The 45,463-nt window shown below is 64.2% G+C and carries 38 protein-coding genes; 23 read left to right on the forward strand and 15 right to left on the reverse strand.

Annotation, left to right across the window (positions count from 1 at the left end; genetic code table 11):
- Nucleotides 1-102 precede the first annotated feature (102 nt).
- A complete protein-coding gene (locus HU770_RS25295) occupies nt 103-849 on the reverse strand; it encodes an enoyl-CoA hydratase (RefSeq protein WP_186666180.1) in 747 nt (248 codons plus the stop codon).
- Nucleotides 850-979: 130 nt separating this feature from the next.
- Between HU770_RS25295 and HU770_RS25300 the strand changes: the two genes are divergently transcribed.
- The 15 genes from HU770_RS25300 to HU770_RS25370 all read left to right on the forward strand — a co-directional run bounded on the left by HU770_RS25300 (nt 980) and on the right by HU770_RS25370 (nt 19,931).
- A complete protein-coding gene (locus HU770_RS25300) occupies nt 980-1,624 on the forward strand; it encodes a TetR family transcriptional regulator C-terminal domain-containing protein (RefSeq protein ID WP_033698782.1) in 645 nt (214 codons plus the stop codon).
- A gap of 74 nt (nt 1,625-1,698) precedes the next feature.
- Nucleotides 1,699-2,415 carry a response regulator gene (locus HU770_RS25305; RefSeq protein WP_186666182.1) on the forward strand — a complete coding sequence of 239 codons (717 nt, stop codon included), beginning with the start codon at nt 1,699-1,701 and terminating at the stop codon, nt 2,413-2,415.
- Nucleotides 2,412-3,194, forward strand: coding sequence for a transporter substrate-binding domain-containing protein (locus tag HU770_RS25310; RefSeq protein WP_186659903.1), 783 nt, complete (start codon nt 2,412-2,414; stop codon nt 3,192-3,194). The genes HU770_RS25305 and HU770_RS25310 overlap by 4 nt, the downstream gene beginning before the upstream one ends.
- Entirely contained in the window at nt 3,191-5,449 is a 2,259-nt protein-coding gene (locus HU770_RS25315) for an ATP-binding protein (protein WP_186666184.1), read from the forward strand. Before HU770_RS25310 ends, HU770_RS25315 begins: the two co-directional genes overlap by 4 nt.
- A 220-nt stretch (nt 5,450-5,669) precedes the next feature.
- Nucleotides 5,670-7,073: an amino acid permease gene (locus HU770_RS25320; protein ID WP_047580965.1), complete on the forward strand. Its 1,404-nt coding sequence runs from the start codon at nt 5,670-5,672 to the stop codon at nt 7,071-7,073.
- Between the two features lie 222 nt (nt 7,074-7,295).
- Entirely contained in the window at nt 7,296-8,090 is a 795-nt protein-coding gene (locus tag HU770_RS25325) for an enoyl-CoA hydratase/isomerase family protein (RefSeq protein WP_033698775.1), read from the forward strand.
- A 27-nt stretch (nt 8,091-8,117) separates the two neighbouring features.
- Nucleotides 8,118-9,278 carry an acyl-CoA dehydrogenase family protein gene (locus tag HU770_RS25330; RefSeq protein ID WP_186659908.1) on the forward strand — a complete coding sequence of 387 codons (1,161 nt, stop codon included), beginning with the start codon at nt 8,118-8,120 and terminating at the stop codon, nt 9,276-9,278.
- An 18-nt stretch (nt 9,279-9,296) separates the two neighbouring features.
- On the forward strand, nt 9,297-11,414 hold the full coding sequence (locus HU770_RS25335; RefSeq protein ID WP_186666186.1) for an acetate--CoA ligase family protein: 2,118 nt from the start codon (nt 9,297-9,299) through the stop codon (nt 11,412-11,414).
- Entirely contained in the window at nt 11,407-13,014 is a 1,608-nt protein-coding gene (locus HU770_RS25340) for a 5-guanidino-2-oxopentanoate decarboxylase (RefSeq protein WP_186666188.1), read from the forward strand. The genes HU770_RS25335 and HU770_RS25340 overlap by 8 nt, the downstream gene beginning before the upstream one ends.
- A gap of 34 nt (nt 13,015-13,048) precedes the next feature.
- Complete coding sequence (alr, locus tag HU770_RS25345) at nt 13,049-14,278, forward strand: alanine racemase (RefSeq protein WP_186666190.1); 1,230 nt, start codon at nt 13,049-13,051, stop codon at nt 14,276-14,278.
- A 23-nt stretch (nt 14,279-14,301) separates the two neighbouring features.
- Entirely contained in the window at nt 14,302-15,492 is a 1,191-nt protein-coding gene (locus tag HU770_RS25350; protein ID WP_186659916.1) for a pyridoxal phosphate-dependent aminotransferase, read from the forward strand.
- Nucleotides 15,493-15,559: 67 nt separating this feature from the next.
- Entirely contained in the window at nt 15,560-16,261 is a 702-nt protein-coding gene (locus HU770_RS25355) for an NAD(P)H-dependent oxidoreductase (protein ID WP_186666193.1), read from the forward strand.
- A gap of 232 nt (nt 16,262-16,493) precedes the next feature.
- The gene (locus HU770_RS25360; protein ID WP_033698767.1) at nt 16,494-17,597 is read left to right on the forward strand and encodes a polyamine ABC transporter substrate-binding protein; all 1,104 of its coding nucleotides are present in this window, start codon (nt 16,494-16,496) and stop codon (nt 17,595-17,597) included.
- Nucleotides 17,598-17,631: 34 nt separating this feature from the next.
- Nucleotides 17,632-19,044, forward strand: coding sequence for an aminotransferase (locus HU770_RS25365; RefSeq protein WP_186666195.1), 1,413 nt, complete (start codon nt 17,632-17,634; stop codon nt 19,042-19,044).
- A gap of 53 nt (nt 19,045-19,097) precedes the next feature.
- Nucleotides 19,098-19,931 carry a helix-turn-helix transcriptional regulator gene (locus tag HU770_RS25370; RefSeq protein WP_186666197.1) on the forward strand — a complete coding sequence of 278 codons (834 nt, stop codon included), beginning with the start codon at nt 19,098-19,100 and terminating at the stop codon, nt 19,929-19,931.
- A gap of 105 nt (nt 19,932-20,036) precedes the next feature.
- Here HU770_RS25370 and HU770_RS25375 read toward each other — a convergent pair whose 3' ends face one another.
- The 5 genes from HU770_RS25375 to HU770_RS25395 all read right to left on the reverse strand — a co-directional run bounded on the left by HU770_RS25375 (nt 20,037) and on the right by HU770_RS25395 (nt 26,391).
- On the reverse strand, nt 20,037-21,116 hold the full coding sequence (locus HU770_RS25375) for a helix-turn-helix transcriptional regulator (RefSeq protein ID WP_186659924.1): 1,080 nt from the start codon (nt 21,114-21,116) through the stop codon (nt 20,037-20,039).
- A gap of 94 nt (nt 21,117-21,210) precedes the next feature.
- Complete coding sequence (locus HU770_RS25380) at nt 21,211-22,182, reverse strand: PDR/VanB family oxidoreductase (RefSeq protein WP_186659926.1); 972 nt, start codon at nt 22,180-22,182, stop codon at nt 21,211-21,213.
- Between the two features lie 76 nt (nt 22,183-22,258).
- On the reverse strand, nt 22,259-23,380 hold the full coding sequence (locus tag HU770_RS25385) for a ring-hydroxylating oxygenase subunit alpha (protein WP_186659935.1): 1,122 nt from the start codon (nt 23,378-23,380) through the stop codon (nt 22,259-22,261).
- Nucleotides 23,381-23,507: 127 nt separating this feature from the next.
- Nucleotides 23,508-25,106 (reverse strand): BCCT family transporter, encoded by a 1,599-nt coding sequence (locus HU770_RS25390; protein ID WP_050506109.1) that lies wholly within the window; start codon nt 25,104-25,106, stop codon nt 23,508-23,510.
- A 193-nt stretch (nt 25,107-25,299) separates the two neighbouring features.
- Nucleotides 25,300-26,391 (reverse strand): tartrate dehydrogenase, encoded by a 1,092-nt coding sequence (locus HU770_RS25395; protein ID WP_186659937.1) that lies wholly within the window; start codon nt 26,389-26,391, stop codon nt 25,300-25,302.
- Nucleotides 26,392-26,489: 98 nt separating this feature from the next.
- Here HU770_RS25395 and HU770_RS25400 point away from each other — a divergent pair, with 98 nt between their 5' ends.
- Entirely contained in the window at nt 26,490-27,401 is a 912-nt protein-coding gene (locus HU770_RS25400) for a LysR substrate-binding domain-containing protein (RefSeq protein WP_186666199.1), read from the forward strand.
- A gap of 40 nt (nt 27,402-27,441) precedes the next feature.
- On the opposite strand, the gene HU770_RS25405 is transcribed toward HU770_RS25400, so the two are convergent.
- On the reverse strand, nt 27,442-27,924 hold the full coding sequence (locus tag HU770_RS25405) for an Lrp/AsnC family transcriptional regulator (protein WP_186666201.1): 483 nt from the start codon (nt 27,922-27,924) through the stop codon (nt 27,442-27,444).
- 123 nt (nt 27,925-28,047) lie between these two features.
- Between HU770_RS25405 and HU770_RS25410 the strand changes: the two genes are divergently transcribed.
- Nucleotides 28,048-29,079, forward strand: a complete 1,032-nt coding sequence (locus HU770_RS25410; RefSeq protein ID WP_033698756.1) for a histone deacetylase family protein — start codon at nt 28,048-28,050, stop codon at nt 29,077-29,079.
- 82 nt (nt 29,080-29,161) lie between these two features.
- Nucleotides 29,162-30,559, forward strand: coding sequence for an amino acid permease (locus HU770_RS25415; RefSeq protein WP_186666203.1), 1,398 nt, complete (start codon nt 29,162-29,164; stop codon nt 30,557-30,559).
- Here the strand turns inward: HU770_RS25415 and HU770_RS25420 are convergent.
- Nucleotides 30,556-31,887, reverse strand: coding sequence for a D-serine ammonia-lyase (locus tag HU770_RS25420; RefSeq protein WP_186666205.1), 1,332 nt, complete (start codon nt 31,885-31,887; stop codon nt 30,556-30,558). The genes HU770_RS25415 and HU770_RS25420 overlap by 4 nt on opposite strands.
- Before the next feature lie 184 nt (nt 31,888-32,071).
- On the opposite strand from HU770_RS25420, the gene eutH reads away from it, so the two are divergent.
- On the forward strand, nt 32,072-33,304 hold the full coding sequence (eutH, locus tag HU770_RS25425) for an ethanolamine utilization protein EutH (protein WP_186659945.1): 1,233 nt from the start codon (nt 32,072-32,074) through the stop codon (nt 33,302-33,304).
- A 116-nt stretch (nt 33,305-33,420) separates the two neighbouring features.
- Nucleotides 33,421-34,221: a helix-turn-helix transcriptional regulator gene (locus HU770_RS25430; RefSeq protein ID WP_095063582.1), complete on the forward strand. Its 801-nt coding sequence runs from the start codon at nt 33,421-33,423 to the stop codon at nt 34,219-34,221.
- A gap of 59 nt (nt 34,222-34,280) precedes the next feature.
- Here the strand turns inward: HU770_RS25430 and HU770_RS25435 are convergent, their stop codons facing one another.
- From HU770_RS25435 to HU770_RS25445, 3 genes are all read right to left on the reverse strand, one after another.
- Nucleotides 34,281-35,552, reverse strand: a complete 1,272-nt coding sequence (locus HU770_RS25435) for a D-arabinono-1,4-lactone oxidase (protein ID WP_186666207.1) — start codon at nt 35,550-35,552, stop codon at nt 34,281-34,283.
- A gap of 28 nt (nt 35,553-35,580) precedes the next feature.
- Nucleotides 35,581-36,348: an SDR family NAD(P)-dependent oxidoreductase gene (locus HU770_RS25440; protein ID WP_186659949.1), complete on the reverse strand. Its 768-nt coding sequence runs from the start codon at nt 36,346-36,348 to the stop codon at nt 35,581-35,583.
- Nucleotides 36,349-36,492: 144 nt separating this feature from the next.
- The gene (locus HU770_RS25445; protein ID WP_186659950.1) at nt 36,493-37,365 is read right to left on the reverse strand and encodes a LysR family transcriptional regulator; all 873 of its coding nucleotides are present in this window, start codon (nt 37,363-37,365) and stop codon (nt 36,493-36,495) included.
- A gap of 134 nt (nt 37,366-37,499) precedes the next feature.
- Here HU770_RS25445 and HU770_RS25450 point away from each other — a divergent pair, with 134 nt between their 5' ends.
- Genes HU770_RS25450 through catA form a run of 3 tightly spaced genes read left to right on the forward strand, consistent with a single transcriptional unit; the run spans nt 37,500 to nt 39,922 of the window.
- On the forward strand, nt 37,500-38,621 hold the full coding sequence (locus tag HU770_RS25450; RefSeq protein ID WP_186659952.1) for a muconate cycloisomerase family protein: 1,122 nt from the start codon (nt 37,500-37,502) through the stop codon (nt 38,619-38,621).
- 31 nt (nt 38,622-38,652) lie between these two features.
- Nucleotides 38,653-38,943, forward strand: coding sequence for a muconolactone Delta-isomerase (gene catC / locus HU770_RS25455; RefSeq protein ID WP_033698745.1), 291 nt, complete (start codon nt 38,653-38,655; stop codon nt 38,941-38,943).
- 43 nt (nt 38,944-38,986) lie between these two features.
- The gene (catA, locus tag HU770_RS25460) at nt 38,987-39,922 is read left to right on the forward strand and encodes a catechol 1,2-dioxygenase (protein WP_033698744.1); all 936 of its coding nucleotides are present in this window, start codon (nt 38,987-38,989) and stop codon (nt 39,920-39,922) included.
- A gap of 270 nt (nt 39,923-40,192) precedes the next feature.
- Here the strand turns inward: catA and HU770_RS25465 are convergent, their stop codons facing one another.
- The 4 genes from HU770_RS25465 to HU770_RS25480 all read right to left on the reverse strand — a co-directional run bounded on the left by HU770_RS25465 (nt 40,193) and on the right by HU770_RS25480 (nt 45,287).
- On the reverse strand, nt 40,193-41,551 hold the full coding sequence (locus HU770_RS25465) for an MFS transporter (protein WP_186666209.1): 1,359 nt from the start codon (nt 41,549-41,551) through the stop codon (nt 40,193-40,195).
- 90 nt (nt 41,552-41,641) lie between these two features.
- A complete protein-coding gene (locus HU770_RS25470) occupies nt 41,642-42,949 on the reverse strand; it encodes an MFS transporter (RefSeq protein WP_238347559.1) in 1,308 nt (435 codons plus the stop codon).
- 22 nt (nt 42,950-42,971) lie between these two features.
- On the reverse strand, nt 42,972-44,216 hold the full coding sequence (locus HU770_RS25475) for an OprD family outer membrane porin (protein ID WP_033698740.1): 1,245 nt from the start codon (nt 44,214-44,216) through the stop codon (nt 42,972-42,974).
- Nucleotides 44,217-44,327: 111 nt separating this feature from the next.
- The gene (locus tag HU770_RS25480) at nt 44,328-45,287 is read right to left on the reverse strand and encodes a PDR/VanB family oxidoreductase (RefSeq protein ID WP_186666211.1); all 960 of its coding nucleotides are present in this window, start codon (nt 45,285-45,287) and stop codon (nt 44,328-44,330) included.
- Nucleotides 45,288-45,463: the final 176 nt, after the last annotated feature.

Raw genomic sequence — 45,463 nt, forward strand, 5'->3', positions numbered from 1 at the left:
ATGTGGGAGCGGCCTTGCGCCGCGAAGCGCCGCGCGGGCGGCGCTCGATCTCACAGGCGCCAGAAAAATCAGGCCATGCACTTCAAGACCAGCGCCCGATCCTCAATCCCTGAGCAACTCCCGCAACGCCGCCCTGGCCGCCGGCGTGCGCAAGCACTCGATAAACAACTGGCTCTCCCGCTCCACAGTCGCCTCCAGCGCCTCGCGCAGCCCATCCTTGAGCAGGCGCTTGCTGACCCGCAACGCTTCCTGCGGATAACCCTGCAGGCGCCGCGCCAGTTGCCGTGCAGCCCCCAGGCACTGCTCGCCATCGTCATGCAGCTCATTGGCCAACCCCCAGGCTACCGCCTGCTCGCCATCGAGCAGCTCGTTGGCCATCAGCAAGCGGGCGGCGCGGGCATGCCCGAGCATACGCGGCAGCAACAGGCTGGAACCAAACTCCGGGCATACTCCCAGCGGCGCAAACGGCATGCGCAGCTTCACCGAACGGCTGACCAGTACCTGGTCGCAATGCAGCAGCAGGGTGGCACCGATGCCGATCGCCGCGCCACTGACCGCAGCGATCAGCGGCTTTTCCAGGCCCATGACAATGCGCATCAGGCGGAACACCGGGCTGTCCCTGTCGCAGGGCGGGTTGTCGAGGAAATCGCGCAGGTCGTTGCCGGCGCTGAAGCAGTGCGCGCCGCCGGTGATGAGGATCGCCTCCACCTGCGGGTCTTCACCCGCCGCCAGCAGCAGGTCGCCAAACTGGCGGTACATGGCGATGTTCAGGGCATTGAGCTTGTCGGGGCGGTTGAAGGTCAGGGTCAGCAGGCCCTGGTCCAGTTCGCGTGTGATCAGGTCGTTCATGGCAGCCGCTTTTGTTGTTGTGGGTGAGCCCGGCAACAGGGTAACCGCCGGGCAGTGGCCATCAGGGTTTATCATGGCGTTCGGCTTGTTGTACAGTCGTTCAGCCCCGTCAACCGCCCGAGAACCGCCGATGAGCCAGGAAGCCCGCTACCACCGCATGCTGCCGCAATTGCGCAAGGCCAACCTGGTCGAAGCGACCTTGGTCTGCCTCAAACGCCATGGTTTCCAGGGGGCCTCGATCCGCAAGATTTCCGCCGAGGCCGGGGTGTCGGTGGGGCTGATCAGCCACCATTACGCCGGCAAGGACGAACTGGTGGCCGAAGCCTACATGGCGGTCACCGGGCGGGTCATGGGCCTGTTGCGCGAAGCCATGGCCCAGGCCGCGCCCACGGCCCGCGAGCGGCTGTCGGCGTTCTTCCGCGCCTCGTTCTGCGCCGAACTGCTCGACCCGCAGCTGCTCGATGCCTGGCTAGCGTTCTGGGGCGCCGTCAAGACCGCCGAGGCGATCAACCAGGTGCATGAACACTCGTATGGCGAATACCGCAACGAGCTGAGCCGGCTGCTTGCCACGCTGGCCGTGGAAGAGGGCTGGCAGGGCTTTGACGCCGACCTGGCGGCGATCAGCCTGAGCGCCTTGCTCGATGGCCTGTGGCTCGAATCGGGCCTGAACCCCGGCACCTTCACCCCGGCCCAGGGTGTGCAGATCTGCGAGGCCTGGGTCGATGGCCTGCAGGCCGGTGGGCGGCAACGCTTCCGCCTGCCCGAGGGCTGTTGATCGCCCGTTCAGTAACGAGTACGCTGCTGTCGCGAGTGTGTAGACCAAACCAATAAAAAAAGAGACGACACGCAATGACGCCTCGGGTATTGATCGTCGATGACGATCCGCTTATTCGTGACTTGCTGCAGGCCTATCTGTCCCAGGAAGGCTACGACGTGCACTGTGCCGACACCGCCGAAAAGGCCGAGGCGCTGCTTGGCAGCCGCGACGTCGACCTGGTGCTGCTGGACATCCGCTTGCCCGGCAAGGACGGCCTGACCCTGACCCGCGAGCTGCGGGTGCGCTCGGAGGTCGGCATCATCCTCATCACCGGGCGCAACGACGACATCGACCGCATCGTCGGCCTGGAGTGCGGCGCCGACGACTACATCATGAAACCGCTCAACCCCCGTGAGCTGGTGTCGCGCGCCAAAAACCTGATTCGCCGCGTGCGCCATGCCCGCGAGGTGCACCCAACCCCCGCCTGCGCACAATCGCTGAAGCAGTTTGCCGACTGGGCGCTGGACACTGACCGCCGGCGCCTGATCGACCCCCGTGGCGGGCAAACCTTGCTGACCCACGGCGAGTTCCAGTTGCTCAGCGTGTTTCTGCGCAACAGTGGCCATACCTTGAGCCGCGACCAGCTGATGGACCAGATTCGCAACCGTGAGTGGATGCCCAACGACCGTTCCATCGACGTGCTGGTCGGCCGCCTGCGCCGCAAGCTGCACGACGACCCGGCCGAGCCGCAGTTGATCATCACCATCCATGGCACCGGTTACCTGTTCACTGCCAGCGTGGCGGCGTGAACACCCTTGGCAGCCTGCTCGCCCTGGCCTTGCTGCTGCCAGGCGTGCAGGCCGCAGCGGCCGAGCCGGTGCGCTACTGCGACTACCCGGTATACCCGCCGATTTCCTGGAGCGATGGCCACCAGGTGCGCGGCCTGGCGCCAACGGTGGTCCGTGAGCTGTTCGCGCGGATGGGCCGAGACGTGCAGACCGTGGTGCTGGGCAACTGGAAGCGTTGCCTGATGGACGTTGCCGCCGGGCGGGTGGATGTGGTGCTGGCCTACGACAGCGACCAACGTGACCAGGGCATGCGGTTTTCTTCGGTGCCGGTGATCCGTGAGGAAGTGGCGGTGTTTTACAACCGCCATCGACCCGTGCAGTTCGAGCACCTGGAAGACCTGGCCCGGTACCGTGGCGGGTTGCTCTACGGTGAAAGCTATGGCGCCGAATTCGACCGTTTCGTCGCCCGTCACCAGAACATCGAGCGGGTCTCGTCCAGCCAGCAGAACTTCGGCAAGCTGATCCGTGGGCGCATCGACTTCGTGATTCAGGAGCGGCGCACCGGGGAGCTGTTCATCGAGCACCTGCCCGGCGCCGAAGACATCCGCGCCTTGCCCGCCGCCCTGAGCGTGGACTACCTGCGCGTTGCGGTGTCGCGGCAATCACCGTTGAGCCAGCACATGGACGAGATCGACCGTCAACTGCAGCGCATGCGCGAGGCCGGCGAGATCGACCGTTGGCTGGAGCAGAGCGAAGTGACCTACCGCGACATGATCGACCTGCCGGCGGACGCGCGATGATCCGCCTGCGCACCGATGGTCTGCTGCGGCGCCTGCTGTTGTTCATCCTGCTGTTCAGCCTGTGCTTCACCGTGCTGGCCAGCTCCGTGCAGTTGTACTTCGAATACCGCCGTGAGATGCGTGATATTGAAGCGCGCATGGCGTTGATCCGTGCCGGTTACCTGGCAAGCCTCGAGCGCAGCCTGTGGGACCTCGACGAAGCGCAACTGGATGTGCAGTTGCGTGGCCTGGTGGACTTTTCCGATGTGGCCCGGGTACGCCTGGTCAGCGATGACTTCACCCTGTTGCGCGGTGATGCCGAGCCCAAGGGGCCCCTGCGCATCGAGCGCTTCCCCCTGGATTACCAGCCGCCCTCGGGGCCGGCGCGGCACCTTGGCGAACTGGAGGTCAGCATCGACCTGGGCGCGGTGCACCGGCGGCTGTATGCCACAGGCCTGGCCAGCCTGCTGTGGATGGGCGTTTTCCTGTGTGGCCTGGCCGTCGCGCTGTCGGGGTTGTTCTACCGCCTAGTGACGCGCCATTTGCAAGTGATGGCCGAATTTGCCCGGCGCATCGGTGCCGGGCATTGGCAGCAGCCGCTGCGCCTGGACCGGCGCCGCTCGGCGCGCCCGGACGAAATCGACACCGTGGCCCATGCGCTGGACGATATGCGCCGAGCCATCCTCAGCGACATCGAGCGCCGCGAGCTCGACCGCCTGGCGCTGCAGGGCAAGCGCGATGAGCTGCAGGCCATGGTCGAGCGGCGCACGGCGAGCCTGGCCCGGGCCAAGGACGAGGCTGAAGCCGCCAACCTGGCCAAGTCGCGCTTTCTGGCGACCATGAGCCATGAGTTGCGCACGCCGCTCAACGGCATTCTGGGCATGGCCGAACTGCTGCGTGGCGCCAGGCTCGACGCTACCCACCGGCAACGCCTGGAAGCCTTGTACAAGGCCGGCGAAGGGCTGCTGGCCATTCTTGACGAGGTGCTTTGCTTTGCCCGCCTGGAAGAGGGTGAAAGCCACGCCGAAACGCTGGCTTTCTCGCTGCGCCAGCTGTGCGGGGAGGTGCTGGCATTGCTCGAACCCATGGCCCTGGAGCGTGGCGATACGCTGCACGTGGCGATCGACGGGCAGTTGGCCGAGCACCAGCACGGCGCCGAGCAGTACTTGCGCCAGGTGCTGAGCAACCTGCTGGCCAACGCCATCAAGTTCACCGAGCACGGCCAGGTCACGCTGAGGGTGCAGGTGCTGGCCAGCGATGAACGCGGGCAGCGGCTGCGGGTGTCGGTCAGTGACAATGGCATCGGCATCGAACCGGCCATGCAGGCGAAGATCTTCGACCGCTTTATCCAGGCCAGCGAAGCCGTGGCCCGGCGTTACGGGGGCACCGGCCTGGGCCTGGCGATCTGCAAGCACCTGGTGGAAAAGCTGGGCGGGTGCATAGGCCTGGACAGCGTGCCAGGGCAGGGCAGTTGCTTCTGGTTCGAGCTCGACATGGCGCGTGGGCAGCCTGCCGTCGCCCGTGAGCACGCTCACGTGGCCTCGGCCAGCCTGGATATCCTGGTGGTCGAGGACGTGGCGCTGAACCGCGAGGTGGTGGGCGGCTTGCTGGCCCGCGATGGCCACCGGGTGTGCTTTGCCGAGGACGCCGAGCAAGCCCTGCAAGCCTGTGCCCAGCAGCGGTTCGGCCTGATCCTGCTGGACGTGCACTTGCCCGGCATGAACGGTGTGGCGTTGTGCCGGCGTATCCGCGCTACCCCAGGGCCAAACCGTGACAGCCGCATCCTGGCGCTGACCGCCGGGGTGCAGCCAGCGCAGGTGCCCGGTTACCTGGCCGCCGGCATGCAGGGGGTACTGGCCAAGCCGCTGCGGCTGGGCCAGCTGCGCCAGGCCTTGGCCGAGGCGGCGCCTGCCGAGGTGGCTGCGCCTGCCGATGGCTTGGGCATGGACTGGTCGCTGCTGCAAACCCACCGCAGCTTGCTCGGTGAGCAGAAGCTTCAGGACCTGCTGGCGGTGTTGCGCCAGTCGCTCGAACAACACGCGACCGCGTTGGCCGATGCCCTGCAGGCCATGGACTGCACAGAGGTGTCGCACCTTGCGCACCGCCTGGCGGGCAGTTGCGATTCCCTGGGTTTTGCCGGCCTGGCGGCGCTGTTGCGCCGCCTTGAGGCGGCAGCGCAGCGTCACGACGTGCAGGCGCTGCTGGCGCTCGGCGAGCCGCTGACAGCCCAGCTGGAACACGCCCGCACGACCCTGCAACAGCTGACCCAGCGCTGACATACAAAAAACTTACGACTTTTTACATCTTCGAGCGGTTCGTACAACGGCACCTTACATCCGTTTCCAATAATCGATGGCAACCGTGTTGCACGCGGTCCATGAGGCTTATTGGAGATAACAATAATGACATGCCGTAGCGCTCAGCCCCTCCTCGAACCAACGCTTGTACGCGGCGCGCCCGCGTTGCCACGCACCCCCTGCAACGGTGGGGTGCGCCATGACTGACACCCACGAAGGCAAGATCCAGCTCACCCGCGCGCTGAAAAGCCGGCACATCTTCATGCTGTCGCTGGGCGGTGTGATCGGCACCGGTCTGTTCATGGGCTCGGGCGTGACCATCAACCAGGGCGGGCCGATGGGCGCGATCCTGGCCTACCTGGTGGCGGGGCTGTTGATGTACCTGGTGATGGTCTGCCTGGGCGAGCTGTCGGTGCAGATGCCGGTCTCCGGTTCGTTCCAGGCTCACGCCACCAAGTTCATCGGCCCGGCCACCGGCTTCATGATCGGCTGGGTGTACTGGATGAGCTGGGCCACCACCGTGGGCCTGGAGTTCACCGCTGCAGGCATGTTGATGACCCGCTGGTTCCCCGAGGTGCCGATCTGGTACTGGTCGGCGTTGTTCGTGGTCGTGCTGTTCGGCCTCAATGCCTTGGCCACGCGGGCCTTTGGCGAGGCGGAGTACTGGTTCTCGGGGATCAAGGTGGCGACCATCCTCGGCTTCATCGTGATCGGCCTGCTGGTGATCTTTGGCGCCATCCCGCTGAACAGCGGGGCGCCGGCGCCGATGCTGAACAACCTGATGGGCGAGTCGGTGTTCCCCCACGGGCTGTCGGCGGTGTTCGCGGTGATGATGACCGTGGTGTATGCCTTCCAGGGCTGCGAAATCATGGGCGTGGCGGCCGGCGAGACCGAGCACCCGGAAAAGAGCATCCCCCGCGCCGTGCGCAACGTGGTGTTCCGCGTGCTGATCTTCTACGTGCTGGCGATTGCCGTGCTGTCAGCCATCGTGCCCTACGAGCAGGCCGGCTTGATGGAAAGCCCGTTCGTGCAGGTGTTCGACATGGTCGGCATTCCTTATGCGGCCGACCTGATGAACTTCGTCATCCTCACCGCCATCCTGTCGGTGGGCAACTCCGGGCTGTATGCCTCCACACGCATTCTCTGGGCGATGTCGAAGACGGGCATGGCGCCCAGAAGCCTGTCGCCGTTGAGCAAACGCGGTGTGCCGCTGCGTGCCCTGAGCATCACCCTGTGCTTTGCCCTGGTGTCGCTGATGACCAGCTTCATCGCCGCCGACACCTTGTTCATGGTGCTGATGGCGGTGAGTGGCATGTCTGGCACGGTGACCTGGATCGTCATCGCCCTGGCGCAGTACCGGTTCCGCAAGGCGTTTCTGCGCGATGGTGGGCAGCTGCAGGACCTCAAGTACAAGGCGCCGCTGTATCCGCTGGTGCCGCTGCTGTGCATCACCCTGTGCTGCTCGCTGTTCGTGTTCCTGGCCATGGATGAGACCCAGCGGCCGTCGTTGTATTGGGGCTTTGGCTTCATTGCCCTGTGCTATGCGGCGTATTTCGTGGTGAACCGTCGGCGCCAGGGGGCCTTGGCGCCGAGTGTGGGGTAGGGCTTGGGTCTTCCTGGGCCGCTCCTCCAACAGAACACGGTCGTCTGTAGGAGCGGCCTCGCGTCGCGAAAGGGCTGCAAAGCAGCCCCCCGCTATCTCACAGCTCACCGCAAAAACCCGAGTTGTGCAAAGTTGTAACAACCCACTCCACCTTGTTGAACACTCGTTTAGTATCGGCTCGTCAAGCCCTCCACCCCTAACAACAATACCGAGAGGCCCCCCATGACTACCCCGTCATCGTCACTGTTGAGCAAGGTCGAAGCCGGCGTTGCCTGGATCACCCTCAACCGCCCCGAACAGCGCAACGCGCTGGACATCCCCACCCTCAAGCAACTGCATGCCCTGCTGGACACCTGCAACAGCGACCCGGCTGTACGCGTGGTGGTGCTGACCGGCAGCGGGCGCAGCTTCTGCGCTGGTGCCGACCTTGCCGAGTGGGCCGAAGCCGAAGCCCGGGGCGCGCTGGAAAGCTACGGCTGGACCGAGACCGCCCATGCCCTGATGCTGCGCCTGCACACCCTCGACAAACCCACCCTCGCCGCCATCAATGGCACCGCCGTCGGCGGCGGCATGGACCTGAGCCTGTGCTGCGACCTGCGCATCGCCGCCGCCTCGGCCCGTTTCAAGGCCGGTTACACCAGCATGGCCTACAGCCCCGACGCCGGCGCCAGCTGGCACCTGCCGCGGCTGATCGGCAGCGAGCAAGCCAAACGGCTGTTGTTCCTCGATGAACTGTGGGGCGCCGACCGCGCGTTGGCGGCGGGGCTGGTGAGCGAGGTCTGCGCCGACGAGCAGTTGCCTGCAGTGGCTGCCGAACTGGCCGGCCGCCTGGCCAACGGCCCGACCTTCGCCTACGCGCAGACCAAGCGGCTGATCCGCGAGGGCGCGCAACGCACCCTGGCCGAGCAGCTCGAGGCCGAGCGCCAGGCCGGCTTGCTGTGCGGGCGTAGCCAGGACGGCGCCGAGGCGCTCAAGGCCTCGGTGCAACGCCGCCCGCCACACTTCGTTGGCCAATAACCCGTTCCCCTTCCAGGACCTTCGCAGATGAATTTCCAACTGACCCAAGAACAAGAAATGTTGGTGGAAGCGGTACGCAGCTTCGTGGCCAAGGAACTGCTGCCCCATGAAGAGGCGGTGGACCGCGCCGACGCCGTGTCGCCGGAGCTTGCCGCGCAGATCCGCGGCAAGGCCATCGCCGCCGGGTTCTACGCCTTCAACATGCCCGAGGAAGTCGGCGGCGGTGGCCTCGACTACCTGTCACAGGCACTGATCGAGCGCGAGTTGTCCAAGGTTTCCTGGGCACTGCACGTGTTCGTTGCGCGCCCCTCGAAAATTCTCATGGCCTGCAAGGACCAACAGATCACCGATTACCTGCTGCCGTGCGTGCAGGGTGAAAAGACCGATTGCTTCGCCCTGACCGAACCCGGCGCCGGCTCTGACGCCAACGCCATCAAGACCCGCGCCGTACGCCAGGGCGACGACTACGTGATCAACGGCAGCAAGCACTTCATCAGCCACGCCGGCCATGCCGACTTCGCCATCGTCTTCGCGGTCACCGACACCTACGAGCACAACGGGCGCAAACGCAATGCGGTCACCGCCTTGCTGGTCGACCGGGATACCCCCGGCATGACCATCCGCCGCGGGCCCAAGTGCGTAAGCAACCGGGGTTATCACACGTACGAGCTGTTTTTCGACGACTGCCGGGTACCGGCCAGCAAGGTGCTGGGCGAAGTCGGCAAGGGCTGGGAAGTGGCCAACGCGTGGCTTACCGCCGGCCGCGTGATGGTCGCTGCCAACTGCGTCGGCCAAGCCCAGCGCGCACTCGACGCCTCCCTGCAGTGGGCTGCCGACCGCAAGCAGTTTGGCCAACCCATCGGCAGCTATCAGGGCGTGTCGTTCAAGCTGGCCGACATGGCCACGCAGATCCGCGCCGCCGAACTGCTCACCCTGCACACCGCCTGGAAGATGGACCAAGGCAGCATGACCGATGGCGAAGCGGGCATGGCCAAACTGTTCGCCAGCGAAGTGCTGGGCAAGGTCGCCGACGAAGCCGTGCAGATTTTTGGCGGCATGGGCCTGATGGACGAAGGGCCGGTCGAACGCATCTGGCGCAACGCCCGCATCGAGCGGATCTGGGAGGGTACCTCGGAAATCCAGCGGCACATCATTGCCCGCGAACTGCTGCGCCCGTTGCTGCGTTGATCGCCCTGGAGAATCAGCATGTCGCATTCGATTCGTGACAACCTCAAGCGCCTGCTGGCGCCACGGCACCTGGCCTTCGTGGGCGGGCGCAGCATGGCCCGGGCCCTCAAGCGCTGTGCCGAAGGTGGCTTTGCCGGCCCACTGTGGCTGGTCAACCCGCAGCACGCCAGCCTCGAGGGCATCCCCTGTTTGGCGCAGGTGGCGGACTTGCCCTGCGCGCCTGACGCGGTGTTCATCGCCACCAACCGTGAGCTGACCCTGCACTGCGTCGAGGCGCTGGCCGCCCTCGGTGCCGGGGGTGCCATCTGCTATGCCTCGGGCTTTGCCGAGAGCGGCGAGCAAGGTCGCCTGCTGCAGCAGCGCTTGCTGGCGGCGGCCGGCAACATGGCCTTGCTCGGCCCCAACTGCTATGGCCTGCTCGACTACCTGCACGGTGCCGCCCTGTGGCCGGTGGCCCATGGTGGCAAGCAGGTAGAGAAGGGCGTGGCGATCCTCACCCAAAGCGGCAACTTCGCCTACAACCTGTCCATGAGCGACCGTTCGTTGCCGGTGGCTTACATGGCGTCGGTCGGCAACCAGGCGCAGTTGGGCGTGGCCGAGCTGATGGACGTGCTGCTCGACGACCCACGGGTGACCGCCATCGGCTTGCACCTCGAGGGCCTGAAAAACGTGCCCGGCTTTGCCCGCGCCGCGTACAAGGCGCTGCAGCAGGGCACGCCGATCATTGCCCTGAAGACCGGCGTGTCGCAGATCGGTGCGGAACTGGCGCTCAGCCACACCAGCTCGCTGTCTGGCTCCGATGCCCTGTATGACAGCCTGTTCCAGCGCCTGGGCGTGATTCGCGTGAGTGGCCCGGTGAGCTTCGTCGAGACGCTCAAGGCCGCCGCTTGTGGCCGCCTGCCTGGCGATGGCCGGCTGCTCGCGCTGGCCTGTTCGGGCGGTGACGCCGGTTTGATCGCCGACTACGCCGAGCGCAACCAGCTGAGCCTGCCCAGCCTGGAGCAGGGGCAGGTCGACGCGCTGGCCCACGTGCTGCCGGCCTACGCCAACCTGGTCAACCCGCTGGATTTCACCACCGCGATCTGGGGCGATGAAGCGGCCCTGCAACGCATGCTCGACAGCACCCTATGCGGCGCGGCGGATGCGGCCATGCTGGTGCTCGACTACCCGGCGCAGTTCACCGGCGAGCGCAAGGAATGCGACCTGTTGCTGGCGCTGTACTGCGATGCGCTGGAGCGCCACGGCAAGATCGGCTTCGTCACCTCGGCGTTTCCCGAGCTGTTGCCGGCAGCCGCCCGTGAACGCCTGCATGCGCGCGGCATCGCCGCGCTGCAAGGGGTTGAAGATGGCTTGGCGGCGTGGGGGCGGATTGTGGCGTATCAACGCAGCCGCCAGCGCCTGCTGGAGCAGGGCGAGGCGGCGCAGGTACCGCTGAGCCCACAGCCCCTCGAAGGCGCTGGCCGACTGCTGGATGAATGGCAGTCCAAACAAGCCCTGAGCGCCTTTGGTCTGCCGGTGCCGGCCGGGGTGCTGAGTACCCCTGAACGCGCGCTGGACGATGCTGCCGGGGTGGGCTACCCACTGGTGCTCAAGGCTGTCAGTGCGCAGTTGCCGCACAAGACCGAAGCCGGTGCGGTGGCGCTGAACCTGCGTGATGCAGCGGCGCTACAGGCCGCCCTGGTGCAGATGCGCGAGCGCATCGGCGCCTATGCGCCAGGCGTGCCGTTCGACCAGATATTGCTCGAACCCATGGCGCCGCCGCCGTTGGCCGAGCTGATCGTCGGTATCAAGCGTGAAAACGATTTCGCCCTGGCCTTGGTAATCGGCGCTGGCGGCGTGCTGGTGGAGTTGCTCAAGGACAGCGTCAGCCTGATGCTGCCGACCACCGACAGCGCCATCCGTACCGCGCTGCTGGGCCTGCGCAGCGCCAGCCTGTTGCAAGGTTTCCGTGGCCGCCCGGCGGCCGACCTGGAGGCACTGGTGGCGGCGATCCGCGCCGTGGCCGACTACGCCTGTGAAAACGCCGGGCAATTGCTGGAACTGGATGTGAACCCATTGATGGTCGGTGCCCACGGCACCACCGCGGTCGATGCGCTGATCCGCCTCGGCCAGCCGCAAGGAGATCAACATGCATGAGCGCCCGATAACTGCCGGCCAGGCGCTGGTACGGCTGCTGGCCAACTACGGGGTGGATACCGTGTTTGGTATCCCTGGGGTGCATACCCTGGAGCTGTACCGCGGCTTGCCCGGCAGTGGCATCCGCCATGTGCTGACCCGGCATGAGCAGGGCGCCGGCTTCATGGCAGATGGTTATGCCCGGGTCAGTGGCAGGCCGGGGGTGTGCTTTGTCATCACCGGCCCAGGCGTGACCAATGCCGCCACCGCCATTGGCCAGGCCTATGCCGACTCGATCCCGCTGCTGGTGATTTCCAGCGTCAACCACACGGCCAGCCTGGGCAAAGGCTGGGGCTGCCTGCATGAAACCCAGGACCAGCGCGCCATGACTGCGCCGATCACGGCGTTTTCCGCCGTGGCGCTGGGCGCCGAAGACCTGCCCGAGCTGATTGCCCGTGCCTGGGCGGTATTCGATAGCGAACGCCCGCGCCCGGTGCACATCTCGGTGCCGCTGGACGTGCTGGCCGCGCCCGTTGCCCGCGACTGGAGCGACGAGGTGGTGCGTCGGTCAGGGCGGGGCCAGCCCGACCAGGCCACGCTGGGCCAGGCCGCGCTGAAGCTGGCCGCAGCCAAACGGCCAATGATCATCGCTGGCGGCGGCGCGTTGCACGCTGCCGAACAACTTCAGCAACTGAGCACGCGCCTGGCCGCGCCGCTGTTCACCAGCGTCGCCGGCAAGGGCCTGCTGCCTCCCGAGGCGCCGCTCAATGCCGGTTCGAGCCTGTGCGTGGCGCCAGGCTGGCAACTGATCAGCGAAGCCGATGTGGTGCTGGCGGTGGGCACCGAAATGGCCGACACCGACTTCTGGCGCGAGCGCCTGCCGGTCAATGGCGAGTTGCTGCGGGTGGACATCGACCCACGCAAGTTCAACGACTTCTACCCTTGCGCCGTGGCCCTGCACGGTGATGCGCGGCAGACCCTCGACGGCTTGCTGGCGTCCTTGCCCGAGGGCGATCGCGACCCTCGTCAGGCTATCGCAACGGTGGCCGCCCTGCGCCAGGCCATCCGTGACGGGCATGCGCCGTTGCAGGCCATTCACCAGGCCATCCTCGATCGCATCGAAGCGGTGCTGCCGGATGACGCCTTCATCAGTAGCGACATGACCCAACTGGCCTACACCGGCAACTACGCCTTTGCCAGCCGGGCGCCGCGCAGCTGGCTGCACCCCACCGGTTACGGCACCCTCGGCTACGGCCTGCCGGCAGGTATCGGCGGCATGTTCGCCACTGACCACCGCCCCGGCCTGGTGCTGGTCGGCGACGGCGGTTTCCTCTATACCGCCCAGGAGCTGGCCACCGCCGTCGAGGAACTGGACCGGCCGCTGGTGGTGCTGCTGTGGAACAACGATGCCCTCGGGCAGATCCGTGACGACATGCTTGGCCTGGACATCGAGCCGGTTGGCGTGCTGCCGCGCAACCCCGACTTTATCGGCCTGGCCCGCGCTTTTGGCTGCGCAGTGCGCCAGCCGCGCGACCTGGATGCCTTGCAGGCAGACCTGGCCTGCGGCTTCGCCACGACAGGCGTGACCTTTATCGAACTCAAACATACCTGCGTCTGCTGACAGCGGCGCATTACCCATGACAAGAGAAACCCCAATGTCATTTCGCCGCACGCTTCTGGCTGCTTCCCTGGCCCTGCTGATCACCGGCCAGGCCCCGCTGTATGCCGCACCACCGCTGTCGATGGACAACGGCAGCAACGCCCTGACCGTGCAAAACAGCAATGCCTGGGTCGAGGTCAGCGCAAGCGCCCTGAAACACAACATCCGCACCCTGCAAGCGGAGCTGGGTGGCAAGTCCAAGCTGTGCGCCGTGCTCAAGGCCGATGCCTACGGCCACGGCATCGGCCTGGTGATGCCCTCGGTCATTGCCCTTGGCGTGCCCTGCGTGGCGGTGGCCAGCAACGAGGAAGCCCGCGTGGTGAGGGCCAGCGGCTTTACCGGGCAACTGGTGCGGGTGCGCCTGGCCAGCCTGAGCGAGCTGGAAGATGCCTTGCAATACGACATGGAAGAACTGGTCGGCAGCGCCGAATTCGCCCGCCAGGCCGACGCCATCGCCGAGCGCCATGGCAAGACCTTGCGTATTCACCTGGCGCTCAATTCCCGCGGCATGAGCCGCAACGGGGTAGAGATGGCCAGTTGGAGCGGGCGCGGTGAAGCGCTGCAGATCACCGACCAGAAGCACCTGAAGCTGGTGGCGTTGATGACCCACTTCGCTGTGGAAGACAAGGACGATGTACGCAAGGGCCTGGCAGCGTTCAACCAGCAGGCCGACTGGCTGATCAAGCATGCCAAGCTCGACCGCAGCCAGCTGACCCTGCACGCGGCCAACTCCTTCGCCACCCTGGAGGTGCCCGAGGCGCGCCTGGACATGGTCCGCACCGGCGGTGCGCTGTTCGGCGACACCGTGCCGACCCGCACCGAGTACCAGCGCGCCATGCAGTTCAAGTCGCGGGTGGCCGCCGTGCACAGCTACCCGGCCGGCAACACTGTCGGCTATGACCGCACCTTCACCTTGGCGCGTGACGCGCGCCTGGCCAATATCACCGTCGGCTACTCTGACGGCTACCGCCGGGTATTCACCAACAAGGGCCATGTGCTGATCAACGGCCACCGCGTGCCGGTGGTGGGCAAGGTGTCGATGAACACCTTGATGGTCGATGTCACCGACTTCCCCGACGTCAAGAACGGCAACGAGGTGGTGCTGTTCGGCAAGCAGGCCGGGGGTGAGATCACCCAGGGCGAAATGGAAGATATCAACGGTGCATTGCTGGCTGACCTGTACACCGTGTGGGGCAGCTCAAACCCGAAGATTCTCGTCGACTGACCCCGTACTGAAAGGAGACTGCCATGCAATACGCCAAGCTGACTCAACGTATCGCCGGCGACGGCGCCGCCGCCTGGGACATCCACTACCGCGCCCTGGCGCTGCAGGCCGAGGGCAAGGACATCCTGCTGCTGTCGGTGGGGGACCCGGACTTCGACACCCCGGCCCCCATCGTCGAGGCTGCCATCGACAGCCTGCGAGCAGGCCATACCCATTACGCCGATGTGCGCGGCAAGCTCGCCCTGCGCCAGGCCATCGCCGATCGCCACCGGCAACGCAGCGGCCAGGCCGTCAGTGCCGAGCAGGTCACGGTGCTGGCGGGTGCGCAGTGTGCGTTGTTCTGCGTGGCCCAGTGCGTGCTCGACCCCGGCGACGAGGTGATTGTCGCCGAGCCCATGTACGTCACCTACGAGGCGGTGTTCGGTGCCTGCGGCGCCAAAGTGGTACCGGTGCCGGTCAAGCCGGAGAACGGTTTTCGGGTGTGCCCGCAGGACGTCGCGGCGCGCATCACCCCGCGTACCCGCGCCCTGGCCCTGAACAGCCCGCACAACCCCTCGGGTGCAAGCTTGCCGCGCGCGACCTGGGAGGCACTGGCAGCGCTGTGCATCGCCCACGACCTGTGGCTGATCTCTGACGAGGTGTACAGCGAGCTGCTGTACGACGGCGAGCATGTCAGCCCTGGCAGCCTGCCGGGCATGGCCGAGCGCACCGCGACCCTCAACAGCTTGTCGAAATCCCACGCCATGACGGGCTGGCGGGTGGGCTGGGTAGTGAGCTCGCCTGAGCTGGCCACGCACCTGGAAAACCTGGCCCTGTGCATGCTGTATGGCTCGCCGGACTTTATCCAGGACGCCGCCGTGGTGGCCTTGACCCAGCCGATGCCAGCACTGGAGGCCATGCGCGACGCCTATCGCCAGCGGCGCGACCTGGTGTGCGAACACTTGGCGGGTTGCCCGGGCGTCAAGGCCCTGAAACCCGATGGCGGCATGTTCGTGATGGTCGATATTCGCGCAACCGGCCTCAGCGCGCAGGCCTTTGCCGACCGCCTGCTGGACCGCGAAGGTGTGTCGGTGCTGGCCGGCGAGGCCTTTGGCCCCAGCGCCGCCGGGCACATTCGCCTGGGGCTGGTGGTGGGCCCCGAGGCGCTGGTCGATGCCTGCCGGCGCATTGCCCGTTGTGCCCAGGCACTGATGCAACAGCAGGCCCCTGCGTGAGTAGGCGCGGCTGTATCGAGTGTTGCGCCGTCGCTGACGCATCCCGTTTTGTGTGAGGAGAAACGTTGTGAATGTACTGATCGTCCACGCTCACCCCGAGCCACAATCCTTCACCGCAGCCCTGCGTGACCAGGCCGTGGCCACCTTTCGCGACCAGGGCCACCCGGTGCAGGTCAGCGACCTGTACGCCATGGGCTGGAACCCGGTAGCCAGTGCTGATGATTTTGCCGAGCGCGAGAACCCCGAGTACCTGGTCTATGCCCTGGAGCAGCGCCTAGGGGTCAAGAGCGGCGCTATCGCTGCGGATATCCAGCTAGAGCTGGACAAGCTGTTATGGGCGGACCTGCTGGTGCTGAACTTCCCGATCTTCTGGTTCTCGGCGCCGGCCATGCTCAAGGGCTGGATCGACCGGGTGCTGGTGTCGGGCGTGTGCTATGGCGGCAAGCGCTTCTACGATCAGGGCGGGCTGGCTGGCAAGAAGGCGCTGGTGACGGTGACCCTGGGCGGGCGTGAGCACATGTTTGGCGAAGGGGCGATTCACGGGCCGCTCGAGGACATGTTGCGGCCGATTCTGCGGGGGACGCTGGCCTATGTCGGGTTCGAGGTGCTGCCACCGTTCGTGGCCTGGCACGTGCCGTACATCAGCGCCGAGGCCCGCCAGGGGTTTTTGCAGCAATACCAGCAGCGTCTGGAGCAGTTGGCAGACGACCAGCCGCTGGTATTCCCGCGCTTGGCGCAGTTCGATGAGGCGTTGTATCCGCTGAGGTAACGCAGTTGTGTATGTGTGTGTAGGAGCGGCCTTGCGTCGCGAAAGGGCTGCGCAGCGGCCCCCGGATATGTGCGGTGACGCTGAAATCGAGGGGCCGCTACGCAGCCCTTTCGCGACGCAAGGCCGCTCCTACAAACGGCCACCCACACATTCGGGGTATGTTGCCCTCAAGCAAATCCCCCGATAGTGAACCCATCGGCTCGATCCGGAGCAGTCACACGATGGAGTTGCTATGCGCAAGGCACTGAAGGTGATTGGCGGTCTGCTGCTGGCGTCGGCCGCCACGCAGGCACTGGCAGTGGAGGAGGGCAGCGCGAACACGCTAAGGCTGTACAACTGGACCGACTACATCGGCGAGACCACCCTGGCCGACTTCGAGAAGGCCACCGGCATCAAGGTCGTCTACGACACCTTCGATGGCTACGAGACCGTCCAGACCAAACTGCTGACCGGCCGCTCCGGCTATGACCTGGTGATGCTCAACGCTTCCCTGGTCCCCCCCTTGATCCAGGCTGGCGTGTTCCAGGCGTTGGACAAGCAGCAACTGCCCAGCTGGCACAACCTGGATGAGCAGGTGGTCAGCAACCTGCAAGGGTACGACCCGGGGCTGAAATACTCGGCACCCTACACCTGGGGCAGTTCAGGCATCACCTACAACGTCGACAAGATCACCGCACGCATGCCCGATGCACCGATCGGCTCGCTGGCCATGCTGTTCGACCCCAAGATCGTCTCGCGCTTCGCCGACTGCGGCGTCACCTTGATGGACGCGCCGACCGAGGTGATCCCGCTGGCCCTGCAGTACCTGGGCAAGGACCCACGCAGCGCAGCGCCGGCCGACCTCAAGGCTGCCGAGCAACTGCTGATGGGCATTCGCCCGTACATCCGCAAGTTCGATTCGGTCAACTACCTCACCAGCCTGCCCAATGGCGATGTCTGCCTGGCACTGACCTGGTCAGGTGACTACGCCACTGCCCAGGCCCGTGCGGTAGAAGCGAAGAAGGCCATCAAGCTGTCGTTCTTCATCCCCCAGGAAGGCTCGCTGATCTGGTTCGACAACCTGTACATCCCCAAGGACGCGCCGCACGCGGCCAACGCGCACCGCTTCATCGAGTTTTTGCTGCAGCCGCAAACCATGGCCAAGGTCACCGACTACATCCACTACGCCAACAGCAATGCCGCTGCCACGGCGTTGGTACAGGCCGACATCCGCCAGGACCCGGCGATCTACCCCGATGCCAAGACCCGCGAACGCCTGTTCGCGCAGAAGACCCAGAGCCCCAAGGACATGCGCGCCATCACCCGGGTCTGGAGCACGGTCAAGACCGGTTTCTGAACACTGCCAACCGATTCCCGCCAAGGAGCTGCCCATGGCCACCCCAAGCAAAGCATTCGCCATCGCCCACGACCCACTGGTGGACGCCGACAAGGCCCACTACATGCACGGCTACCATGTGTTCGACGAGCACCGCGAACAGGGCGCGCTGAATATCGTCGAAGGTGAAGGCGCCTACATTCGCGATACCCACGGCAACCGTTTCCTCGATGCGGTCGGCGGCATGTGGTGCACCAATATCGGCCTGGGCCGCGAAGAGATGGCCCTGGCCATCGCCGACCAGGTACGCAAGCTGGCCTACTCCAATCCGTTTTCCGACATGGCCAACGACGTCGCCATCGCGCTGTGCCAGAAGCTTGCGCAACTGGCGCCGGGCGACCTCGATCACGTGTTCCTCACCACCGGTGGCTCCACTGCCGTCGACACTGCCTACCGGCTGATCCAGTACTACCAGAACTGCCGTGGCAAGCCGCACAAAAAGCACGTGATCGCCCGTTACAACGCCTATCACGGCTCCACCACGCTGACCATGGCGATCGGCAACAAGGCGGCCGACCGCGTGCCCGAGTTCGACTACGCCCATGAACTGATCCACCACGTTTCCAACCCCAACGTGTACCGTGCGCCGGACGACATGGACGAGGTCGAGTTCCTCGACTTTCTGGTGGCCGAGTTCGAAGACAAGATCCTTTCCCTGGGCGCCGACAACGTAGCCGCGTTCTTTGCCGAGCCGATCATGGGTTCGGGCGGGGTGATCATCCCGCCCAAGGGCTACTTCGAGCGCATGTGGCAGGTGTGTCAGACCTACGACATTCTGTTCGTCGCCGACGAAGTGGTGACCTCGTTCGGTCGCCTGGGCACCTTCTTCGCTAGCGAGGAGCTGTTCGGGGTAACCCCGGATATCATCACCACCGCCAAAGGCCTGACCTCGGCCTACCTGCCGCTGGGTGCGTGCATCTTCTCGGAGCGGATCTGGCAGGTGATCGCCGAGCCAGGCAAGGGCCGCTGCTTCACCCACGGCTTCACCTACAGCGGGCACCCGGTGTGCTGCACAGCGGCCCTGAAGAACATCGAGATCATCGAGCGCGAGCAGTTGCTGGCGCACGTCAAGGATGTTGGCAGCTACCTGGAACAACGGCTGCACACCCTGCGCGACCTGCCCTTGGTCGGGGATGTGCGCTGCATGAAGTTGATGGCCTGTGTCGAGTTCGTTGCCGATAAAACCAGCAAGGCGTTGTTCCCCGACGCGGTCAACATCGGAGAGCGTATCCATAGCAAAGCCCAGGCCAGGGGGTTGCTGGTTCGGCCGATCATGCACCTGAACGTGATGTCGCCGCCGTTGATCATCACGCACGCGCAAGTGGATGAAATCGTCGAAACCTTGCGCCAGTGCATCATCGAAACGGCGCGTGAGCTCACCGCGCAAGGGCTGTACCAAGGCCGATGAGCCTGGCGCAAAGGGCTGTGCGTGGGCGTACCTGGCAGGCTAGACTGCCGGGCATGACCCAAGCCTCTCCCGACACACCGCTCACCCTTTCGCTGGGGGCACTGCAGCAGTGGCATGCGGCGCTGCAGCGTGCCCTGAGCCACAGCGAAACGGCCGAAGCCCTGCACTACGTCGCTGCCGCGATTGGCGAACTGGTGCAGGTGGAGTCGATGATGATCAGCCTCGAATGCCAGGGGCAGGCACCGCGGCTGCTGTATCAGCAGGGCATCCCCGAAGTGCACCGTGCTGCGGTGCTGGAGCGCTATTTCGCCGCCGGCTATCTGCTCGACCCCTTTTGCCTGGCCGTGCAGAGAGGCCTGGCCGAGGGGTTCTATCACCTCGAAGAAATCGCCCCGGACCACTTCTTCGACAGCGACTACTACAAGGCCTATTACCTGGGCACCGGCTGCAGCGAAGACAGCTACTACATCGTCGACCTCAGCCAGGAACGCAAGTTGTCCTTCAGCCTGTTCCAGGGGTGCAGTGGCACGCGCTTGAGCAGCGGGCAGATCGACTTGCTGCGGGCGGTCGAGCCGATGGTGCGCGAAGTGCTGGGGCGTTATGCCCGTTACAACCTTGAAGCCGCCACGGCTTCGGCCGAACGCGGCAGCGTTCAGGCGGCGTTCGAGAGTTTTGGTTGCCAGGTGCTTACCGATCGGGAGCGAGAGGTGGCGCACATGATCTTGCGGGGGCATTCGGTGAAGTCCACGGCGGTGCAGCTGGGGATTTCACCGGAGACGGTGCGGATGCACCGCAAGAACCTGTATCTGAAGCTTGAGATCAATTCACAGTCGGAGTTGTTTGCGCGCTTTATCGACTGGTTACGGCAGGGGGCGGTTGCGAGCTGATAAGTGTATTACGTGAGGTTTGTGGCGCCTATGAGATCGAGCGCCGCCCGCGCGGCGCTCGATCTCATAGGCGCCACAAACCTCACGTCAAACACCTGGCAGCCCTCACAAACCCATCAGCTTCGCCTCCAGCGCCGCAATGTGCGCCTGCAACCGCTCATGCTCCTGCCGCTCGGCGGTGATGTCTTCAAACACGCTGATCAGGTGCTCCGGCTCACCGTTGTCGCGGCGCTGCAGCGAGGTGCGGGCGCGCACCCAGATGTATTCGCCGCTCTTGTGGCGCACGCGTTTTTCCACCTCGTAGCGCTCGGTTTCACCCGCCAGCATGCGCGCCAGCAATTGCAGGTTCAGCGCCAGGTCGTCGGCATGGGTGATGTGCTGGAAGGTCATGGCGTACAGCTCTTCGGCGCGGTAGCCGAGCATCTCGCAGAGGCTGTTGTTGACCCGCTGCCAGGTGCCGTCCGGGTCGATGTAGGCAAGGGCACCCCAGGCCAGCTCGAAGATCGCGCGAAAGCGTTCTTCGCTGTTGCGCAACGCCTGCTGGGCAACCTGGCGCTCGGTGTTGTCCATGCTGATGCCGACCATCTTCACCGAGCGCCCGGCGCTGTCGCGTACCACCGTGGCGCGGGAGGAAATCCAGCGCACTTCACCCTCAGGCCGGGTGATACGGAAATCACACTCGCAGCCACTGCCCTCGGCGACGGCCTGGGCGTACATCGCCTGCATGTGCGCCACGTCTTCATCTGGCAGATGGCGCCAGAAGTCTTCGTTGCGGTGCACTGGCCAGCCATACACCTGTTCGACGTTTGGCGAATAGGTGACCTCGTCGCTGATCAGGTTCCATTCCCAGGTCACGATACGCGCACCTTCCTGGGCCAGTTTCATGCGTGTTTCGCTTTCCATGATTTCGGCGGTGTAGCGCCTGCGCAGGTCGGTCATCGGCAACTCGACCACCTGTGGCTGCTGGATGTTCTGCAAGGCTTCGTCGCCATAGCGCAGCCAGATCCAGTTGACCTTGAGAAAGTCGGCCAATTTACGCAGGTTGTCGTAGTCGATCTCCCCGCCGCGGGTCCATTTGTGCACCGCCGTGCGGGAAATACCCAGGGCCGTGCCCACGGCTTGCAGGGTCAGCTTGTGATGCTCGAGCAGTTCCTTGAGGCGAAAGGCAAAGCTGTTTTCCAACATCGGCAGGGTGTCCTGATCGGGGCCAAGAGCCTGCCAGTATACTCAAGCTGTCAACTTTTGGTTGACGGTGAAACCCTGCGGCCCCGATCGCGCGTTACAGGTCCAGCACCAGGCGTGCCGAGCGTGCCCGCGACACACACAGCATGATGCTCTGTTGGGCGGCCTTTTCGTCATCGCTCAGGTACTGGTCGAAGTGCTCGGCTTCGCCTTCCAGGATGGCGGTTTCGCAGGTGCCGCAGACGCCTTCGCGGCACAGGCATTCGACCTTGGCGGCCTTGGACTTCTCGATGGCCTGAAGAATGGTCATGCCTTCTTCCACCTGCAACTCGATGCCCGACTGCGCCAGCACCACGGTGAATGCCGAACCGGTCACCGGGGCTGCGGCAAACTGCTCCCAATGCACGCGTTGCTCGGCAATGCCGGCCTTGGCGGCGCAGGCGATGACTGCATCGATCAGTGGTTTGGGGCCGCACACGTACAGGTGCGCGGACGCATCCAGGCCCGCGCACAAGGCCGCCAGGTCAAGCTTGCGATCGAGGCTATCGATGTAGAAGTGGGTGTTGTCGGCATGCGGGCCGTTGGCCAGCTGGGCCTGGAACGCGCCATGTTCCGGGGCGCGGAAGGCGTAGTGCAGTTCGTAGTCGGCGGCGCCGCCTTCGAGCTCGTGCAGTTGTGCCAGGAAGGGGGTAATGCCGATGCCGCCGGCAATCAGCACATGGCGGCCGGCCGCTGGGTCCAGGGCGAACAGGTTGTTGGGCGAGGAGATGGTCAGGCGGGTGCCGACCTGCACCTGCTGGTGCATGAACGCCGAGCCGCCCTTGGATTGTTCTTCCAGGCGCACGCCAATCTGGTAGCTGCGGGTATCGCGCGGGTCGCTCATCAACGAGTAGGCGTTGCTGAACTGGCTGCCGTCGGCACCCTGCATCTGCACGATGACATGGCTGCCACCGGTGAAGGCCGGCATCGCCGCGCCATCTTCGCGGGCCAGGGTAAAGCGCTTGATCAGCGGCGTGGCCTGTTCCACTTCGGTCACGCACACGCTGAACATTTCATATTTGTTGGCCATGGTTCACCTCGACTGCCAGGGTGCGCGGCAGGCCGTGCCGCGCACCAGTACGTGCAAATGACTCAAGCGGTAGCGATCAATCGTCGAGGTGGGCCACGGCGATCAGGTTGTGGAAGTGGGCAATGCCGTGCTCGCTCATGCCGCTGCGCTCGCGGTCGGCCATGATCCGGCCCTGGCCACGGTAGCCGCGGGATTTCAGGCCCTTCTGCACGCTTTCGACCAGGCGCAGGTCTTCTGGGCGGAACACTTCGCGGTACCAGTCGATCAGCTTCTGCTGTTCCTCGGTGATGTCCGTGTTGAGGAAGTAGATGTCGTAGTGCTGCAGGGTCGTTTCCGCATCCACCGGGAACTCGTAGATCACGGTCATGAAGTTGGCCCCTGGCGGCACGTTGAACATGGTGCACGGCCAGGCCCAGAAGCCGGCGAAGGACGGGTCTTTCACGCTTTCATCGAAGGTGAACGACTGCTCCGACGGTTTTGCCAGGCCGTACTGCAGGGTCCAGTTGCCATGCATGCTGTGGCTGTACTGGCCGACGTCTACCGAATCGGAGAAGCCGGGGTGGGCAGGGGCGCAGTGGTAGCACTCAAGGTAGTTGTCGACGATCGACTTCCAGTTGGCCGGGGTGTCGCTGACGAAACGTGCGGCCAGGTGCAGGTCGTCGATCACGCCACAGGCTTCACGCATGCGCGCTTGCAGGCCCGGCAGCTGGTCTTCGACCGAGCCTGCGTCCATGTCCATGTTGATGAAGATGAAGCCTGCGTATTCTTCGACGCGCAGCTGCACCAGGGTGGAGTTCTCTTTGTCGAAGTTCACCACGTTGTCGCAGTTACGGGCGTGGGCGAGCTCGCCGTCGAGCTTGAAGGTCCAGGCGTGGTACGGGCAGGTGATGACGTTCTTGGCCTTGCCGCTGCCGCTGAGCAGCTGGTGGCCGCGGTGCGGGCAGACGTTGTAGAACGCGCGCAGCACGCTGTCACGACCGCGCACCACGATGATGCTCTCGCCAATCACTTCGCGGGTGATGTAGGCATTGTTCTGCGCCACTTCGCTGCGGTGGCCGACACAGATCCAGCTGCGCGCGAAGATGGCTTCCTTCTCGTGCTCGAAAACCGAGGCCTGGGTGTAGAAGCTGGCAGGGATAGTGAACGCCTCTTCGGCGTTCGCACAGAAATCGGCGGGCAGGCGTTTGAAGTCATTCATGACGGGATCTCACAAGCTCGGTTTATAGTTATTGGTTAACACGTATCTATTGGTTAACAAGCCGGGCAAAAAAATTTGCCGTCGTGGGGCGAGGCCGCCCCACACAGGCCAGTTCAGTTCACTTGTTTCAATGCACGGCGGCGGCACTGCGCGGGGCATGCTCGGCAGGTGTTTCACCGGCCAGGCGCGCTGCCTCTTCCTCGATGCGGTAGGCCGAGACCTGGCCGTAGTCTTCGAACATCCACTTGAAGAAGCCGTATATCTTCACCAGCAGAATCACCATGAACGGGATCGCCGTCAGTACCACCGCGGTTTTCATGGTCGACAGCGATGCCTTGGCGAACAGCATGGCCAGTGGCACCAGGGTCAGCACCACGCACCAGAACAGGCGATGGGTCGGTGTCGGGTCATCGCCTTCGCGCAGGTTGCGGGTGCTGGTGGCCGCTACCGCATACGCGGCGGCGTCCATGTGCGAGGCGCAGAAGATCGCCATGATGAACAGGTACACACCCAGGAACACCTGGCCCCATGGCAAGGCCAGCAACAGGTGCGTCACGGCCGATTCGCCGCCTTGTTCACTGAGCATTTTCGGCACGTCGATGGCACCGGTGATGAACTGGTGCATGCTGTAGCTTTCCAGCGCGCCGAAGAAGAACCAGCAACCGAAGCTGCCGCCCATCAGCAGGGCCATGACCACTTCCTTGATCTGCCGGCCGCGCGACACGCGGGTCACGAACATCGCCACGCCCGGTGCGTACGACACCCACCAGAGCCAGTAGAACACCGTCCAGTTGCGGGTGAAGGCACCGTCGCCGGCCGGGTCGGTGAACAGGCTCATGTGCACGTAGTTCTGGATCATCAGGCCAATCGAGTTGGCCGTATTGTTGATGGTGAACTGCGTCGGGCCAACCAGCAGGATGACGGCGGCAAATACCAGCGCGCCGATGCACACCATCTTGCTCAGGCGCTGCAGGCCGCCATCGATACCGATGTAGGAGCTGAGCGAGAACATCACCGCGACGGCACCGATCACCAGCAATTGCACGGTGAAGGTGTCGGGGGTGCCGGTGAGGTCATGCAGGCCGCGGGTCAAGGTCGAGGCGGTAAGTGCCAGCGATACCGTCAGGGCGCCCATCATGGTCAGCAGGAAGATCAGGTCGACGCTGCGGCCAACGGGGCCGGTGGCCTTGAAACCGGTCACCGCTTCGATGATCGAGGCCAGGTTCAGGCCGCTCTTCTTGCGCACGTGGAAGTGATAAGCCATGGCCAGCGAGGCCAGGGCATAGATCGACCAGGCGCTGACGCCCCAGTGGAAGAACGAATAGCCAATGCTGTACTCGAGCGCCTTGGGGGTGGCTGCGGCGATGTTGAGGCCGGGAGTCTGGTAGTAGTAGGCCCATTCCATCACGCCCCAGTACAGGGTCGAGGAACCCATGCCGGCGCAGATGAACATGAACACCCAGGTCGCGGTGGCGTACTCGGGTTTGCCACTGCCCAGGCGGATATTGCCGTACTTGCTGAAGGCCAGGTACAGCACGGCCAGGGTGCTACCGAACACCAGCACCTGGACACTGGTGCCAAAGGTACGGGTGGACAGTTCGAACAGCTGGTTGGCCGCGTGTTCGGCTTCGGCGGGGAACATTGCAAGGCCCAGCACCGTGAGCAGCACGGCGATCAGGCTCATGGTAATCAGGAACACATCAATCTTTTTATTCTTGTGCGACATCATCGTCTCCTGGACGTTGGCGTACTTGTTATACCCGGCAGGCATCCGGGGTGTTGCAGTACCACTCCTTCCTTGGCTGTTAACTAAAGGTTAACGTACATCTAATGGTTAACAGATTTTGCATTTAATCCGCGCCGCTCGCAAGAGGGGGAGGGCCGATTGTCAGACACGTGTGCTAATCGGCCCGGCCGGGTCAGGCTTCGATCAAGGCCGTGATGGCCCGGCCGACGTCCTGGGTGGACTTCTGCCCGCCCATGTCGCGGGTGGTGTCACCGGCGGCAATGACCTGTTCGATGGCCGTGAGGATGTCATCGTGGGCCGCACGGTAGCGCGGGTCGGCGCCGTCGTTGCCGAGGAACTCGAGCATCAGCGCACCGGACCAGATCATCGCGATCGGGTTGGCGATGTTCTTGCCGAAGATGTCCGGTGCCGAGCCGTGTACCGGTTCGAACAGGGACGGGAACTTGCGCTCGGGGTTGAGGTTGGCCGACGGGGCGATGCCGATGGTGCCGGCGCAGGCCGGGCCGAGGTCGGACAGGATGTCGCCGAACAGGTTCGAGGCCACCACCACGTCGAAGCGGTCCGGTTGCAGGACGAAGCGGGCGCAGAGGATATCAATGTGCTGCTTGTCCCAGCTGATTTCCGGATAATTGGCAGCCATGGCCGCCGTGCGCTCGTCCCAGTACGGCATGCTCACGGCCATGCCGTTGGACTTGGTCGCCGAGGTAACGTGCTTGCGCTCGCGGGTTTGCGCGACATCGAATGCGTACTTGAGAATGCGGTCGACACCGCGGCGGGTGAACACCGATTCCTGCAGCACGAACTCGTTCTCGGTGCCTTCGAACATGCGCCCGCCCAGGGACGAGTATTCGCCTTCGGTGTTCTCGCGGATCACCACGAAGTCGATGTCACCGGGCTCGCGGCCTGCCAGCGGGCAGGGTACGCCCGGGAACAGGCGCACCGGGCGAATGTTCACGTACTGGTCGAAGTCACGGCGGAACTTGAGCAGCGAACCCCACAGGGAAATGTGGTCCGGTACCTTGTCTGGCCAGCCGACCGCGCCGAAGTAGAGGGCGTCGAAGCCCTTCAGCTGCTCGAACCAGTCGTCCGGCATCATCTTGCCGTGGGCCAGGTAGTAATCGCAACTGGCCCACTCGAAGAATTCGAAACTGATGTCCAGGCCATGCTTGCGGGCGGCAGCCTCGACCACGCGGATGCCTTCTGGCAGTACTTCGATGCCGATGCCATCGCCAGGGATTGCTGCAATTCTGAATGTCTTGCTCATGGGGGCGCACTCGTTGTCTAGGGAACAGGTGCGGGCCATGCTATAAGGCCTTGAATCGGAGATAATCTAGCCATTCATGGATTCTTGGAACACGAAGTGTGAATAATCTGCCTAGCCTCGACGACCTCAATATCTTCCTCCTGGTGGCCAAACGCGCCAGCTTTGCTGCGGTGGCTGACGAGTTGGGCATGTCGGCGGCGTACATCAGCAAACGCATTCGCCTGCTTGAGCAAAACCTCGAGGTGCGCTTGTTGCACCGCACCACCCGGCGGGTGACGGTCAGCGAGGAGGGCGAGCGGGTGTACCAGTGGGCGCTGCAGATTTTCGACGCGGTGCAGCGCATGGGGGATGACATCAGCGCCCAGCACCGCGAACCGGCGGGGCAACTGCGCATTGCCAGCAGTTTGGGCCTGGGTCGGCGGTTTGTGGCGCCGGCCTTGTCGGGGCTGGCCGAGCGCTACCCACGTCTGGATATTCGCCTGGATGTGCATGACCGTCTGGTGGACTTGATCGAAGAGGGGGTCGACCTGGACATCCGCGTGGGCAATACCATTGCGCCCAACCTGATCGCCAAGCGCCTGGCCAGGAACCGCCGGGTACTCTGTGCCGCGCCTGGCTACCTGGCGCGCCACGGCACGCCGAAAGTGCTGGCCGACCTGGGCAGCCATGACTGCCTGGTGATCAAGGAACGTGACCACCCGTTTGGTATCTGGCAGCTGGAGGGCCCTGATGGCGAAGAGAGCGTGCGGGTGACCGGGGGCTTGTCGAGCAACCACGGCGAGGTGGCCCACCAGTGGTGCCTGGATGGGCGCGGGATCTTGCTGCGGTCCTGGTGGGATGTGCACGACAGCTTGCTGGACGGGCGGCTGGTGCAGGTGTTGGCGGACTATCACCAGCCGGCGGATATCTGGGCCGTGTACACCTCGCCACTGGCAAGCTCGGCCAAGGTGCGGGTGGCGGTTGAGTTCTTCCGGCGGTATTTTGCCGAGCGGTATAGCTTGCCGGAGTAGGGGGTGGGGGTGGGGCATGCACCCGCCCCCCCCATCGCCCTTACCTGACAGGCACCCGGCTAACCGCCTTGATTTCCCGCAAGGCCAAGCTCGACTGAATCGAAGCAATGCCCGGTTGCCGGCGCAACACTTCCTCGACAAAGCGCCCATAGCTCTCCAGGTCGGTCGCCAGCACCGTCAGCACATAGTCAGCCTCACCCGTCACCTTGTGGCACGACAACACCTGCGGCAGCTTCAAGATCACCTGCTCGAAGTCATCAGGCGCTTCGGCCGAATGGTTGCCAAAGCGCACCAGGGCAAACGCCATGACGTCATACCCCAGTTTCTTGCGGTCCAGGTTGGCCTGGTAGTCCTTGATCAGCCCCAACTCCTCCAGGCGCTTGCGCCGGCGCCAGCAGGGCGTGACGGTCATCGACAAGCGCTCGCCCAGGGCGGCGCTGGACAAGGTGCCGTCCTCCTGCAGCAAGCGCAGCAGCTCGCGGTCTACCTCGTCCAGTTCTTCGTAAGCAAAAGCTTTGCTCATCTTGTGGCTACCGGCTGAATATTTTGCTCAAGCATCCGGTTTGCCTGAGCATAAAGCAAAGCATTTTCACTGCTCTCTCGCGAAAATTGGTTATCCGATAACACCTTGAAAAAGGACATTCGCGTGCTGACAGTCTTTAGCCACAATCATCGCTTGCACCATGGCTCCGAGCTCAAGGACGGGGCGATCACACCCTCATTCGAAAACCCCCAGCGTGCCGACACGGTGCTGGCTCGTGTCCAGGCCACGGGCCTGGGCGATGTCATCGCCGAGCAGGCCTTCGACCGTGCCTGCTACGTCGCGGCGCACAGCGAGCGCTACGTGAGCTTTCTGGAAAATGCCTGGGCAGAATGGACGGCCACCGGCAAGACCCATGATGCGCTACCGCTGGTATGGCCAGTGCGCGACCTGGCCATCGACCGAGAACCGGGCTTCATCGACGGCAAGCTGGGCTTCTACGCCATGGACGCCGGCGCGCCGATTACCGGCGGCACCTGGGAGGCCGTGCGCAGCAGCGCCAACGTGGCCCTGACCGGCATGCAACGGGTCATCGATGGCGCGCACAGCGCCTTCGCCTTGTGTCGCCCACCCGGGCACCATGCGGCCCGTGAGTACATGGGCGGCTACTGCTACCTCAACAATGCCGCCATCGCCGCCGAACGCTGCCTGAGCCAGGGCGCGCAGCGGGTGGCCGTGCTGGACGTGGACTTTCACCACGGCAACGGCACGCAGAACATTTTCTACGACCGCCCCGATGTGTTCTTCGCGTCGATCCACGGTGACCCGCACTTCTGCTACCCGTACTTCTCCGGCTATGCCCACGAACAGGGCTCGGGGGCGGGCGAGGGCTTCACTGCCAACTACCCGCTGAACAAGGGCACCGCCTGGGCGCAGTATCGGCAGGCCTTGCAGGAGGCGCTCAAGCGCGTTGTCGCGCACCAGCCCGACTTTCTCGTCGTATCCCTTGGCGTCGATACCTTCGAGGACGACCCGATCAGCCACTTCAAGCTCACCAGCGAAGACTTCCTGCGCCTGGGCGCCGAGATCGCCCGTGCGGGTATCCCGACGCTGTTCGTGATGGAGGGCGGCTACATGGTCGACGAAATCGGCATCAATGCCGTCAACACCCTGCAAGGTTTCGAAAGCGCCTGTTGATAGCACGTGCAAATAGCACCGGGGCAAGGCCTGTGCGGGCCTTGCCCCAGGCACCCATTCCAACAATAAAAAGAGGTCGCTCATGCAAGACATGTCCGCAAGCCTTGAGCAAAGCAAACCTGCAGATTCGCCCCGTGACGGGCACCTGAAACGCACGCTGGAAAACCGCCACATCCAGTTGATATCCATCGGTGGCGCCATCGGCACCGGCTTGTTCATGGGGTCGGGCAAGGTCATCGCGTTGTCCGGCACCTCCATCCTGCTGGTCTACGCGATCCTGGGGTTCTTTGTGTTCTTCGTCATGCGGGCGATGGGCGAACTGCTGTTATCCGACCTGCGTTTCAAATCTTTCGCCGACATCGTCGCCCATTACCTGGGGCCGCGTGCAGGCTTCGTGCTGAGCTGGTCGTACTGGTTGAGCTGGAGTGTGGCGGTGGTCGGTGACGTGGTGGTCGTGGCCGGGTTCTTCCAGTACTGGTATGCGGACGTGCCCGCCTGGATACCGGCGTTCCTCACCCTGTTCGTGCTGCTGGGCCTGAACATGCTGGCGGTGCGAATCTTCGGCGAAGTGGAGTTCTGGTTCGGGATCATCAAGATCGTCGCCATCGTCCTGCTGATCATCACTGCAGCCGTGATGATCGCCACTGCCTATGTATCACCCAATGGGGTGGTCGCCTCGCTTGCCAATGTGGTGGCCCCAGGCGCGGTGCTGCCCCATGGCATCAGCGGCTTTTTTGCAGGGTTCCAGATTGCCGTGTTTTCCTTCGCCGGCACCGAGCTGATCGGTACCACTGCGGCCGAGGCAAAGAACCCGCACCGCTCGCTGCCCAAGGCCATCAACACCATTCCCTTGCGCATCCTGCTGTTCTACATCCTGGCACTGGTGTGCATCATCAGCGTGGTTTCGTGGGCAGAAGTACCGGCCAACCGCAGCCCCTTCGTCGAGCTGTTCCTGCTGGCCGGCTTCCCGGCTGCCGCCGGCATGCTCAATTTCGTGGTGCTGACCTCGGCGGCGTCCTCAGCCAACAGCGGCGTCTATTCCGGGTGCCGGATGCTCTTCGGCCTCGCCGAGCGGCGTAACGCACCGGCCATCTTCGCCAGGCTTTCGGCACTCAGCGTGCCGGTGTACAGCTTGCTGTTCTCCGGGGTGTGCATGCTGACCGGGTTGGCCTTGCTGTTCATCATCCCCGAGGTGATGACGGTGTTCACGCTGATCTCGACCATCTCGGCGATCCTGGTGATCTTCACCTGGTCGATGATTCTTGCCGCGTACCTCGCCTACCGCAAGCGCAACCCGGCCGCGCACCAGGCGTCGACGTTCAAGCTGCCGGGTGGCGTGCCCATGGCCGTCACGTCGCTGGTTTTCCTCTGCTTCGTGCTGGTGTTGCTGGCCCTGGAGCCGGATACGCGGATGGCGCTGTGCGTGATGCCGTTGTGGTTCGTCTTCCTGCTGCTGGCCTATCGCCGGCGCACGGCTTAGCGCCCCTTGGCCAAGTAGGCGGCATACTCCTCATCCGGCACCATGCTGCCACCGGTGCCCCACACCAGGTGCGTAGCGTTGGCCATGCGTTGCGCCGTCAGCCCCCTGCGCGCCAGGTACTGCGGCGCTTGCAGCACCTGCAACATGCCGGGCATGCCGGCCAGCGCCGAGGGCTCCAGCCGTACCTGCTCCAGGTCATGGGCCAGTACCAACAGTTGGTACAGACGCTCGTCCGTTACCGTGTAGTAGCCATCCAGCAAGCGTTGCATGGCCTTGCCGACGAAACCGGAAGGGCGGCCCACCGCCAGGCCGTCGGCGGCGGTGACGTTGTCGATGCCGAAGTCCTGCACGCTGGTCTGGTCATGCAGGCCAGTGTAAACGCCAAGGAACATGCAGGGCGAATGGGTCGGCTCGGCAAAGAGGCAGTGCACATGGTCGCCAAACACCAGCTTCAAGCCAAACGCCACTCCGCCAGGCCCGCCGCCCACGCCGCAGGGCAGGTAGACGAACAGCGGGTGCTCGGCGTCGACCTTGATACCGGCGGCGTTGAATTGGCCCAGCAAGCGTTCGGCTGCCACGGCATAACCGAGGAACAGGTGCGGCGAGTTTTCGTCATCGACGAAGTAGCACGCAGGGTCTGCCGCGGCCTGCTGGCGGCCTTGCTCCACCGCAACACTGTAGTCGGACGGGTACTCGACCACGTTCACGCCGTTGGCGCGCAGCTTGTCCTTTTTCCACTGCCGCGCATCGGAAGACATGTGCACCGTGGCCTGGAAGCCCAGCCGGGCACTCATGATGCCGATCGACAGGCCCAGGTTGCCGGTGGAGCCGACGGCCACTTTGTACTGGCTGAAGAACTGCCGGGCTGGGTCGCTGGCCAGTACCCGGTAATCGCTGTCCAGGGTGATCAGGCCGGCCGCCAGCGCCAGGTCTTCAGCATGCTTGAGCACTTCGTGGATGCCGCCGCGGGCCTTGATCGAGCCAGAGATGGGTAGCTCGCTGTCGGCCTTGAGCCAGAGTGAGCCGCTGGGCGCAAGGCCGGCTGCTTGCTGCAAGGCGTGCTGCAGGGTTGGCAGCGGGCGAATCGGTGATTCGATGATGCCGCCAGAGGCGGCGGTGTCTGGGAACACCGTGGCCAGGTACGGAGCGAAGCGCAGCAGCCGGGCACTGGCTGCGTGCACGTCGGCGGCAGTCAGGCCGACGTCTTCCAAGGCCTCAGCGGTTGGCGCGATGCCAGGGTTGAACCAGCAGGTTTCGCGCAGTGCCACCAGGTCCTCGACCAAGGGGTGGGAGGCGTACCAGGCGTCTAGCGTTTTGCCGTGAATCATTCCATTGCTCCTGTGCTGTTGCTGTCGGGGAACTGCATATACCTCCCGGTATATGGACAGCCCGCTGCCTGCCGAATAGCTTAACCGTCGACGGGGCGCACCTTGCATGCGCGATAAAAACAATTACGCCCCCGTGTCTTTCAGTCCTGCCAACCCTATAACGCTTACAAGAATGAGGCGGCAAATGGAAAACATCGGCACCTATGTCATCTACGTCATCATGGTGTGCGCGGTACTGGGCGCCGTGGCATCCATCTACAACCCGGAGGGTGAACTGGGCCAGGAATTCATCGCCGGCCTGCACAGCATTGGCCCGATCTTCATCCCCGTGGCCGGCATCATGGCGGCAATCCCGTACATATCCGCAGGCATCAGCCAGCTCATCGCGCCGCTGTTCCTGGCGTTGGGCGCCGACCCAGGGATTGCCGGGCCGATCTTCATCGCCTCTGACATGGGCGGCTACCAGTTGGCCAAGGCCCTGGCGCAAAGCCCGGAAGGCTGGATCCTCGGCCTGATCACCGGCTTCCAGTCCGGTTCGACGATCATCTTCGTGATCCCGGTGGGGCTGGCCATGCTGCGCAAGGTCGACCACAAGTACATGGCCTTGGGGATCATGGCCGGCTTGTTGACCATTCCCGTCAGCATCATGGTAATCGCCATGACCATGCAACTGCTCGGCCTGGAGGTGCGGCCGGACATCGCCACCACCGGCGCGGCCACCCAGGCGCTGCATTTCACCTGGCCGATGCTGGTGCGCAACCTGATGCCGTTGATTCTGTTCTGTATCGTGCTGGCCGCCGCGCTGCGCTACTTCCCGACGCTGATGGTGTACGTGTTCCTCAAGCTCGGTCAGTTCATGTATATCGGTGTGGTGCTGGTGCTGGTGGCCTCCATCGTCCAGTACTTCACCGGCTTTTTCAGCGCTGTGTTCGGTAGCTGGGGCTTCGCCCCGATCATCGCTGATGCTGACGACCAGTTCCGCGCGCTGGAAATTGCCGGCTACGTTGGCCTGATGCTGTGTGGGGCGTTCCCCATGGTGCACCTGCTCAAGCGCTTTCTGGCACGGCCCATCGAGCGGGTCGCCTCGCGGTTCGGCATGTCCGGGGTCGGCGCCGCCGGGGTGCTGGCCGCCTCGGCCAACATTCTGGCCATGTTCAGGCTGGTGAGCGAGATGCCGCCCAAGGACAAGGTGCTGGTGATCGCCTTCTCGGTGTGCGCCGCCTTCACCTTCGGCGACCACATGGCCTTCTCCGCCAACTTCCAGCCCTCGCTGATTCTGCCGCTGATCATCGGCAAGCTCAGCGGTGGCCTGTTCGCCATGCTGCTCGCCAGTTGGCTGGCCGTACCCAAGGCTGTGGAGATGGGGCGCGAGGACGATGCCGCCAGTGCCTACAAGGTAGCCGCCGAACCGTCCTGACCGAAAAACGTCACCGACATGATCCGGAGCGCCCTGGGCGCCCCGGATTTTGTGCTTTTTGCGGTGCAGGGCGGTAAGTTGCCCAGGGGCTTGTGTGCACGACAGCGGGGTGAGTGATGACATTGGAAGAAGCGAACAGGCTGGCGGCGGTGATCGATGCGATCGGCACGGACGCTTTGGGGCCGGCCATCGATGCGCTCTTACGGGCAAAACTGGCATTCGAGATGAGCTGTGGTTATCTGTTCAAGTTCAACCAGCATGCGCTGCTGGTGCATAACGGCTACAACGATTCGGTGTCCGAGCGCACGCTGAACGCCTACGTGCGGGGCGGCTACCTGCTCGACCCGTTCTATGTCGCCTGTGTCAACGAGCACCCGGGCGGGCTCTGGCGCATGAGCGAGCTGGCGCCCGACAGTTTCTATGCTTCAGGCTTTTCCATCTCCAAGGACATCCACCCGTGCGTGTCGTCCGACTACGGCACCTCGGTGGAGGAGGTGGGGTTCATCATTGCGCTGCGGCCTCAGGTGGCCGTCGTCTACTCGCTGATGCGCAACCTCAGCAGTGGCAGCTTCAGCGAAGACGACATGCAGGTGCTGGCTGCCATGGCGCCCGTGCTGGCCTCGGTGCTGGGCCAGCATTGTCGGCTGCGCTACGCCGATTACCTGCGCGATGCGCCTGCCGAGGGCGGGGTGCTGGAAGATGCCTTTGTCGAGATTTTGCAGGGGCAGTTGACCGAGACCCAGCGCTACATCGCCAAGTTGCTGTTGCAGGGGCACAGCAATGCGTCGATTGCCAGGCAACTGAACATCTCGGATGGCACGGTGAAAGTGCACAAGCACAATATCTACCAGCGGCTGGAGATCTCCACCAACGCCGAACTGTTTCGCCTGTTCATCGATTACCTGGCCAAGGCCTGAACGCCTGAAACGCACAACGCCCGAGGGGCTGCCTCGGGCGTTGTGCCAAGCGTTGCGGCTTACTTGAACAGCGGGCTGAGGTGCTCGCTCAGGTAGATACCCTGGGGGTCGAGCTGGCGGCGCAGGTTGCGAAAATCCTGGGCACGGGGGTAGAGGGCACTGACGTCGTCACCGGTCAGGAAGTGCAGCTTGCCCCAGTGCGGCCGAGCGCCGTATGCGCGCAGGATCTGGTCGACCGCACGCAGGTAGTCCCAATAGTCGGTGCCCGGCTGGCCAGACACCGAAATGGTCACGCTGTCCTGCTCGAAGAACGGGCTCATCCAGGCGCCGTCGCCGGCGGTGAAGCGGTACTCGATGGGGTAGATCGCCTCGGGGAAGTCCTCGAGCATCAGCTTGCGCACCGCCCGCAAGGCTTCCTTGCTGTGCCGGAGGGGCACGGCATATTCCAGTTCATGGAAGTTGGGCAGGTACTCGATCGGGTACACGTCCGAGCTGTAGGCGACTTTCTCGAATTCGCTTTCCCAGGCCGGGCGGTCGGTGATGTCCATGACTTTCACCTCGCACACATCGGAGGTGCGCCCACTGGTGGAGGTTGCCGCCGTGTCCGGCAGGCAGTAGCAGTGCCGGCTCTGCTCGTAGGGGCACCAGAAGAAGCTGAAGTGGCGGTGCGTGCGCGCCAGTTCATCGTGCTTGTCCATCACGCTTTCGAAGTCTTCACGCCAGATGCGTTCGTGCAGGTTAAAGCTGTCGGTCACCTGCAAGGTCAGCTCTGACACGATCCCCAGCACGCCCAGCGATACTCGGCTCGCCTGCAGCAAGTCGGGCGTACTTTCATCCACCACGATGATCTCGCCGTTGGGTTGAACCAGCTTCAGGCCAACGATCGAAGAAGCCAGGTTGCCCAAGGTCAGGCCGGTGCCGTGGGTGCCCGTGGTCAGGGCGCCGGCGATCGACTGGCTGTCGATGTCGCCCTGGTTGACCATCGACAGGCCGGCCGCCCGCAGCGCCTTGCCGAAGGCGTTGATGGTGGTGCCGGCGGCTGCGGTAACGCGTTTTTGCTCAAGGTCGATGTGGCGCACACCGCTCATGTTGCCCAGCGACAGGTGCAGGCCGTTGGTCAGCGCCACCGGGGTAAACGAATGCCCGGAACCCGCCACGCGCACGTTCATGCCATTGGCGCTCGCCTGGCTGACCAGGGTGCACAGCTCGTCTTCGCTGGAGGGGGCGCCACGTGCCGCGCGGATACACGACTGGTTGCCCGCCCAGTTGCGCCAGTGCGCCTGGTCGAGCCCGAACTCGTTGATGTGCATGTTGTTCGATGAGGTGCTCACGTTGCTCTCCTGCCCATTATTATTGTGATCAGATGGCGGTGTAGCCGTTGTCGGCAAACAGGTGGGTGCCGTTGACGAAACTGGCATCGTCGCTGGCCAGGAACAAGGCCGCGGTGGCCACCTCCGAGGGTTGGCACAAGCGCCCCTGGGCGGCGGCGATCGCGTGTTCGCTGACATCCACCCCGTGCTTGCGCAGCATGGCGATTTCGCGCAGGCCGTGGTCGGTGGCGATGAAGCCTGGGCAGATCGCGTTGGCACGGATGCCGCGGTCGCGGAACTCCACGGCGATGGCCCTGGCGAACATGTGCGTGGCGCCTTTGCTGGTGCAATACAGCACCTCCATGGGCGTGCCCACCACCGCCGAAATCGACGACGTGCAGACGATGCTGCCACCGCCTGCCGAGAGCATGCCCGGCAATACCGCCTTGGTGACCAGGAACATGCTTTTCACGTTCACGGCCATGATCCGGTCCCACTCTTCTTCGCTGGTTTCCAGGAAGGGCACGGCGGCCAGGATGCCGGCGTGGTTGAGCAACACGGTGATTGGCCCGAACGCTTGTTCCACGGCCGCGACTGCGGCTTTGACCTGCTGCGCGTCGGACACATCGGCGGGTGCGAACAGCACGTGATGGCCGGCATCGCGCAATTGCCGAGCCACCTCGGCGCCTTTGCTGCCCGGCAAGTCGACGATACCGACCCGCGCCCCCTCTGCCGCGAACAGTTGCGATGCGGCCAACCCGCACCCTCCCGCGCCGCCTGTAATCAGCGCGACCTTGCCATTGAGACGTCCCGTCATGTTCGACTCCGCGCTGCGCCGGAAGCCGGCGCAGCAATGGTTTTCTATTGAGTGTTTGTGATGCCTCGGCACTGTGCGATCGCGTGTCGGAGCATGAAACACTTCAACGGGAACATCCATATACCGAAGGGTATACGGGGCAGGTCAGGGGGTCTGTTGGGCAATCAACGCCAGGCAGCGCTGCACGATCGGGCTCACATCGCCCTTGCGACGGCTGAGAATGATCGGGCTGACGGCACTGCTGTCGAGCAAGCCGACATACGCGATGTCGGTGCGGTGCTGCTGTTGCACAGAAGCCGGCACCAGGGTAACGCCGAGCCCGACCGCGACCAGGCCGATGGCGGTCTGCAGTTCGTTGGCCCATTGGCTGATCTTCAGGGTCATGCCGTGATGGGCGAACAGTGCCAGCACATGGTCGGCGTAGCTGGGCCGGGGGTTGGCCGGGTAGAGGATGAAGGGCTCCTTGGCCAGTTGGGCGAGGGTCAGTGGGTTGCCCGTCAGCGGGTGACCCTTGGGCAACACCGCGACCAGTGGGTCTTCGCACAGCACCTGCTGGAGGATGGCCGGGTCATCGATACGAATACGGCCGAAGCCGATATCGATGCGGCCACTCTTGAGCGCCTCGACCTGCTGCAGCGTGGTCATCTCGCTCAAGCCCAGCTCCAGCTCGCTGTCCTGGCGCAACTCGCGGATCAGCTCTGGCAGCACGGTGTACAAGGTCGAGGGGGCAAAGCCGATGCCCAGCCACTGGCGTTGCCCCTGGCCGATGCGGCGGGTGTTGTCGCTGATGTTCTCCAACTGCTGCAGCACGGTGCAGGTCTGCTCGTAGAAAAACCGCCCAGCCTCGGTCAGGCGCAGCGGGCGCTCACGCACCACCAGCAACGTGCCGAGCTGGTCTTCGAGCTGGCTGATCTGTCGGCTCAGCGGCGGCTGGGCGATATGCAGCAGCTCGGCGGCGCGGGTGAAGTTCAGTGTTTCGGCCAGCACCTTGAAATAGCGAAGGTGGCGCAGCTCCATCAGACCTCCAGGGTATGGTGGGAGATTCATTTGATATTGGACGGCCGGCAGGTTGTCGCGCAATGCTTGATTAATCAAGTAAATGCAGTGTCGGGCCCGCAGTGTGCGGCCCGACCAGACGGGACCTGCCGACCATGACCAACGCCCTGATCGAACGTGTAGACGCCATTATCGTCGACCTGCCGACCATCCGCCCACACAAGCTGGCAATGCACACCATGCAGCAGCAGACCCTGGTGGTCTTGCGCCTGCGCTGCAGCGACGGCGTCGAAGGTATCGGCGAGGCCACCACCATCGGTGGCCTGGCCTATGGCTACGAGAGCCCCGAGGGTATCAAGGCCAACATCGACGCGCACCTGGCGCCGGCCCTGATCGGCCTGCCGGCAGACAACATCAATGCCGCCATGCTCAAGCTGGACAAGCTGGCCAAGGGCAACACCTTTGCCAAGTCGGGTATCGAAAGTGCCTTGCTCGATGCCCAGGGCAAGCGCCTGGGCCTGCCGGTCAGCGAACTGCTGGGCGGCCGCGTGCGTGACAGCCTGGAAGTGGCCTGGACCTTGGCCAGTGGCGACACCGCCCGCGATATCGCCGAAGCCCAGCACATGCTGGAAATCCGCCGCCACCGCGTGTTCAAGCTGAAGATCGGCGCCAACCCGGTGGACCAGGACCTCAAGCACGTGGTGGCGATCAAGCGCGAGCTGGGCGACAGCGCCAGCGTGCGGGTCGACGTCAATCAGTACTGGGACGAGTCCCAGGCCCTGCGCGCCTGCCAGGTGCTGGGCGACAACGGCATCGACCTGATCGAACAGCCGATCTCGCGGATCAACCGTGGCGGCCAGGTGCGCCTGAATCAGCGCAGCCCGGCGCCAATCATGGCTGACGAATCGATCGAAAGCGTCGAGGACGCCTTCAGCCTGGCCGCCGACGGCGCGGCCAGCATCTTCGCCCTGAAAATTGCCAAGAACGGCGGCCCCCGTGCGGTGCTGCGCACTGCGCAGATCGCCGAAGCAGCCGGTATCGCCCTGTACGGCGGGACCATGCTCGAAGGCTCGATCGGCACCCTGGCTTCGGCCCACGCGTTCCTCACCTTGCGCCAATTGACCTGGGGCACCGAGCTGTTCGGGCCGCTGCTGCTGACCGAAGAAATCGTCAACGAGCCACCGCACTACCACGACTTCCAGCTGCACATTCCACACACACCGGGCCTTGGCCTGACCCTGGACGAGCAGCGCCTGGCGCGCTTCGCCCGCCGCTGATCTTGAAACTGAACGCCTAAGGAGAACCCGCATGCTGTTCCACGTGAAGATGACCGTGAAACTGCCGGTCGACATGGACCCGGCCAAGGCCGCCCAGCTCAAGGCCGACGAAAAGGAACTGGCCCAGCGCCTGCAACGCGATGGCACCTGGCGCCACCTGTGGCGCATCGCCGGGCACTACGCCAACTACAGCGTGTTCGACGTCCCCAGCGTCGAGGCCCTGCACGATACCCTGATGCAACTGCCGCTGTTCCCCTACATGGAGATTGAAGTGGACGGCTTGTGCCGGCACCCTTCGTCGATCCACAGCGACGACCGTTGAGTCGTCGCTGACTACCTGACAAGAACAATACGAGGTAAGCAAAATGACCGTGAAGATTTCCCACACTGCCGAGATCCAGTCGTTCTTCGAGAGGGCCGCAGGCCTTGGGCACGCCGAGGGTAACCCGCGCTTCAAGCAGATCATCCTGCGCGTGCTGCAGGACACTGCCCGCCTGATCGAAGACCTGGAAGTGAGCGAGGATGAGTTCTGGCATGCCGTGGACTACCTCAACCGCCTGGGCGGTCGCAATGAGGCAGGGCTGTTGGCGGCGGGCCTGGGTATCGAGCACTTCATCGACCTGCTGCAGGATGCCAAGGATGCCGAAGCCGGCCTCACCGGCGGCACCCCGCGTACCATCGAAGGCCCGCTGTATGTTGCCGGTGCGCCTGTCAGCCAAGGCGAAGCGCGCATGGACGACGGCACCGACCCGGGCGTGGTGATGTTCCTGCAGGGCCAGGTATTCGACACCGAGGGCAAGCCGTTGGCGGGCGCTACCGTCGACCTGTGGCACGCCAATACCCAGGGCACCTACTCGTACTTCGATTCGAGCCAGTCCGAGTACAACCTGCGCCGGCGCATCATCACCGATGCTGAAGGCCGCTACCGCGCCCGCTCGATCGTGCCGTCCGGCTATGGCTGCGACCCACAAGGGCCGACCCAGGAATGCCTGAACCTGCTCGGCCGCCATGGCCAGCGCCCGGCGCACGTGCATTTCTTCATCTCGGCACCGGGGCATCGCCACCTGACCACGCAGATCAACTTTGCGGGTGATCAGTACCTGTGGGATGACTTTGCCTATGCCACCCGCGACGGGCTGATCGGTGACCTGCGCTTTGTCGAGGATGCAGCGACGGCGCGTGACCGAGGCGTGCAAGGGGACCGCTTTGCCGAGCTGGCGTTCGACTTCCAGTTGCAGCCTGCCAAGGCGCCTGAGGCGGAAATCCGCAGCCATCGGCCGCGTGCCTTGCAAGACGGCTGAGATCAGGGGTTGCGTGCGCTTGTGAGATGACCGCAAGCGCGTTTCTACAGGATTTATCGTTTGTGCCTGGGCCTTTCCGTGCGGGGAGGGTCCGGGCTTTTTTGTGGGTACACGGCGGTGGCGCGCAAATGCCACAGGCCTCACTGGCCTGAAACAAATGTGGGAGCGGCGGTGCGGCGATCCGACTTGCCCCGCGAAGCGCCGCGCGGGCGGCGCTCGATCTGATAGGCGCTGAAAATGCCAAGCCAGGCACCCGGTGCCCCCAACCCCTCAGCCCCCGACCGGATGCTCGCGTTGCATGCTGTGCCGGAAGCACTTGCAGCCTTTGGCCAGCAGCACGATGGCCAGCAACGACGCGGCGAAGCTGACGATCGACATCGACGAACCGACGGCTGCCGGCACACCGAAGTAGCGGTCGGTGATCAGCGCCACCAACGTGGTCCCCAACCCCAGGCCCAGCAGGTTGCTGATCAACAGGAACACCGCCGATACCTGCGCACGTACCTGGTTCGGCGAGAGGATCTGCATGGCTGCAGTGGACGCCGGCATAGGGAACGAAGCGAAGAACATGGCCGGCACCAGCAAGGTCACCGACAGCCACAGCTGGTCCACCTGCGAATACAGCACGGCCGGTACGATCATGCCCAACGCGCCAATCACCCCGGTGCGCATGGCCGCATCGCTGCGCCCACGCTTGGCCAGGTGGTCGGTCAGCCAACCGCCGAATACCACCCCCGTGGTGTTGGCCACCAGCAAGATGGTGCCGAGCATGAAACCGGCCTGCTCAGGGCTCATGCCGAACTTGCGGATGTACAGCGCGGGTGTCCAGCTCATCATGCAGAACAGTGCCATGGCGTAGAACGAGAAGCCCAGGTAGTGGCAGCTGAAGGTCGCCCGGTGACGGCCGATGAAGCGCAGGCCATCGGTGAGTTTCACTTTGCGTACGTTACCGTCTGCATCCAGCTGCGCGCCCTTGCGCTCCGGGTTGCGCACCGTCAGCCAGATCAACAGGCCAACGATCACACCGGGCAAGCCGACAATGAAAAACGCCAGTTGCCAGGCCTTCATGGCGCCCAGGAACGCCACCTCGATGGTTTGTGCGTCCTTGAGCAAGGTTATCACGTAGCCGCCGACCAGAAAGGCAATGCCACCACCGACGAACGAGCCGATGGAGTAGATGCCCACTGCGCGGCCGAGCTTCTCCTTGGGGAACAGGTCGCTGAACATCGAGTAGGCCGAAGGCGACAGCGCCGCTTCGCCGACCCCCACGCCGATACGAGCGAGGAACATCTGCGTGAAGTTCTTGCTCAGGCCGCAGGCGGCCGTGGCGAAGCTCCAGAAAATCACCCCGACCGCGATGATGCGTGGCCGCGAGAAGCGGTCGGCCAAGTAGGCGATGGGCATGCCCATGAAGGCGTAGAACAGCGAGAACGCCAGGCCGTGCAGCAGGCTGAACTGGGTATCGCTCAGTTGCAGGTCGGCCTTGATCGGTTCGATCATCAAGGCCAGGATCTGCCGGTCAACGAACGAGAAAATGTAGGCCACCATGCACAGCAGGACCACATACCATTCGTAGACGTAGCGTTTTTTGCTTGGCTTGAGGTGTTGCGCTTGGGTGAGGGTGTTCATGCACGCGAGCTCCTGATTTGGACAGCCCTGATGTGGAAAGCCTGATGGCCTCATCGCAGGAGCAGGCTGCTCCTGCCAAGGGGGCTACCGTCAGTTATTTTCTGCAGCGGTCTGTGGCTTGATGGAAATCACCGCCAGGGTGGTAATCGCGCCCATCACCATGAGCATCACCGACACCGGCCAGGCGTCCTTGTACACACTGAACAGTGCGGTCGCCGCCAGTGGCGCCAGGCCACCCGAGAAGATCGAGGCAATCTCGTGCCCCATGGCCAGCCCCGAATAACGCACCTTGGCCGGGAACAGCTCACCCATCAGCGCGGGCTGGGTGCCGATCATGGCGCCGTGACAGAAGGCCATGCCCAGCAACGCCGCCAGGTACACCCACACGGGTGAGTGGGTATCGAGCATCCAGAAGAACGGGAACGCCAGCACCATCAAGCCGACCGAGCCGATGGCATACACCACCCGCCGGCCAATGATGTCCGACAGCCAGCCCCAGAACACGATGGTGCCGGCCTCGACGATCATCGCCACCATCACGCTGGCCAGCACCAGCTGGGTATCCAGCCCGGTGAACTTGGCATAGGCGATGGTGAAGGCCAGGAACAGGTAGGCACTGCCGTTCTCGGCGATGCGGATACCCATGGCCTGCAGCACCGCCTTGGGGTGCTTGCGCAGCACTTCCATAGCCGGCATGTGCTCGGGTTTGTCCTGCTGGGCCTGCTCTTCGACGAAGGCCTTGCTCTCTGGCAGGCTGCGGCGGATGTACACGCCCACGCCAAAGATCAGGATGCTGGCCAAGAAGGGCACCCGCCAGCCCCAGCTCATCATGTCGTCGACCGGCAGCATCTGCACCAGGTAGAACGCTGCGGCAGACATCACGAACCCGCCGGAAACACCCAACTGGCTCCAGGCCGCATAGAACCCGACCCGGTCCTTGGGTGCATTCTCGCTCAGCAGCAGCACGCCGCCGCCCCATTCGCCGCCCGAGGCGACGCCTTGCAGCACGCGCAGGATGACCAGGCAGGCGGGGGCCAGGTAGCCGGCCTGCTCGAAGGTGGGCAGCAACCCCATGGCAAAGGTTGCCGCACCCATGATCGCCAGGGTCATCACCAGGGCCTTCTTGCGCCCGGCCTTGTCACCGATGTGGCCGAAGATCAGGCCACCCAGCGGGCGTGCCAGAAAGCCCACGGCGAAGCCCGCGAACGAGGCCATGGTGCCGAGCACCGGGTCGGTGCCGGCGGGGAAGAACAGCGGGGCGAAAATCAGCGCCGCCGCCGTGCCATAGAGGAAGAAGTCATACCATTCCAGGGCGTTGCCCAGGACCGAGGCAATGACGATGCGGCGCATGGTGCGCGGGTCGGTATCACGGGTGATGTTGGTGTTCAGGTTACTCATGAGCCATCTCCATGCGGGCCGGTCACCAGAACTTCCAGGTGTAGGAAGTGATCAGGCGATACTCGTTGTAGTCGTTGCCGTACTGTTGCTGGGTACGCATGTTCTTGAGGTCGAAGGCCAGGTCCTTGAGCGGGCCGCTCTGGACCACATAACTGAGCATGATGTCGCGCTCGCTTTCCTGGTCCCGTGCAAGGCCCGGGCCGCGGTCGATGTCGGTGCCTTTGATGTAGCGGGTGAACAGCTTCAGCCCGGGCAGGCCGATGGCGGCGAAGTTGTAGCCGTAGCGCACCGACCAGCTGCGTTCGTCCGGGCGAATGAACGGCAGGCCTGCCCAGTTCGGCAACCACAGCTGCGGCACGTAGCCGTTGAGCGTCGGGAACACGGTGTCGCCGGTCATGCGCTGGTAGCTGAGACCCAGCATGTGCCCGCTTTTTTCCAGGGTGACCAGGCCGAAGTAGGCGCGGTTATCCACGGCGCCGCTGCGCGCGGCGCCGTCTTCGCGGTTGTTGAAATAGCCGACGTCGGTTTTCAACTGGTAACCATCGGCAAACTTCAGGGCGTGCTTGATGCCACCGTAGTCCTGCTTGTAGATGTCGTTGAGCACGCCATGGAAGTAGCTGGCTTGCAGGTCCGGGGTCAGCGCATAGGTGGCGCCGGCGAAGTCCAGGCCATCACTGTCCTGGTCGTCGCGGGTGCCGTAGCGGTACAGGCGCTCGTGGTTGGACGACTCGCGGGTGACGATCGACCAGAAGCGCCCGCCGACCAGGGTCAGGTTGTCGATGTCGCGTGATTCGATTACCGCGCCCTGGTAAAGGGTGTCGAGCTGGCGGCTGGGGTCGTTGGAGGCGACTGGGTAGAAGGGTTTCTGGTCACCGATCAGCACCTTGGTCTTGGCGTACTTGAGCTTCAGCGTCGCACCTCCGCGGCTGTAGTCGTCGGCGGCTTGCTGGCGATGGCGGCTGTAGGGTAGCGAGCCATCATTGCCGGTGGCGTCCAGGCGTAAGGCGTACTGGCCATTGAGGTCGAGGCCGACTGCCAATGGGGTATCGGTGTAGCCAGATTCGAACTGCAGGTCGAAGCCCTGCGACCAGTTGCCGACCTTGGACACCGGTGCACTGGGGTTGGTGAAGTTACGGTTCAGGTAGAGGTTTCTGAAATTGAGCGAGAGGTGGCTGTCATCCACCACGTCGGCCAAGCAGGTCAGGGGTAATACAGCGCCCACACACAGGCAAAACGGTTTCGCACGCAACGGCCATTTGAGTTCCATGGGGTAATCCTGGAAGTGTGATCAGTACAAGTCCTGGGCAGTTGTTCAACTGGGCAGAAGGGGCTGCAGGTCTTGCGCCCGCTTGTCTGTCACGCATTTGTTTTTGTTTTTTTAGATATCCAGCACCAGGCGCTTGCCGCGCGCCCGGGAACAACACAACACGATCTGTTCGTTGGCGTGTTTCTCCTCGTCGGTCAGGTAGTGGTCACGGTGGTCGGGTTGGCCTTCGAGCACGTCGCACAGGCAGGTGCCACACACGCCTTGCTCGCACGACACCTCGACCTTGATGCCGACGCTGCGCAGCGCTGCGGTCAGGGTCTGGCCCTGCTGCACCTGCACGGTCTTGCCGCTGCGCGCGGCCACCACCTCGAAGCTGCCGCCCGAGGTGTCGACCTCGGCCTGGAAGTACTCGTGGTGGATATGCGCGTCGTCGTAGCCTTGCTGGCGTGCGCCCTCGATCACCCAGTCCATGAAGCTCGCCGGGCCACAGGTATAGAGGTGCACACCTGGCGTAGCCGGGCCGAGTACCTGGGCCAGGTCCAGTTGCTGCTCAGGGCCTTCGTCGCTGAAGTGGGTGAACACGCTGGCGGCAAACGGTGCGGCGAGCAGTTCGTCGACGAACGCGCAGCGGCTGCGCGAGCTGCCGCGGTAGTGCAGTTCGAACGGCTGCCCTTGGGCATGCAGGGCATGCGCCATGGCGATCATCGGGGTGATACCGATGCCGCCGCCCAGCAACAGCGAGCGCGTGGCGTCGCCGGCCAGCGGGAACAGGTTGCGCGGCGCACTGATGCGCATCGGCGTGCCGGGCAGCAGGTGCTCGTGCGCCGCCACCGAGCCGCCGCGGGACTGGCTGTCCTTGAGCACGCCAATGCGGTAGACATTGGTGTGCGCGGGGTCGCCGCACAGCGAGTACTGCCTGACCAGGCCGGGTGCCAGGTGCAGGTCGACGTGGGCGCCCGCCGCAAAACGCGGCAAGGTCTGGCCGTCGACTGCGGCCAGCTCCAGCACCAGCACGTCGCCGCCTTGCACCTCGCGGGCTTGCACGATCACTTCGAGCAGTGGGTCGATCATGCCGGTGGCCCTAGAGGATGTAGCCGATACCGGCAAGGGTATCGTCGCTGTTGATCAGGCTGATGACCTTGCGGTGGATCTTGAAACCGCCCGCCGCCCGCACCAGGGTGTAGGTCAGGTCGGCGCTGTAGTGCTTGAGGCTTTCCTTGCGGAACTCCCGCACGTTCTGCGCGCAG

This window comes from Pseudomonas sp. SWRI68 (genome assembly GCF_014269165.1).
GTDB classification, from domain to species: Bacteria; Pseudomonadota; Gammaproteobacteria; order Pseudomonadales; family Pseudomonadaceae; genus Aquipseudomonas; species Aquipseudomonas capeferrum.

Coding starts and splice junctions, on each gene's coding strand:
- HU770_RS25295 (WP_186666180.1), bottom strand. CDS start 849: ATGAACGACCTGATCACACGCGAACTGGACCAGGGCCTGCTGACCCTG.
- HU770_RS25300 (WP_033698782.1), top strand. CDS start 980: ATGAGCCAGGAAGCCCGCTACCACCGCATGCTGCCGCAATTGCGCAAG.
- HU770_RS25305 (WP_186666182.1), top strand. CDS start 1,699: ATGACGCCTCGGGTATTGATCGTCGATGACGATCCGCTTATTCGTGAC.
- HU770_RS25315 (WP_186666184.1), top strand. CDS start 3,191: ATGATCCGCCTGCGCACCGATGGTCTGCTGCGGCGCCTGCTGTTGTTC.
- HU770_RS25320 (WP_047580965.1), top strand. CDS start 5,670: ATGACTGACACCCACGAAGGCAAGATCCAGCTCACCCGCGCGCTGAAA.
- HU770_RS25325 (WP_033698775.1), top strand. CDS start 7,296: ATGACTACCCCGTCATCGTCACTGTTGAGCAAGGTCGAAGCCGGCGTT.
- HU770_RS25330 (WP_186659908.1), top strand. CDS start 8,118: ATGAATTTCCAACTGACCCAAGAACAAGAAATGTTGGTGGAAGCGGTA.
- HU770_RS25335 (WP_186666186.1), top strand. CDS start 9,297: ATGTCGCATTCGATTCGTGACAACCTCAAGCGCCTGCTGGCGCCACGG.
- HU770_RS25340 (WP_186666188.1), top strand. CDS start 11,407: ATGCATGAGCGCCCGATAACTGCCGGCCAGGCGCTGGTACGGCTGCTG.
- alr (WP_186666190.1), top strand. CDS start 13,049: ATGTCATTTCGCCGCACGCTTCTGGCTGCTTCCCTGGCCCTGCTGATC.
- HU770_RS25350 (WP_186659916.1), top strand. CDS start 14,302: ATGCAATACGCCAAGCTGACTCAACGTATCGCCGGCGACGGCGCCGCC.
- HU770_RS25360 (WP_033698767.1), top strand. CDS start 16,494: ATGCGCAAGGCACTGAAGGTGATTGGCGGTCTGCTGCTGGCGTCGGCC.
- HU770_RS25365 (WP_186666195.1), top strand. CDS start 17,632: ATGGCCACCCCAAGCAAAGCATTCGCCATCGCCCACGACCCACTGGTG.
- HU770_RS25370 (WP_186666197.1), top strand. CDS start 19,098: ATGACCCAAGCCTCTCCCGACACACCGCTCACCCTTTCGCTGGGGGCA.
- HU770_RS25375 (WP_186659924.1), bottom strand. CDS start 21,116: ATGTTGGAAAACAGCTTTGCCTTTCGCCTCAAGGAACTGCTCGAGCAT.
- HU770_RS25380 (WP_186659926.1), bottom strand. CDS start 22,182: ATGGCCAACAAATATGAAATGTTCAGCGTGTGCGTGACCGAAGTGGAA.
- HU770_RS25385 (WP_186659935.1), bottom strand. CDS start 23,380: ATGAATGACTTCAAACGCCTGCCCGCCGATTTCTGTGCGAACGCCGAA.
- HU770_RS25390 (WP_050506109.1), bottom strand. CDS start 25,106: ATGTCGCACAAGAATAAAAAGATTGATGTGTTCCTGATTACCATGAGC.
- HU770_RS25395 (WP_186659937.1), bottom strand. CDS start 26,391: ATGAGCAAGACATTCAGAATTGCAGCAATCCCTGGCGATGGCATCGGC.
- HU770_RS25405 (WP_186666201.1), bottom strand. CDS start 27,924: ATGAGCAAAGCTTTTGCTTACGAAGAACTGGACGAGGTAGACCGCGAG.
- HU770_RS25415 (WP_186666203.1), top strand. CDS start 29,162: ATGCAAGACATGTCCGCAAGCCTTGAGCAAAGCAAACCTGCAGATTCG.
- HU770_RS25420 (WP_186666205.1), bottom strand. CDS start 31,887: ATGATTCACGGCAAAACGCTAGACGCCTGGTACGCCTCCCACCCCTTG.
- eutH (WP_186659945.1), top strand. CDS start 32,072: ATGGAAAACATCGGCACCTATGTCATCTACGTCATCATGGTGTGCGCG.
- HU770_RS25430 (WP_095063582.1), top strand. CDS start 33,421: ATGACATTGGAAGAAGCGAACAGGCTGGCGGCGGTGATCGATGCGATC.
- HU770_RS25440 (WP_186659949.1), bottom strand. CDS start 36,348: ATGACGGGACGTCTCAATGGCAAGGTCGCGCTGATTACAGGCGGCGCG.
- HU770_RS25445 (WP_186659950.1), bottom strand. CDS start 37,365: ATGGAGCTGCGCCACCTTCGCTATTTCAAGGTGCTGGCCGAAACACTG.
- HU770_RS25450 (WP_186659952.1), top strand. CDS start 37,500: ATGACCAACGCCCTGATCGAACGTGTAGACGCCATTATCGTCGACCTG.
- catC (WP_033698745.1), top strand. CDS start 38,653: ATGCTGTTCCACGTGAAGATGACCGTGAAACTGCCGGTCGACATGGAC.
- catA (WP_033698744.1), top strand. CDS start 38,987: ATGACCGTGAAGATTTCCCACACTGCCGAGATCCAGTCGTTCTTCGAG.
- HU770_RS25465 (WP_186666209.1), bottom strand. CDS start 41,551: ATGAACACCCTCACCCAAGCGCAACACCTCAAGCCAAGCAAAAAACGC.
- HU770_RS25470 (WP_238347559.1), bottom strand. CDS start 42,949: ATGAGTAACCTGAACACCAACATCACCCGTGATACCGACCCGCGCACC.
- HU770_RS25475 (WP_033698740.1), bottom strand. CDS start 44,216: ATGGAACTCAAATGGCCGTTGCGTGCGAAACCGTTTTGCCTGTGTGTG.
- HU770_RS25480 (WP_186666211.1), bottom strand. CDS start 45,287: ATGATCGACCCACTGCTCGAAGTGATCGTGCAAGCCCGCGAGGTGCAA.